The sequence below is a fragment of the Oceanobacillus salinisoli genome, from assembly GCF_009733865.1.
GTDB classification, from domain to species: Bacteria; Bacillota; Bacilli; order Bacillales; family Amphibacillaceae; genus Oceanobacillus; species Oceanobacillus salinisoli.
In genome coordinates, this window is the sequence record NZ_WOFB01000002.1 from 346,029 (window position 1) to 402,442 (window position 56,414).

Annotated in this window: 55 protein-coding genes, 16 tRNA genes and 1 pseudogene (1 of these 72 only partly in view); 51 read left to right on the top strand and 21 right to left on the bottom strand. The window is 37.6% G+C overall.

Going from position 1 to position 56,414, the window contains the following annotated elements; genetic code table 11:
• Positions 1–360, bottom strand: the start of a protein-coding gene (locus GMJ66_RS03505) for a LysR family transcriptional regulator (protein WP_156288946.1). 522 nt of this gene lie to the left of the window's left edge; the window shows 360 of its 882 coding nt (coding positions 1–360); it begins with the start codon at positions 358–360; its stop codon lies beyond the left edge, outside the window.
• A 439-nt stretch (positions 361–799) separates the two neighbouring features.
• Here GMJ66_RS03505 and GMJ66_RS03510 point away from each other — a divergent pair, with 439 nt between their 5' ends.
• From GMJ66_RS03510 to GMJ66_RS03565, 12 genes are all read left to right on the top strand, one after another.
• Complete coding sequence (locus tag GMJ66_RS03510; protein WP_156288947.1) at positions 800–2,086, top strand: aromatic ring-hydroxylating oxygenase subunit alpha; 1,287 nt, start codon at positions 800–802, stop codon at positions 2,084–2,086.
• Complete coding sequence (locus GMJ66_RS03515; protein ID WP_156288948.1) at positions 2,083–2,571, top strand: aromatic-ring-hydroxylating dioxygenase subunit beta; 489 nt, start codon at positions 2,083–2,085, stop codon at positions 2,569–2,571. The genes GMJ66_RS03510 and GMJ66_RS03515 overlap by 4 nt, the downstream gene beginning before the upstream one ends.
• Before the next feature lie 31 nt (positions 2,572–2,602).
• Entirely contained in the window at positions 2,603–3,643 is a 1,041-nt protein-coding gene (locus GMJ66_RS03520; protein WP_156288949.1) for an NAD(P)/FAD-dependent oxidoreductase, read from the top strand.
• Positions 3,644–3,729: 86 nt separating this feature from the next.
• The gene (locus GMJ66_RS03525) at positions 3,730–4,740 is read left to right on the top strand and encodes a VOC family protein (protein WP_197046590.1); all 1,011 of its coding nucleotides are present in this window, start codon (positions 3,730–3,732) and stop codon (positions 4,738–4,740) included.
• A 161-nt stretch (positions 4,741–4,901) separates the two neighbouring features.
• Entirely contained in the window at positions 4,902–5,906 is a 1,005-nt protein-coding gene (locus GMJ66_RS03530; RefSeq protein WP_156288951.1) for an amidohydrolase family protein, read from the top strand.
• A 152-nt stretch (positions 5,907–6,058) separates the two neighbouring features.
• Positions 6,059–6,292 carry an indolepyruvate ferredoxin oxidoreductase subunit alpha gene (locus GMJ66_RS03535; RefSeq protein ID WP_156288952.1) on the top strand — a complete coding sequence of 78 codons (234 nt, stop codon included), beginning with the start codon at positions 6,059–6,061 and terminating at the stop codon, positions 6,290–6,292.
• 782 nt (positions 6,293–7,074) lie between these two features.
• Positions 7,075–8,379, top strand: coding sequence for a pyrimidine-nucleoside phosphorylase (locus tag GMJ66_RS03540; protein ID WP_156288953.1), 1,305 nt, complete (start codon positions 7,075–7,077; stop codon positions 8,377–8,379).
• Between the two features lie 99 nt (positions 8,380–8,478).
• Positions 8,479–9,660 (top strand): phosphopentomutase, encoded by a 1,182-nt coding sequence (deoB, locus tag GMJ66_RS03545; protein ID WP_156288954.1) that lies wholly within the window; start codon positions 8,479–8,481, stop codon positions 9,658–9,660.
• An 86-nt stretch (positions 9,661–9,746) separates the two neighbouring features.
• Complete coding sequence (locus GMJ66_RS03550; protein WP_156288955.1) at positions 9,747–10,565, top strand: purine-nucleoside phosphorylase; 819 nt, start codon at positions 9,747–9,749, stop codon at positions 10,563–10,565.
• Positions 10,566–10,602: 37 nt separating this feature from the next.
• Positions 10,603–11,004, top strand: a complete 402-nt coding sequence (locus GMJ66_RS03555; protein ID WP_156288956.1) for a cytidine deaminase — start codon at positions 10,603–10,605, stop codon at positions 11,002–11,004.
• Positions 11,005–11,024: 20 nt separating this feature from the next.
• Positions 11,025–11,678, top strand: coding sequence for a deoxyribose-phosphate aldolase (gene deoC / locus GMJ66_RS03560; RefSeq protein ID WP_156288957.1), 654 nt, complete (start codon positions 11,025–11,027; stop codon positions 11,676–11,678).
• A 344-nt stretch (positions 11,679–12,022) separates the two neighbouring features.
• Positions 12,023–12,742 (top strand): GntR family transcriptional regulator, encoded by a 720-nt coding sequence (locus tag GMJ66_RS03565; protein WP_156288958.1) that lies wholly within the window; start codon positions 12,023–12,025, stop codon positions 12,740–12,742.
• Positions 12,743–12,995: 253 nt separating this feature from the next.
• Here GMJ66_RS03565 and GMJ66_RS03570 read toward each other — a convergent pair whose 3' ends face one another.
• The 3 genes from GMJ66_RS03570 to GMJ66_RS03580 all read right to left on the bottom strand — a co-directional run bounded on the left by GMJ66_RS03570 (position 12,996) and on the right by GMJ66_RS03580 (position 15,812).
• Entirely contained in the window at positions 12,996–13,904 is a 909-nt protein-coding gene (locus GMJ66_RS03570) for a LysR family transcriptional regulator (RefSeq protein WP_156288959.1), read from the bottom strand.
• Between the two features lie 23 nt (positions 13,905–13,927).
• Positions 13,928–14,731 carry a sulfite exporter TauE/SafE family protein gene (locus tag GMJ66_RS03575; protein WP_156288960.1) on the bottom strand — a complete coding sequence of 268 codons (804 nt, stop codon included), beginning with the start codon at positions 14,729–14,731 and terminating at the stop codon, positions 13,928–13,930.
• Between the two features lie 169 nt (positions 14,732–14,900).
• Positions 14,901–15,812 (bottom strand): LysR family transcriptional regulator, encoded by a 912-nt coding sequence (locus GMJ66_RS03580; RefSeq protein ID WP_156288961.1) that lies wholly within the window; start codon positions 15,810–15,812, stop codon positions 14,901–14,903.
• A 236-nt stretch (positions 15,813–16,048) separates the two neighbouring features.
• Between GMJ66_RS03580 and gdhA the strand changes: the two genes are divergently transcribed.
• Both gdhA and GMJ66_RS03590 read left to right on the top strand, forming a co-directional pair.
• Complete coding sequence (gene gdhA / locus GMJ66_RS03585) at positions 16,049–17,431, top strand: NADP-specific glutamate dehydrogenase (protein ID WP_156288962.1); 1,383 nt, start codon at positions 16,049–16,051, stop codon at positions 17,429–17,431.
• A 412-nt stretch (positions 17,432–17,843) separates the two neighbouring features.
• On the top strand, positions 17,844–18,584 hold the full coding sequence (locus tag GMJ66_RS03590; protein ID WP_156288963.1) for a ZIP family metal transporter: 741 nt from the start codon (positions 17,844–17,846) through the stop codon (positions 18,582–18,584).
• Positions 18,585–19,129: 545 nt separating this feature from the next.
• Here the strand turns inward: GMJ66_RS03590 and GMJ66_RS03595 are convergent.
• The gene (locus tag GMJ66_RS03595) at positions 19,130–19,558 is read right to left on the bottom strand and encodes a MarR family winged helix-turn-helix transcriptional regulator (protein ID WP_156288964.1); all 429 of its coding nucleotides are present in this window, start codon (positions 19,556–19,558) and stop codon (positions 19,130–19,132) included.
• 139 nt (positions 19,559–19,697) lie between these two features.
• On the opposite strand from GMJ66_RS03595, the gene GMJ66_RS03600 reads away from it, so the two are divergent.
• Together GMJ66_RS03600 and spx are read left to right on the top strand one after the other, a co-directional pair.
• Positions 19,698–20,198: a CarD family transcriptional regulator gene (locus tag GMJ66_RS03600; RefSeq protein WP_156288965.1), complete on the top strand. Its 501-nt coding sequence runs from the start codon at positions 19,698–19,700 to the stop codon at positions 20,196–20,198.
• A 236-nt stretch (positions 20,199–20,434) separates the two neighbouring features.
• Complete coding sequence (gene spx / locus GMJ66_RS03605) at positions 20,435–20,830, top strand: transcriptional regulator Spx (protein WP_156288966.1); 396 nt, start codon at positions 20,435–20,437, stop codon at positions 20,828–20,830.
• A gap of 250 nt (positions 20,831–21,080) precedes the next feature.
• Here the strand turns inward: spx and GMJ66_RS03610 are convergent, their stop codons facing one another.
• Positions 21,081–21,290, bottom strand: coding sequence for a hypothetical protein (locus GMJ66_RS03610; RefSeq protein ID WP_156288967.1), 210 nt, complete (start codon positions 21,288–21,290; stop codon positions 21,081–21,083).
• Positions 21,291–21,795: 505 nt separating this feature from the next.
• On the opposite strand from GMJ66_RS03610, the pseudogene GMJ66_RS03615 reads away from it, so the two are divergent.
• Both GMJ66_RS03615 and GMJ66_RS20870 read left to right on the top strand, forming a co-directional pair.
• A pseudogene (locus GMJ66_RS03615) lies at positions 21,796–24,147 on the top strand (polyprenyl synthetase family protein).
• Between the two features lie 114 nt (positions 24,148–24,261).
• Positions 24,262–24,393 (top strand): hypothetical protein, encoded by a 132-nt coding sequence (locus tag GMJ66_RS20870; protein ID WP_269321858.1) that lies wholly within the window; start codon positions 24,262–24,264, stop codon positions 24,391–24,393.
• Between the two features lie 171 nt (positions 24,394–24,564).
• Here GMJ66_RS20870 and GMJ66_RS03620 read toward each other — a convergent pair whose 3' ends face one another.
• From GMJ66_RS03620 to GMJ66_RS03630, 3 genes are all read right to left on the bottom strand, one after another.
• Positions 24,565–25,194, bottom strand: a complete 630-nt coding sequence (locus GMJ66_RS03620) for a YqcI/YcgG family protein (RefSeq protein WP_231514801.1) — start codon at positions 25,192–25,194, stop codon at positions 24,565–24,567.
• Positions 25,195–26,061: 867 nt separating this feature from the next.
• Positions 26,062–26,217 carry a hypothetical protein gene (locus tag GMJ66_RS03625; RefSeq protein ID WP_156288968.1) on the bottom strand — a complete coding sequence of 52 codons (156 nt, stop codon included), beginning with the start codon at positions 26,215–26,217 and terminating at the stop codon, positions 26,062–26,064.
• A gap of 50 nt (positions 26,218–26,267) precedes the next feature.
• Positions 26,268–26,534 (bottom strand): DUF1292 domain-containing protein, encoded by a 267-nt coding sequence (locus GMJ66_RS03630; protein WP_156288969.1) that lies wholly within the window; start codon positions 26,532–26,534, stop codon positions 26,268–26,270.
• Positions 26,535–26,830: 296 nt separating this feature from the next.
• On the opposite strand from GMJ66_RS03630, the gene ilvA reads away from it, so the two are divergent.
• Positions 26,831–28,030 carry a threonine ammonia-lyase gene (gene ilvA, locus GMJ66_RS03635; protein WP_156288970.1) on the top strand — a complete coding sequence of 400 codons (1,200 nt, stop codon included), beginning with the start codon at positions 26,831–26,833 and terminating at the stop codon, positions 28,028–28,030.
• A 74-nt stretch (positions 28,031–28,104) separates the two neighbouring features.
• On the opposite strand, the gene GMJ66_RS03640 is transcribed toward ilvA, so the two are convergent.
• Positions 28,105–28,527, bottom strand: coding sequence for a DUF2383 domain-containing protein (locus GMJ66_RS03640; protein WP_156288971.1), 423 nt, complete (start codon positions 28,525–28,527; stop codon positions 28,105–28,107).
• Between the two features lie 254 nt (positions 28,528–28,781).
• Positions 28,782–29,321, bottom strand: coding sequence for an HD domain-containing protein (locus GMJ66_RS03645; RefSeq protein WP_156289011.1), 540 nt, complete (start codon positions 29,319–29,321; stop codon positions 28,782–28,784).
• A gap of 379 nt (positions 29,322–29,700) precedes the next feature.
• On the opposite strand from GMJ66_RS03645, the gene GMJ66_RS03650 reads away from it, so the two are divergent.
• The 3 genes from GMJ66_RS03650 (at position 29,701) to GMJ66_RS03660 (ending at position 31,570) form a co-directional block, all read left to right on the top strand.
• On the top strand, positions 29,701–30,465 hold the full coding sequence (locus GMJ66_RS03650) for an alpha/beta fold hydrolase (RefSeq protein WP_407939191.1): 765 nt from the start codon (positions 29,701–29,703) through the stop codon (positions 30,463–30,465).
• A gap of 556 nt (positions 30,466–31,021) precedes the next feature.
• A complete protein-coding gene (locus tag GMJ66_RS03655) occupies positions 31,022–31,183 on the top strand; it encodes a hypothetical protein (RefSeq protein WP_156288972.1) in 162 nt (53 codons plus the stop codon).
• A gap of 246 nt (positions 31,184–31,429) precedes the next feature.
• Positions 31,430–31,570, top strand: a complete 141-nt coding sequence (locus GMJ66_RS03660; protein WP_156288973.1) for a hypothetical protein — start codon at positions 31,430–31,432, stop codon at positions 31,568–31,570.
• Positions 31,571–31,598: 28 nt separating this feature from the next.
• Here the strand turns inward: GMJ66_RS03660 and GMJ66_RS03665 are convergent, their stop codons facing one another.
• Complete coding sequence (locus tag GMJ66_RS03665) at positions 31,599–32,258, bottom strand: TerC family protein (RefSeq protein ID WP_156288974.1); 660 nt, start codon at positions 32,256–32,258, stop codon at positions 31,599–31,601.
• 768 nt (positions 32,259–33,026) lie between these two features.
• Here GMJ66_RS03665 and GMJ66_RS03670 point away from each other — a divergent pair.
• Positions 33,027–33,656 (top strand): NUDIX hydrolase, encoded by a 630-nt coding sequence (locus GMJ66_RS03670; protein ID WP_156288975.1) that lies wholly within the window; start codon positions 33,027–33,029, stop codon positions 33,654–33,656.
• A gap of 24 nt (positions 33,657–33,680) precedes the next feature.
• Here GMJ66_RS03670 and GMJ66_RS03675 read toward each other — a convergent pair whose 3' ends face one another.
• A complete protein-coding gene (locus GMJ66_RS03675; protein WP_156288976.1) occupies positions 33,681–34,526 on the bottom strand; it encodes an MBL fold metallo-hydrolase in 846 nt (281 codons plus the stop codon).
• Between the two features lie 256 nt (positions 34,527–34,782).
• Here GMJ66_RS03675 and GMJ66_RS03680 point away from each other — a divergent pair, with 256 nt between their 5' ends.
• Both GMJ66_RS03680 and GMJ66_RS03685 read left to right on the top strand, forming a co-directional pair.
• Positions 34,783–35,076, top strand: coding sequence for a hypothetical protein (locus tag GMJ66_RS03680; protein ID WP_156288977.1), 294 nt, complete (start codon positions 34,783–34,785; stop codon positions 35,074–35,076).
• 66 nt (positions 35,077–35,142) lie between these two features.
• Positions 35,143–35,451 (top strand): hypothetical protein, encoded by a 309-nt coding sequence (locus tag GMJ66_RS03685; RefSeq protein WP_197046591.1) that lies wholly within the window; start codon positions 35,143–35,145, stop codon positions 35,449–35,451.
• 87 nt (positions 35,452–35,538) lie between these two features.
• On the opposite strand, the gene GMJ66_RS03690 is transcribed toward GMJ66_RS03685, so the two are convergent.
• The 4 genes from GMJ66_RS03690 to GMJ66_RS03705 form a co-directional block, all read right to left on the bottom strand.
• Positions 35,539–35,688: a hypothetical protein gene (locus GMJ66_RS03690; RefSeq protein WP_156288978.1), complete on the bottom strand. Its 150-nt coding sequence runs from the start codon at positions 35,686–35,688 to the stop codon at positions 35,539–35,541.
• A gap of 106 nt (positions 35,689–35,794) precedes the next feature.
• On the bottom strand, positions 35,795–36,208 hold the full coding sequence (locus GMJ66_RS03695; protein WP_231514802.1) for a GtrA family protein: 414 nt from the start codon (positions 36,206–36,208) through the stop codon (positions 35,795–35,797).
• A gap of 19 nt (positions 36,209–36,227) precedes the next feature.
• Complete coding sequence (locus tag GMJ66_RS03700) at positions 36,228–37,238, bottom strand: glycosyltransferase family 2 protein (RefSeq protein WP_156288979.1); 1,011 nt, start codon at positions 37,236–37,238, stop codon at positions 36,228–36,230.
• Between the two features lie 35 nt (positions 37,239–37,273).
• Positions 37,274–38,953, bottom strand: a complete 1,680-nt coding sequence (locus tag GMJ66_RS03705) for a DUF6044 family protein (RefSeq protein ID WP_197046592.1) — start codon at positions 38,951–38,953, stop codon at positions 37,274–37,276.
• Between the two features lie 1,181 nt (positions 38,954–40,134).
• Here GMJ66_RS03705 and GMJ66_RS03710 point away from each other — a divergent pair.
• From GMJ66_RS03710 to GMJ66_RS03730, 7 genes are all read left to right on the top strand, one after another.
• Positions 40,135–42,648, top strand: a complete 2,514-nt coding sequence (locus GMJ66_RS03710) for a DEAD/DEAH box helicase (RefSeq protein ID WP_407939192.1) — start codon at positions 40,135–40,137, stop codon at positions 42,646–42,648.
• A gap of 212 nt (positions 42,649–42,860) precedes the next feature.
• Positions 42,861–43,001 (top strand): YpzI family protein, encoded by a 141-nt coding sequence (locus GMJ66_RS03715; RefSeq protein WP_156288980.1) that lies wholly within the window; start codon positions 42,861–42,863, stop codon positions 42,999–43,001.
• Between the two features lie 509 nt (positions 43,002–43,510).
• A complete protein-coding gene (locus tag GMJ66_RS03720; protein ID WP_156288981.1) occupies positions 43,511–43,933 on the top strand; it encodes a helix-turn-helix domain-containing protein in 423 nt (140 codons plus the stop codon).
• A gap of 246 nt (positions 43,934–44,179) precedes the next feature.
• Positions 44,180–44,260 (top strand): putative holin-like toxin, encoded by an 81-nt coding sequence (locus tag GMJ66_RS21135; RefSeq protein WP_407939194.1) that lies wholly within the window; start codon positions 44,180–44,182, stop codon positions 44,258–44,260.
• Between the two features lie 357 nt (positions 44,261–44,617).
• Positions 44,618–46,762 (top strand): tetratricopeptide repeat protein, encoded by a 2,145-nt coding sequence (locus tag GMJ66_RS03725; RefSeq protein ID WP_231514803.1) that lies wholly within the window; start codon positions 44,618–44,620, stop codon positions 46,760–46,762.
• Between the two features lie 22 nt (positions 46,763–46,784).
• Positions 46,785–47,291 (top strand): hypothetical protein, encoded by a 507-nt coding sequence (locus GMJ66_RS20560; RefSeq protein ID WP_231514804.1) that lies wholly within the window; start codon positions 46,785–46,787, stop codon positions 47,289–47,291.
• 220 nt (positions 47,292–47,511) lie between these two features.
• Positions 47,512–47,820 (top strand): hypothetical protein, encoded by a 309-nt coding sequence (locus GMJ66_RS03730; protein WP_156288982.1) that lies wholly within the window; start codon positions 47,512–47,514, stop codon positions 47,818–47,820.
• Between the two features lie 185 nt (positions 47,821–48,005).
• Here GMJ66_RS03730 and GMJ66_RS03735 read toward each other — a convergent pair whose 3' ends face one another.
• Positions 48,006–49,949: an FUSC family protein gene (locus GMJ66_RS03735; RefSeq protein ID WP_231514805.1), complete on the bottom strand. Its 1,944-nt coding sequence runs from the start codon at positions 49,947–49,949 to the stop codon at positions 48,006–48,008.
• A gap of 468 nt (positions 49,950–50,417) precedes the next feature.
• Between GMJ66_RS03735 and GMJ66_RS03740 the strand changes: the two genes are divergently transcribed.
• The 3 genes from GMJ66_RS03740 (at position 50,418) to GMJ66_RS03745 (ending at position 51,675) form a co-directional block, all read left to right on the top strand.
• Positions 50,418–50,837 carry a DoxX family protein gene (locus GMJ66_RS03740; protein WP_156288983.1) on the top strand — a complete coding sequence of 140 codons (420 nt, stop codon included), beginning with the start codon at positions 50,418–50,420 and terminating at the stop codon, positions 50,835–50,837.
• A 209-nt stretch (positions 50,838–51,046) separates the two neighbouring features.
• Positions 51,047–51,190 carry a hypothetical protein gene (locus GMJ66_RS20370; protein WP_197046593.1) on the top strand — a complete coding sequence of 48 codons (144 nt, stop codon included), beginning with the start codon at positions 51,047–51,049 and terminating at the stop codon, positions 51,188–51,190.
• A gap of 113 nt (positions 51,191–51,303) precedes the next feature.
• A complete protein-coding gene (locus GMJ66_RS03745; protein WP_156288984.1) occupies positions 51,304–51,675 on the top strand; it encodes a YidH family protein in 372 nt (123 codons plus the stop codon).
• Positions 51,676–52,059: 384 nt separating this feature from the next.
• Here GMJ66_RS03745 and GMJ66_RS03750 read toward each other — a convergent pair whose 3' ends face one another.
• The 3 genes from GMJ66_RS03750 to GMJ66_RS20990 form a co-directional block, all read right to left on the bottom strand.
• On the bottom strand, positions 52,060–53,241 hold the full coding sequence (locus GMJ66_RS03750; RefSeq protein WP_156288985.1) for an LL-diaminopimelate aminotransferase: 1,182 nt from the start codon (positions 53,239–53,241) through the stop codon (positions 52,060–52,062).
• Positions 53,242–53,337: 96 nt separating this feature from the next.
• The gene (locus tag GMJ66_RS20985) at positions 53,338–53,898 is read right to left on the bottom strand and encodes a molybdopterin-dependent oxidoreductase (RefSeq protein ID WP_331279660.1); all 561 of its coding nucleotides are present in this window, start codon (positions 53,896–53,898) and stop codon (positions 53,338–53,340) included.
• Complete coding sequence (locus tag GMJ66_RS20990; RefSeq protein WP_331279658.1) at positions 53,835–54,407, bottom strand: molybdopterin-dependent oxidoreductase; 573 nt, start codon at positions 54,405–54,407, stop codon at positions 53,835–53,837. The genes GMJ66_RS20985 and GMJ66_RS20990 overlap by 64 nt, the downstream gene beginning before the upstream one ends.
• A gap of 326 nt (positions 54,408–54,733) precedes the next feature.
• Between GMJ66_RS20990 and GMJ66_RS03760 the strand changes: the two genes are divergently transcribed.
• From GMJ66_RS03760 to GMJ66_RS03835, 16 genes are all read left to right on the top strand, one after another.
• A tRNA-Asn gene (locus GMJ66_RS03760) sits at positions 54,734–54,808 on the top strand.
• A gap of 4 nt (positions 54,809–54,812) precedes the next feature.
• Positions 54,813–54,903: transfer RNA gene (locus tag GMJ66_RS03765), tRNA-Ser, on the top strand.
• 10 nt (positions 54,904–54,913) lie between these two features.
• Positions 54,914–54,988, top strand: a tRNA-Glu gene (locus tag GMJ66_RS03770).
• Between the two features lie 8 nt (positions 54,989–54,996).
• Positions 54,997–55,072 (top strand) — tRNA-Val (locus tag GMJ66_RS03775).
• 33 nt (positions 55,073–55,105) lie between these two features.
• Positions 55,106–55,182 (top strand) — tRNA-Met (locus GMJ66_RS03780).
• A gap of 68 nt (positions 55,183–55,250) precedes the next feature.
• Positions 55,251–55,327: transfer RNA gene (locus GMJ66_RS03785), tRNA-Asp, on the top strand.
• A 10-nt stretch (positions 55,328–55,337) separates the two neighbouring features.
• Positions 55,338–55,430: transfer RNA gene (locus GMJ66_RS03790), tRNA-Ser, on the top strand.
• 64 nt (positions 55,431–55,494) lie between these two features.
• Positions 55,495–55,568: transfer RNA gene (locus GMJ66_RS03795), tRNA-Trp, on the top strand.
• An 11-nt stretch (positions 55,569–55,579) separates the two neighbouring features.
• Positions 55,580–55,655: transfer RNA gene (locus tag GMJ66_RS03800), tRNA-His, on the top strand.
• A gap of 16 nt (positions 55,656–55,671) precedes the next feature.
• Positions 55,672–55,743: transfer RNA gene (locus GMJ66_RS03805), tRNA-Gln, on the top strand.
• 8 nt (positions 55,744–55,751) lie between these two features.
• Positions 55,752–55,828: transfer RNA gene (locus GMJ66_RS03810), tRNA-Pro, on the top strand.
• Positions 55,829–55,839: 11 nt separating this feature from the next.
• Positions 55,840–55,912, top strand: a tRNA-Ala gene (locus GMJ66_RS03815).
• A 10-nt stretch (positions 55,913–55,922) separates the two neighbouring features.
• Positions 55,923–55,996, top strand: a tRNA-Met gene (locus tag GMJ66_RS03820).
• Between the two features lie 13 nt (positions 55,997–56,009).
• A tRNA-Ile gene (locus GMJ66_RS03825) sits at positions 56,010–56,083 on the top strand.
• 12 nt (positions 56,084–56,095) lie between these two features.
• Positions 56,096–56,169: transfer RNA gene (locus GMJ66_RS03830), tRNA-Gly, on the top strand.
• Positions 56,170–56,179: 10 nt separating this feature from the next.
• Positions 56,180–56,253 (top strand) — tRNA-Ile (locus tag GMJ66_RS03835).
• Positions 56,254–56,414: the final 161 nt, after the last annotated feature.

Consider the following 56,414-nt stretch of genomic DNA (forward strand, 5'->3'; position numbering starts at 1 on the left):
CACTTGAATATCTATTTCCCCAATTGATTTAATTGTTTTTAGAAGCTCGACAATAAAAGAATAGGAGTAACCAGGAGAGAACCCAACTTTGATGTTTGGGTCTTTTACCATGTTTGCAATTTCTTTGGAATGCCTCATATAGATTAATATATTTTTTGCATATTCAATAAACATATTACCTTCTTTTGTTAAAAAGATTTCATGTCCAACTCTTTTAAATAGATTACATTGCAAAATATCTTCTAATGCTTTTATTCGTGAAGTAATCGTTGGTTGTGTAACATTTAGAACAACTGCTGCTTTGGAATAGCTTTTATATTCGGCAACCGTAAGAAAAGTCTGTAATTGGTCCTCATTCATAATTAGTTCCTCCTGCCCCGCTTATTCTATAATCCATGCTAGCCCCTTAAAGAAAACGGTTACAAATTATAGTGAATTTATTGGTAAATGGGTATAAGTTAAGTCTATTTAAAAAGATATAAAATTGTCAAATGAAATGACAGAAAAATTATATTATAAGTTATATTTGGAATAATGAGTATAAAATTATTTTTGGAATTGCTTACAAAATCAAAAAATAATCAATTGGTTTCTGAATTGTCAGTCTAATATAATAAAAAGTAAGCAAGAACCACTGGCAAATCAATTTTTCTAATAAAAAGGTTAATAAAGGAGTGATTCTTCCTGTCAAAAATGTAAGTGTTTACGTAATTTGTTTAGAAGCTTTTTAGTGTCAATGGAATAATAAAATGCTCTAAGTTACCAGAAGAAAAGTAAAGTTAGAAATGGAGGGTATTTAATGAGTCGTCAATTAGTTAAAGACAATATGGAAAAGCATGAGTTTCTTGTTCATCGAAGCGTATTTTCCGATAGAGAAATACTAGCAAGAGAACGAGCGGAAATTTTTAATAAATGCTGGTTATTTATCGGTCATGAAACAGAAATTCCTAATGTTGGTGATTATAAGCGGAAAAAAGTAGGAGGACGCAATCTATTATTTGTACACAGCCAGGATGGAGAAATAAGGGCACTTTACAATACATGCCCACATCGCGGTGCCCTTGTATGCCGGGAAAACGAAGGGAATTCACGGGCTTTCCGCTGTTTCTATCATGCGTGGAGTTTTACGAATGACGGAAAGTTAGCAGGTATGCCGGGAAAAGATGGGTTCCCTGAAGATTTTAATGCAGACGGTACGAAAGATATGAAAGCGGTTAATAGACTGGAAAGCTATCGTGGCTTTGTATTTGTTAACTTTGACGATAACGCCATTTCCCTGGATGAGTATTTAGGAAATGCGAAAGAATATATTGATCTTGTAGTTGACCAATCTGAATCTGGTCTCGAAGTGTTAGGTGGGGTTCAGCAATATAGTGTAAGGGCAAATTGGAAGTTATTGGCAGAGAATAGTGTGGACCTGTATCATGGCATGCCTACACACAAAACCTATTTTGATATTAAGCAGTCACAGGATCCGGGGATTAAGCGCATTCAATTAGAAGGAAGAGGCATCGATTTAGGCAATGGGCATGCGGTAATGGAATATGTTGCACCATGGGGAAGACCAGTTGCTCAGTGGACACCAATCTGGAGCGAGGATTTAAAACGGGACATGGAAAAAATGAAAGAAAAATTAAAGGAGCGCTTTGGTGAGGAACGTGCTGATCGGATAGCCAACTACAACAGGAATATTATCATTTTTCCGAATTTAGTTATAAATGATATTATGGCAGTTACAGCAAGGACGTTTTATCCAACATCCCCAGGATATATGGAAGTTTCCGGATATGCCTTAGCACCTATAGGTGAAGATAAGGAACATCGGATGGCAAGAAATAATAACTTCCTGGAGTTTTTAGGGCCAGGCGGTTTTGCAACACCTGATGATAATGAAGCACTGGAATTATGCCAGGAAGCCTATACGAATAACACAGAAGTAGAGTGGAATGACATTTCCAAAGGCATGGTAAGAGGGGAAGAAAATGCATTAGCAACAGATGAGCTGCAAATGCGGAGCTTCTGGAGACAGTACAATAAGATATTACAGGAATCCTTTAATAGAGAAAAGGAGGTTGCCCATCAATGACGGTAACTGCTGTAACGCGTCAGGATGTTGTTGATTTTCTATATAAAGAAGCGAAATTGTTGGATGAATGGAAATTAAAGGAATGGGCTGCACTGTTCACAGACGATGGAACATATACGGTACCTCCAATCGGTGAGCCGGATGCAACGGCTACTGAATCCCTTTTCTATGTGCATGATAACCGACAACGTCTACAAGAACGGGCGGAAAGGCTCTTAAAGAAAGAAGCACATGTAGAATACCCACATTCTACGACACTAAGAAACTATCACAACATTTTAGTGGATAACATTAATTCTGAAGTGATTAACGTGGAGTGCAATTTTACAACACATCGGACCAAACGGGAAGTGGTCGATATGTTTATTGGAAAGCTTGAGTATGAAATTGTACAGCAAGGTAACGAGCTTGCCATTAAAAGTAAGAAAGTCATTTTACATTTAGACAGTTTACGACCTCAGGGCAAAATCAGTCTAATTCTATAATAGTAATGTCATCATGGAAGGTGGTGTGTAGATGATTAACGGTGATAAAGTGTATGATATGACCATTATTGGCGGTGGTCCTGTAGGCTTATTTACGGCTTTTTATGCAGGAATGCGTCAAGCATCCGTAAAGGTTATTGAAAGTTTACCACAATTAGGTGGTCAGCTTACTGCATTGTATCCGGATAAATATGTGTATGATGTAGCTGGATTTCCTAAGATTAAAGCCGGTCAATTAGTGGATCGACTAATGGACCAAATGGAACAATTTGAAAATGAAATATGCTTGGATGAAGAAGTAAAAGAAGTAACTAAGGAAGATGAGATTTTTCGAATAACAACTAGTAAGCAGGTTCATTACTCAAAAACGATTATTATTACTGCAGGTAATGGAGCATTTAAGCCGAGAACAATGAATTTGGCAAATGAAGAACAATTTGAAGGAAAGAATCTTCACTATCGTATAGAAAATATCAATGATTTTGCCAATAAAGAAGTCGTTGTTTTTGGTGGTGGTGACTCAGCAGTAGACTGGGCTTTAATGCTGGAGGGGTTAGCATCTAAAGTAACCATTGTTCATCGCAGAGACCGATTTCGAGCACATGAGCATAGTGTGAATCTTTTGAAGGAATCTTCTGTGGAAATCGTTACACCGTTTGTACCTGCTGAAATCAATGGTGAGTCGAGAATTGAATCCATAAAACTGAAGCAAACACGGGGCAGTGAATTTTTGGATTTAGCTGCTGATGAGTATCTAGTGAACTATGGTTTTGTTTCTAACTTAGGTCCAATTAATAATTGGAAATTGGCGATTGAAAATAACTCGATTCTAGTAAATTCTAAAGCGGAAACAAATATTCCAGGGATTTATGCAGTTGGAGATATCTCTACGTATCAAGGGAAGGTTAAATTAATGGCGACTGGCTTTGGTGAGGCACCGATTGCAGTCAGTAATGCAAAGGTTTACATTGATCCAAATGAATCCTTGCATTCCGCTCATAGTACATCGATTATGAGCCGGGAAGAAAAGAAGAAGAAAAAGAAAAAGAAAAAGGGAGCATTCACACATTAAAAATCATTTCTGTGAACGTTCTTATCCGGGAAAGGAAGGCTATTTTTTCTCGGATGAATCAACCAAAAAATCAGGAGGTAATGAAAATGTCAAAAGTTACGGAAGAAATTATTAGTAAAGAAACAGCACAGGAAAGGCTAGAAAAGTATTTACGCACCGTTGCTCATATCGGACATGTAGAAATTAGTGTAACAAATTTTGAAAAATCATTGGACTTTTTTACAGAAGTGTTAGGTCTTGTATTAACAGAAATCGATGGGGACCGTGCTTATCTACGGGCATGGCAGGATTATGATCATCATACATTGGTTCTCCAAGCCTCCAATACATCAAAAGTAAATGTTATGGGCTGGCGTGTTAACTCGGAAGAATCTCTTAAATTATTTGAAAAACAACTAAAAGAAATGAACATCGATTTCAAATGGGTAGAAGGTGGACAAAAGAAAGCATTAGGTGATGCACTTCATTTTAAATCTCCTTCAGGAATCCCAGTAGAGCTATACTGGGAAAAGGAAAAATTCTTGACGGATGATCCACGTCTAGAGTCCAAATTACCGAGTCATCCGAGCAAATATATGATGAGAGGTGTCTCTCCACGTCGCTTTGATCATGTCAATTTATTAGTGGATGATGTGCAAAAGGAGCAGCAATGGTGGACGGATTTACTTGGCATTCATCATCGTTATTATATTCAAAATAAAGAGGAAGTACGTTTAGGTTCCTGGTTAAGCCGGACGAATATTGCCCATGAAATGGCATTGATGAGGAACTCTAATCAGGATGGTGCGAAATTTCATCATTTAGCATATTACTTGGATTCTGGTGATGAATTGATTCGTGCAGCCAACATTATGGCAGAAAATGATATTAAAATTGAGTGGGGCCCTGGTAAACATGGAACAAGTGGTGCGCAATTTATCTATGTGTTTGAACCTTCTGGACATCGAGTGGAAATCTGGACGGGAGGATTCTTAATCTTTTCACCTGACTGGGAACCAATTAAATGGTCCTCAGAAGTTGGGCAGCTAGGTTTGGAAATGTGGGGTAGCACACCACCAGAAACTTATTTTACGTATGGAACTAAAATAGGAGAATAATAGAGAAAGATAGACTGTCTTGTCTATGTTTCCTGTAAATAAGTTTAAGCAATAGGCTGTTTTCTAAAGGGATTGTTGTTTCTTACGCACTAACCATATCAACAGCAGGGAGGCAACAAACCTTATGAAAACAGGAAACTATAAATACTAGGAGAGTTACCATGGAGCAACCGACCTTAAAAATTGATTTTCATACGCATATTATCTCAGAGGACTTTTTGAATTTAGCAGAGAAATACAGTGATGATCGCTGGCCGGTCTTGGAAAAAACGTGTGACTGTGGTGCGAAAATTATGATAAAAGGCAAGAACTTCAGGGATATTACGAACCAAGCCTGGGATGCGGAAGAACGAATAAACGATATGGAAAAAGAGGGAATCGATATTCAAGTTCTTTCACCAATTCCTGTTACCTTCAGTTATTGGTCCGACCCTGAGCAGGGGTTAGAGATGGCAAGGTTTCAAAATGATTTTATTGCATCCGTTGCAAAAGAAAATCCGGAAAAGTTTATCGGACTAGGCACAGTTCCATTGCAGGATGTGGAACTAGCGATTCAGGAAATGGACAGAGCTGTAAATGAACTGGGGTTAGTTGGACTGGAAATCGGAAGTAATGTGAACGGAAAGAACTTGGATGATTCATCTTTAGAGCGCTTCTTTCAGGCAGCAAGTAAAAGGGGAGTTCCATTGTTTGTTCACCCGTGGGCAACATTGGGAGGAGAAAGAATGCCACGTCATAATTTCATGTATATGGTTGGAATGCCTTCTGAGACAGCGCTTGCTGCTGGAAGTATTATTATGAGTGGTATGTTGGATCGATATCCTAATTTACGAATTTGTTTTGCACATGGTGGAGGTGCTCTACCATACCTGCTTCCAAGAATGGATAAAGGGTGGAATGTTTGGCCGCATATAAGGAAAACAAAAAAGCCACCTAGTCATTATGCAAAGATGCTTTATTATGATTCGCTCGTTTACGATGAGAATAATTTACAGTTTATGATCAATCGTTTTGGCGTGGATCAGATTATTGCCGGATCAGACTATCCATTTTTATTACGTGAAGTACCATCTGGCAAAGTCGTTGATCAGCTATCTACATTAAATGAGTATGAAAAAGCAAAAATACATGGACTGAATGCATTAAGATTTTTGAATCTTGATTGAAACTTGGGAGGATTCTTTCGCTTCCTATTTATGAAATAGCCGAGAACACTCGTGACTTTAGTCATGAGAGGTTCAGATAACTATTAGTGGTGAATCGAGGAGGAGATCTCACGACGATAAGAACCTACAGAAAACAAAAGGAGAGGATAACTTTGGCATTTGTTATTTTAGATCCATGCAGAAATGAAAAGGCAGCCGAATGTACTCAGATTTGCCCGGTTGATTGTATTGAAGAAGGAACAGACCAATATTATATTGATCCCAATATATGTATTGACTGTGGTGCATGTGTGGCAGCATGTCCAGTTAATGCAATTGTAGATGAACATGACTTATCACCTGAACAGGAAGAATATCTGGAAAAGGCAGAAGCTTTTTTTGGGTAAGTACGTGCAATAATAATATTGTCAGGTATTAATGAATAGTAATTAATAAGAGAACCTATCCAAAAAAACATTGGGTAGGTTTTTTTATAATGATAAGAAAGTAGATATTTGCGCTTGATCTCTAGCTCCATCGCCCAGCGACTAGCGGACTTCCCTCACCTCCGTACGATAAAGAAGACTTGCCGATTGGTGAAACCAGAGGCTTAGTCGCACTTATACCCTTGTGGTGAAAGTCAACATCGACTCAGGTTTCAAGGAAGGCCGACTAAAAGCGGACTAGCGCTCGGGCGTCGGCATACCCCTATGAAGGGGCATGTTTCCTTTTCGCTCTTCAAGCATAAGATTCACTAAGATTTTTACATTCGTAAAAATCAAGATCATCTAATCTCTTACGGGGACTGTTCGTTTAAAACCGCCGTTTTGCGCGGCAACACCGAACCACCTGGCATGACTAGGCGCAGTCCGTACGTCGTAAACGGGCGCTTGCGCCTTTGTTCTTTCCGTATCACGTTCATGAAAGTAATTGATTTGTTGGACGTCTAACTTTATAATGAAAGAGCAATATAGTTGGGATTTTTATAACTTTTAGTTGTTGGACGTCCAATAATTATAATTACAGTTATAATGGAAATAGTATTAATGAGTGTCAGAAAAATTGGTGTTCGCCCAGATTTTAGGTTAATGCCTTCGTTGCACTTATGCAGATAAGAAATTCTATACTTTCTTAATCCGTTGTTGAAAAGACAACATGCATATATTGGGAAAAAGGATGATGATATGCGATGAGAATGGTTGATATTATTGAGAAAAAACGAGATGGATTGGAACTAACCAAAGAAGAAATATCCTTTGCCATCGAGGGTTATACACGTGGTGAAATACCAGATTATCAGATGTCTGCTTTTGCTATGGCCATTTATTTCAATGACATGACCACGGAAGAAAGAGTTCATTTAACTAAAACGATGGTCGAATCCGGGGATCAAGTGGACTTGTCTGATATTGCTGGAATTAAAGTGGATAAACATAGTACAGGGGGAGTAGGGGACACGACAACATTGATTTTAGCTCCACTTGTAGCATCTGTTGGTGTACCAGTTGCCAAGATGTCCGGGCGGGGACTTGGGCATACAGGCGGTACGATTGACAAACTGGAATCGGTAGAGGGATTCAATGTAGAATTGGATGGCAAAACGTTTAATAATTTAGTAAATAAAAATAAAATAGCTGTTGTCGGACAAAGTGGGAACTTAACACCAGCTGATAAAAAATTATATGGATTACGCGATGTGACGGCAACGGTCGATTCGATTCCGCTTATTGCAAGTTCGATTATGAGCAAGAAAATTGCATCCGGTGCAGATGCCATTGTACTTGATGTCAAAACAGGATCCGGTGCATTTATGAAGGATTTGGAAGGTGCCAAAGAATTAGCTCATGCCATGGTTCAAATCGGAAATGGTGCAGGACGTGAAACCATAGCGGTGATTTCGGATATGAATCAGCCATTAGGCTTTGCGGTTGGGAACGCCCTTGAAGTAAAAGAAGCAATTGATACACTAAAAGGATATGGCCCAGCAGATCTTGAAGAACTTTGCCTAACATTAGGAAGCAGGATGGTTTATCTCGGCAAACAAGCCGAAACGATTGAAGAAGCGAGAGAAAAATTGGAGGAAGCAATACGTTCAGGAAGTGCAATTGAGACATTTAAAACGTTCCTTGCTGCTCAAGGTGGCGATGCTTCTGTTGTGGATGATTCATCAAGGTTGCCGACCGCTTCTTATACGTTTGAAGTCGAAGCAAAAGAAGATGGCGTTGTTGCTGAAATAATAGCGGATGAAATTGGAATTGCAGCAAGTCTTTTAGGTGCTGGACGCTTAACGAAAGAATCCGAAATTGATTTAGCTGTTGGGTTAGTTCTCAACAAAAAGATTGGTGATCAAGTAAGTAAAGGAGATTCCCTTGTTACCATTCATAGTAATCGGGAAGATGTAGATGAGGTAGTAGATAAAATTAGTCATTCCTACACTATTTCAGAAAAGAAAGTGGAAAAACGTCCGCTAATATATGATGTAATCTATGAATAGAGGGATGACATTCCCCTTTTGTTTCTAGGGTAAAAGGATGGCCGTCTAGCATATATAAGTGAATGGAATTACATAACGAACTAAGGAGGTATGCAGTAAATGGATAAGTATTTTAAACGAGTATTTTTAATTGTAATGGATTCAGTCGGGATTGGGGAGTCTCCTGATGCTGAGGCTTATGGCGATAAAGGTGCGGATACATTAGGTCATATCGCAGCACATAGGAACGGATTACATATGCCAAATATGGGAGCACTTGGCTTAAGTAATATAAGGGAAATCCAAGGAATTCCACCTGCTGAAAAAACGCTGGCCCACTATACGAAAATGCAAGAGGCTTCTGCTGGTAAAGATACGATGACTGGTCACTGGGAAATCATGGGTCTTCATATTGACACTCCATTCCGGACTTTCCCAGACGGGTTTCCGGATGAAGTTATTCACAAAATCGAAGAAAAGACAGGTAGAAAAGTAATTGGCAATAAACCTGCATCTGGGACGGCGATTTTAGATGAACTTGGCGAAGAGCATATGAAATCGGGAAGCTTGATTGTTTATACCTCAGCGGATTCAGTCTTACAGATTGCTGCACATGAAGAAGTCGTACCATTAGAGGAACTTTACGATATTTGTGAGTTTTGTCGTGAATTAATGAATGCTCCTGAGTACATGGTAGGCCGTGTGATTGCTCGTCCATTTGTTGGAAAACCTGATGCATTTGAACGGACACCTAATCGCCATGACTATGCGCTAAAACCCTTCGGCAGAACTGTGATGAACGAGCTGAAAGACGATGGCTATGATGTACTTGCCATTGGGAAAATTTCCGATATCTATGATGGGGAAGGGGTAACTCAATCGCTGCGCACCATATCAAACATGGATGGAATGGATAAATTGCTCGAAACGATGGATATGGATTTCAACGGATTAAGCTTTTTAAATTTAGTAGATTTTGATGCGAAATATGGACATCGCCGTGACCCGCAAGGCTATGGTGAAGCATTGGAAGAATATGATGCCAGATTGCCGGAAGTATTTGAAAAGCTTAGGGATGGCGATCTTTTAATTATCACGGCTGACCATGGAAATGACCCAGTCCATCATGGTACAGATCATACGAGAGAGTATGTGCCATTACTTGCCCATCATAAAGGTATTGTGGAAGGTAAACAGATTCCATTACGGGAAACATTTGCAGATATTGGAGAAACAATTGCAGAAAACTTCCAAGTAAATAGCCCGAAACATGGGAAAAGCTTTTTACAAGAGATAAAGTAAAAGACATTCCAAAGAGAGCATACCCGTAAAGATTGTGAATATTACAAGGTCACTTAAGACACTTGAAGAAAAAGTGAGGGATAATGATGAAACGACAGCAAATAGAACAAGCAGCAGCCTTTATTAAAGAAAAGATAACCAATTCACCGAAGATCGGGCTTATTCTTGGGTCTGGATTAGGAGTATTGGCAGAGGAAATCGAACATTCTGTTAAGCTGAAATATGAACATATTCCAGGCTTCCCTGTTTCCACTGTAGAAGGGCATGCAGGGCAGCTTGTCATTGGCGAGATGCAAGGTGTGACTGTTCTTGCGATGCAAGGACGGTTTCATTATTATGAAGGGTATCGTTTAGAGGAAGTTACTTTTCCAGTACGTGTCATGAAAGAGTTGAATATAGAGGCCATTATGGTGACAAACGCTGCTGGCGGATTAAACCCATCCTTTGAAGCTGGCGATTTAATGGTGATTACCGATCACATTAATAATGCAGGTGCCAATCCATTAATCGGGCCCAATGATTCAGAGCTTGGTGTGCGTTTTCCGGACATGTCTGCTGCCTATGATCCAGAACTGCAGAATGTGGTCAGAAAAGCGGCACAACAATTGGGTATTTCTTTACAAAATGGGGTCTATGTTTGGAATAGTGGCCCAAGCTATGAAACACCTGCAGAAGTTCGTATGCTGCAGAAATGGGGCGGAGATGCTGTTGGTATGTCCACGGTCCCAGAAGTAATTGTTGCACGTCACAGTGGGATGAAGGTTATTGGTATCTCCTGCATCACCAATATGGCAGCAGGAATACTGGATCAGCCGCTATCCCATGAAGAAGTGATGGAAACAGCAGAAAAAGTGAGAGAAGACTTTTTGAATCTTGTCAAAAAAGTTATCACCAGTATAGCATAGTAAGTGGTGGTCTATAACCATGAAGGAGTGAGTAAATATGGAAAACCAGCGCATGATAGAAGAAGCTCTAAAAGCAAGAGAAAGAGCATATGTCCCTTATTCCAAGTTTAAAGTCGGTGCAGCACTACGTACAAAAGATGGAAAGATTTATCATGGATGCAATATTGAAAACTCAGCATATCCGGTGTCTAATTGTGCCGAAAGAACAGCACTATTTAAGGCTTATTCGGAAGGGGAAAGGGATTTTGACATCCTTGTTGTTGCAGCAGACACGGAGCGCCCTGTTCCCCCTTGTGGTTCATGCAGACAAGTGATGTCCGAGTTATGCCCAAAAGATATGAAGGTCATATTAACGAATTTACATGGTAAACAAAAAGAAACAACAATAGAGGAACTACTTCCTGGTGCCTTTACACCAGATGATTTAACAAAAGCATAATTCTTAATGAGGTGAATAGAATGGCTGAAAAATTAGCGAAATACATTGATCATACGTTATTGAAACCTGAAGCAACAAAGGAGCAAATGGAAAAACTTTGTACAGAAGCAAAGGAATATGGCTTTTATTCTGTATGCGTGAATCCGACATGGGTAAAAGAGGCTGCCAAGCAGTTAGTAGATTCCGATGTAGAAGTATGTACGGTGATTGGTTTTCCATTAGGTGCAACGACTACTGAAGTAAAAGCATTTGAAACGAAGGATGCTATGGAAAATGGAGCAACTGAAGTGGATATGGTTATTAATGTTGGGCAGTTAAAGGCAGGAGCATACGAAGCAGTAGAAGAAGATATCCGTGCCGTTGTAGAGGCAGCAAATGACAAGGCACTTGTAAAAGTCATTATCGAAACATCTTTGCTCACAGAGGAAGAAAAAGTAAAAGCATGTAAACTTGCTGTGAAAGCAGGAACGGACTATGTGAAAACATCTACTGGGTTCTCTACTGGAGGTGCTGCCGCTAGTGATATTCGCCTGATGCGAGAAACGGTTGGACCGAATATTGGTGTGAAAGCATCTGGTGGGGTTCGTGACAGGGAAACTGCTCTAGCAATGATTGAAGCAGGTGCCTCACGTATTGGTGCAAGCTCCAGTGTTGCAATTGTGAAAGAGGATTAATTTTATCACGTAATTAACTGGCTGTAAGACCTTTAACGAGAAGAATTCAAGATACTTCAAGAATGATCAGTGCAGGTCAAGCAGCCAGTAAACTTCTGATCATTCATTTAATCAGTAGGGTAAGAAAAAAACCTACCGATTGAAAATTCCCGTTATATATGATTGCTGCTCTACTTTTGATTAACTTATTATTACAGGTCGTATAGTTCCAAATAAGAGTGGGAGATTTTTCACACACTATATGAAAAACCTTCCTAGTTTAAGCGGAATAACCAAATTCTTACCAGCTCTCCATAATCTTGAGAGCGGCGTGTTGGTTATGAAAAGAGAGAGGACGGTGGGATATGAATTTTAACTACCAAACACCGCGCTATTTGATAGTCATTGAACAAATTAAAGAGAAAATCTATACTGGAGAATTACAGCCTGGAGAACGCCTGCCATCGGAAACGGCATTTTCCAAGGAACTGGGAGTGTCAAGAAATACATTAAGAGAGGCATTGCGAATTCTGGAAGAGGAAAATATCATTATTCGAAAACACGGTATAGGTACCTTCGTCAATAAAAAACCGGTATTTACTGGGGGTATTGAGGAATTATTCAGTATTACGGAATTAATTGAAAGGGAAGGCAAGACACCCGGTACGGAAATTCACTTTACTGGTAATGTTGAACCACATAGTGATGACATTCAAGAGCTGGAATTGGATGAGAATGAACAAGTATTTCTCGTAAAGCGTGTACGAACTGCGGATGAGGTTCCGTTGGTGTATTGTATTGACAAAATTCCGGCTAATGTATTGGCTCAAGGATATAAACTAAATCAAGAATCGATTCTTGATTCCTTGAAAGAGGTTGGAATTTCTATCAGTTATGCTGACGCTCAAATTAAAACGATTAGCTACCATAATGAAATATCGGAAATAATGGGCTGTGATAAAGAAACACCATTATTAATCCTTCGTCAGATTCATTATGATCAAACCAATCGGCCTGTGTTATATTCGATAAATTATTTCCGGTCTAATCAGATTTCCTTCCATGTATTACGTAAACGTGTATAATGGAGCTTCCGGCAAAATAAAGTGAATCTTCCATCATTTGTTATAGTCAAACTCCACTTTATAGCAGGATTTCAAATGCTAGAGGTGTGAGTTCAGCATATGATCCACAATCTTACTGCCGGAAAAAGCTCATGTCATAAACAAATGGTACATATGGAAAAATATCATTGCTTTGCTGGACCCCAATAGTAAATACAAGGGAGAAATTTATCTTAAGTATGGTATTTTGGACATCCTCTATAAGAATAAGAAGCTATGTAATATTTACACTACTATTTAAAAACTTCTCAGAAAAACTAATAAAATAGTTAATAGATTCTTTTGGAAAACGTTTCGGCAAGCTGGCAATCCAAAATGGGCGAAGGATAGATATACCACTCACATATATTTGCGATAAAAGCCTTGCTTTAAGTTCCTGTTCCACTGCAAAACGGGAAATAAAGCCAAACCCGAGACCTGATTGGACTGCACTTTTAATTGCCTGTGTTGTACTAAGCTCCAATGTGTTTGGGTGATGGGCAAGATCTATTTTTTCTGCTAAATGATTTTCTATTATTTTCCGGGTAGCAGAAGTTTCTTCACGTCGGATGAACCGCTCTTCCAATAAATTTCTGGAAACAATATTTTTTTTCTTTACCCAAGGATGGTCTGGGGCAACTACTAAAATAATTTCATCCTCTGTGACGATTTTTTTACTCAAATTGGAGTGTTGAATATCTCCTTCAATAAAGCACAAATCAATTTTTCTCTGCTCTAATTCTTCTAAGATAGTAGGAGTACTGTTTATCGATAATTGAATATGAATACTTGGATATATTTGCTGGAATTTGCTGATGATTTCTGGTAAGAGATATTCTCCAGGTGTATAGGATGATCCGATTTTTAAAGCATGAGACGCTTCGGCCTTTAAACTTTGGAGTGAATCCATAGACTCTTCATAGGAATTTATAATTTCTTTAGCAAAATGGTAAAGTCTTTCCCCCGCAGGAGTGAGTATAGGTGGGGTGTGATTACGTTCAAAAAGCATCATCGAATAATGGTTTTCTAATAGTTTAATCTTTTTTGTAACAGCAGGCTGGGTGAGAAATGCCCGTTTTGCAGCACCACTAAAACTGGATTCTTCTACTACATAACAGAATATTTTTAGATTCTCAATTTCCATACTTTCCCTCCTGACTGGAAATTTTAACCTTGAAAGAACATACCAACTCCCATAATTACTACGACAGCAGCTAAAAGACGGCCTATCGTTAATCCATTTAATTTCTTTGAAATCATTGCACCTAATTGAGCACCTATTATGATCCCAGGGGTACTGCACGCAATTACAAACCAATCAATAGAGTGATCAGCAATTGACGGAAGAAGTCCAGCCAGTGAGTAAAGTGCAAGTGAGAAAATAGAAGTGGCTGTAGCTTCTTTCATAGGTAAATAGAAGAAATACACAAGTAATGGAACCAGAAGCCATCCTCCACCAATTCCAAAAAAAGAAGAAATGATTCCGAGCAGGAAGCCAATGAATATTAATTTCCATGTTTTTATGGATGGACTGTTTACATGTGCTGCTTCAGTTTTTTCCTCTAATGCAGCACTTATTTCAGGATTTGTAATATTCAATGAAGCCTTATCATTTGAATGATTCTTCCAAATCAAGAATATACCAAGTCCTATAAGAAGACAAGCAAATAAATTATAATAAATCGACACAGGACTATACTTGACAAGTATTCTACCAATAAATGTGGCAGGAACAGCACAAATAGAAATTAGAATGCCTATGCGAATGAATACCCGATGCTGTTTTAATAAGGTTGGCAGGCCAGAAATGGCATTAATAAATACAATAGCTAATCCAGTAGCTGCCGCCTCGGCCGGTGAGATCTCATAAAAAATCAGTAGAATTGGAACAAAGAGAAACCCACCTCCTGCTCCAATAATCGCCCCATAAACACTGGCAAGAAATCCGAGAAATAGTAATAATAAAATCAATTATATTTCCTCCCTATAATTCCTCTTTCCACCATTATTATCATAGAAGTGGTTTTGAAATGTGGAATTACCCGAAAAGGAATAAGCCATTCCCGTTTGTTATACTGAAATGGTGGGTTGCCGGCCATGGGGAGTGAAGGAGAAGGAAAGTGTTGTCTAACATAATCCCTCACTTTTTAAATTCATGCAATCGTTCATAAGTTTCGATTAGAAATTTATAAAACAGTTCTTCCGTTGGCAGCAGTTTCCGCTGAGTAGGATAGATGACGCCAACTGTTCGTGTCAAGCTGGTATCAGATAATGGGATAACTACTGTAGATATTGGTGTGTTATCTACTAACGTCATTTCAGGCATCAATGCAACTCCTAAGCCAGCGGAAACTAATCCTTTTAATGCATCAATATCTTTTCCCTCGAAGGCAACTTTTGGTGTGAAACCTGCTTTATGGCAAGCCTGAACAACTTGCTCACGAAATACATATTCTTCAGGCAGCACAACGAATTGGTCACTCTTCAGCTCTTGCAGCATAATGGATTCCCGTTTTGCCAACGGATGGTGAATGGGCAGTAGTGCAACGATGTTTTCTGTAAATAATGTTGTTCCTGCAATTTTTTTTGCCATTTCTTTAGTTGGCATAGGGGCAATCATAGCTAAATTGAACTCCCCCTTTATAACTCCGTCAATTAAATCATGGTAAAGCCCATTGCTCATTTGGAATTTCGCTTCTGGATACTGTGTACGAAAAGCGTAGATGATGGAAGGCAGGGTGTGGGCAGCCATACTAATTGGAAATGCTATTCTTACGGTACCTTTTTCTGGATTTAAATGTTCTTTTACCTCTCTTTTTGCTTCTTCCAGCAAGTTAGCTACCTGTTTCATCCGTTCATAAAAGATTTTTCCGATAGGAGTTAATTTCACACGCCTTCCTTCACGTATAAAAAGCTCTACACCTAATTCATTTTCTAAATTGAAAATCTGTCTACTTACAGATGATTGGGCAACATGTAGTGCATCTGCAGCTTCTGTTACATGCTCTCTTTTTGCAACTTCCATAAAATACTGAATTTGCCTCGTCTCCATTTTAACACCCCTAATTCATGCTTTTTTTGCATTGATTTCATCGATTATTCATATTGAAACTATTATTTACTAAATTATAAAATGAAACTATGACAATAAAAAGTAAAATGATAAATTGTTCTATGGGAATAACTGGCTAAAAAAATTTCATTATAAGAATGAAAAGTGAGGATTAACAGCCAGTAATCATCTGTTTAATTGTAGATTTACTTTAAATATATTAGGGGCTGATTGTTATGAAAGTAATGGAGGAAATCAAAGAAACACAGATACAAAATGTAGGAAAGTACGTAAATGAGATATTTGAAGTTGTCAAGGAGAGGAATCCAAATGAACCGGAGTTTCAGCAGGCGGTAAAAGAAGTGCTCGATTCTTTAGTACCTGTCCTTGTGAAAAATCCAACATATATGAAACAAGCAGTTCTTGAACGCTTAGTAGAACCAGAGCGCTTGATTACTTTTAGAGTACCATGGGTGGACGACAGTGGAAATGTAAAAGTTAATCGTGGATTTCGCGTTCAATTTAATAGTGCAATTGGTCCATACAAAGGTGGGTTACGATTCCATCCTTCAGTAAACGCTAGTATTGTTAAATTTTTAGGGTTTGAACAAATATTTAAAAATGCGTTAACAGGCCAGCCTATTGGAGCTGGAAAGGGCGGTTCTGATTTTGATCCAAAAGGTAAATCAGATTTAGAAATCATGCGCTTTTGTCAAAGTTTTATGACAGAATTAGCTAAGCATATTGGACCGGACATTGATGTTCCAGCTGGTGATATTGGAGTTGGAGCAAGAGAAATCGGTTATATGTTTGGACAATATAAGAAACTTAGAGGTGCTTATGAAGCCGGTGTTTTGACTGGAAAAGGCATTGGATATGGTGGTAGTTTAGGACGAAAAGAAGCGACAGGATATGGAGTAGTTTACTTTGTGGAAGAAATGCTGAAGGAAAAAGGATTAAGCTTTAACGAAAGTACAGTTGTCATATCCGGTTCTGGAAATGTCTCGATTTACGCGATAGAAAAGGCAATGCAGCTAGGGGCAAAAGTAGTAGCATGCAGCGATTCCAGCGGCTATATTTATGATCCAAATGGAATCAATTTAGAGACAGTTAAAAGGTTAAAAGAAGTAGAGAATAAACGAATTTACGAATATGTGAAAGAACATCCAGAAGCAAGTTTTCAAGTAGGATATTCCGGTATCTGGACTATTCCTTGTGATATTGCTTTACCATGTGCTACACAAAACGAATTGGACAAAGAGTCCGCAGAGCATTTAGTTTCGAATGGAGTAAAAGCTGTAGGGGAAGGAGCCAATATGCCTTCTACACAGGAAGCGATTGATATGTTTATGGAGCACCATGTATTGTTTGCTCCAGCTAAAGCAGCCAATGCAGGTGGGGTTGCAGTTTCTGCTTTGGAAATGGCACAAAATAGTGCACGAATTGCTTGGACACAAGAGGAAGTGGACGGAAAATTACAAGAAATTATGAATACGATTTACAGAGAAAGCATGAAGGCATCCGAGAAATATAATGTCCCAGGTAACCTTGTGGTTGGTGCCAATATTGTTGGATTTATAAAAGTAGCAGATGCGATGTTATCCCAGGGAGTCATATAGTAACTGTTTGTTGTTCGGAAAGTGCCTGTAAAAGGGACATTTGAAAATGATAAATAAAATAATTTAAGCACAAGAAGGAAAACAGTTTCCACATGGTCAATACGCAGATAAATATTAGAAGTAGAAGGCCTTTGTTTGCCATCGCAATTCCATGAGGTATATGAAACAAGTTTATATATAGATTATCATGAAACCTTGGTTGGTAAATGCCAATCAAGGTTTTTTTACGTGCTCTCAAAGGGAAAATATAGGAAAGAATGACTCTGCATAAACGAAGGCAAACTATATATGAGTTTATTTGTGTTTTATCGTTTTAAGGGTTTTGTAATTAGATAAAATATCTTAAATTGGAATTTCAATAGGAAATCATTAAGTAGAATGGATGTTACATTCTCTTAGGAGGACTTTTTTCATGTGGTATGCAATTATGTGGGGAACAATTGCAGCTTCGGCAACTATGATTGGTGCTTTATTGGTTTTAAAGTTCTCCATTTCAAGGCGTGTTATCGCATTTATTATGGCTTTAGGAACGGGAGCATTAATCGGGGCAACGACCTTTGAACTGCTGGAAGATGCTGTAGAGATGACCGGCTTTACCGAATTTGCAATCGGCTTTCTTGGTGGATCCCTTATTTTTACCATTTTGGATATCATTGTTTCTCGTCGGGGAGGAGAACAAAGAAAACATGCAAAACGTGGTGATGAGGCATCATTAGAACAAGCTAAAGGGGCAGGATTGGGTATTTTTATTGGGACGGTGATGGATACATTGCCGGAATCAGCTATGATTGGAATGAGTTTGAATGGTGGAGGAACGGTAAGTTTTGCCTTAGTTATTTCTATATTCATTAGTAATTTGCCTGAAGGAATTTCAAGTACAGCGGGCTTGCAGCAAAGTGGTTTTTCAAAGAAAAAGATTTTAATTTTATGGGCTTTTGTAGTATTTTTTTCTGCCTTAAGTTCCTGGGGAGGAGCTTTGTTGGAATCCGCATCAAATAGTATAAAAGCGTTAATGAGTGCTTTTGCAGCTGGGGCAATTATTTCTATGGTAGCCTCGACGATGATGCCAGAGGCCTTTAAAGAAGGTGGGCCAATTGTGGGATTTATTACGGCAATTGGTTTATTCCTTTCTTTATGGCTGCACCATTTATAGAGAAATTTTATTATGGACGGACGAGTGTAATCCTATCAGGAGGATTCCCTCCTTTTTACAAGATAAGAAAGTATAAATTTTTTGCTTCGATGTCTAGCTCCAGCGCCCAGCGACTAGCGAGACTTCCCTCACCTCCGTACGATAAAGAAGACTTGCCGATTGGTGAAACCAGAGGCTTAGTCGCACTTATACCCTTGCGGTGAAAGTCAACATCGACTTAGTTTTTTTAGGAAGGCCGACTAAAAGCGGGCTTTGCGCCCAACGTCGGCATACCCCTATGAAGGGGCATGTTTCCTTTATCTCCTGCGGGGGACTGTTCGGTTAAACCCGCCGCTTTATATGGCAACACCGAACCACCTGGCATGGCCAGGCGCAGTCCGTACGTCGCTAAACGGGCGCTTGCGCTTTTCTTATATGTTAGAGTAAAGGTCCGAAGTATTAAAAAACGTACACATTCAATAAAAAGTAAAGGCGGTTTCTACTGGTTGCTCCAATGATCTTTGTCCAAATAATTCTCCAGTTCGTTTAAATATATAACCAAATAGTTATAATCCCCAGTCCCATTTTAAAATATCTTTGAGCATTACCAAATTATCTTCCCCAATTTTATTGCCGATTTTCTTCTCTAGGTTTGCTTTCAATGCTTCGTTTTTTTCGTAGCATTCCTCCCCTAATTTAGTTAATCGCAGGTATTTATCTTTCTTGTTATATTCGACATTGTTAATTTCCAGCAAATTTTTTGAATCCAGCTGTTTAATTAATTTATGAGTTGCTTGCCTGGAGATATTTATATTTTTGGTGACGTATGAAATAGTTGGCTGCTTTTTATAAATTCTTGCCATAATAAACCATTCAGAATTTGAAATATAAATATCACTGTTGTCATTCCATAATTTCTCTGTTAGTTTTCGAAGCTGAAGATGACGCTCACTTAATGTATCAATTAAATCCAAGTTTTGTAATTCAGAATTCAAGCTATTTCCCCCTATCTCGTTTATCGAAATTAAGTGTACATAAGCTTCTCGTTATTGTCAACCAGGTTGACAATTTAATGAGTTTGTATTAAACTACTATTGTAAACTTGGTTGACAATTGAAGGTTAGGAGATGTGCAATGTTCGATATTGGAGATTTAATCGTTTATTCTGTACATGGGGTATGTAAAATTGATGATATATGTGAAAAAACATATGGGGATGTCACACGTACATACTATGTTTTGCATCCGCTTGAAGAAAAACAATTAACAATAAATGCGCCAGTAGATAATGATAAAGTAGTTATATTAAAAATGATGGATAGAGAAGAAGCTGAAGAAATTTTACAATCTTTCAAACTGCATGGTATTAGCTGGATAGAGAATGTTAAATTGCGAACGAAACAATACAACAGTATCGTAAATACTGGAAATCGAAAAGAGATTTCTAAAATAGCTAATACGTTAATGCGAAAAGATCAAGAGGCTAAACAGTCTAAAAAGAGACTGTATGATCAGGATCGCCGACTTCTATCTACCATTCAGGAAATATTGTTTAAAGAATTGGCCATGTCTTTAGAAACGACGTATGAAGATATCTATGAAAAGGTAAACAACATGATTATACAAAGCAATTAAATGCTTTCATTGATTAAGAAATGGTTTCGACGTAGCTAAAATATTAACGTCCCTATCATAAAAGTCGAACACACATGTCTCGTCATGTTGCAGATTTTTCAGTGAAGTAGCATTCTTTAAAGAGCTACAAGATGACGGTTCAAGTAGAAAAGTAACTTAAGGTTACTTCACTAATAGAAGAGTGAGTGCGAGCTTATCTAAAAGAAACAATACTAACTAAGGTAGGGAGCGATGGAATGGTAACGCTTTATGTTAGCCCGGGCAGTGTATCCTGCAGAAAGGCAAAGAAATGGTTTCTGGAAAATGATATTCCGTTTAAAGAGCGGAATATGTTTTCAGAATCATTAACTTTAAATGAGATAAAAGAAATATTACGTTTAACCGATAATGGTACAGATGATATTATATCAACTCGCTCAAAGGCATTTCAAAAAATGGATGTAGATTTGGAACAACTGCCATTAAATGACCTATACCGCTTTATCCAAAAAAATCCTGGTATATTAAAAAGTCCAATCATATGTGATGAGAGACGTTTTCAAGTAGGATATCATGAAGAACAGATTCGTAGGTTTCTTCCCAGGTCCGTACGAGCATTGAAGTTCCATGAAATACAGAAAATGATTCATTAATAGCTGTTTTACAAAGCAAATATTTACTCCACCCGACATCTTTCGTGATTTAGGTGGAGTTTTTCATTTTCTAATATATTTTTAGCTTACTTGTTGATTGTTATTTTTTATTAATATATTAAAAAAATAACCAATTGTGAAAACTAGTAATTAATCAGCAAATAATATTGATTGATTTGTAAAGGCTATAGGCTATTTCTCACCCTTAAAGGATGGGAAATAGCCTTGTAAGCTTAACAACTAGTTTATTTTAGAAGAAAAGCGTTGACAATAGAACAAGTGAAACGATTACAAAAAACGGTATAAAAAATCCACCTGGCCTCTTCAAATAATCTAAATAGACGCCTCTTGGTGTTACATACCTGATTCTGCCTCGATATACATTTCCATAATGATCTCTAATTTGGACTGCACGTCCTGTATATTTGTGACAAAAGTGATAATAGTTTGCACCAGTCATTTTCTCACCCCTCCTCTTTTAAAGTTATAATATATTATTGGTTTTGCAAAAAAAGGAAAGGGTGTGTGTATATGTTAATCGGAAAATGAGCCACATGACAACTTAGAACTGAGCGACTGTTACATTGTGAATTTTAATCTTGCAGAAAAACTTTATCGGCTTTATATAAGAGGCGGGCATGATTCCCAATTGGGGGTGAGAAATCTTTTCCTATCGTACTATTTCGCAAGAATTCATGCCCTAAAGGCTCCATGTAAAGCTTATGTAGTATTAAAATAATTTTTCTGAGTTTGTGAATTCTACTAACATTTGGTGGATTAAATTTAATTCGAATTATTAGGTGAGTCATTGGTTTTAATATTTAAGGTATACAAGTTTAAATATCCATATTAGCTTTCTTGGAATAAACGTGGTATTTTTGGATTATATTTAAATGTGTTTGTTAGTTTTATAGAATAGAATAGCGTTAAAAATAAGGAAATATGAAGTAGAGGTAATAAACATAATGAGTAAAAAGTTAATCAATGCCGATACATGTTATCGGGTTGTGGAACAGAAAGCCACTCAATATTTTAGAACACTTTCAGAGGAGCACATACAGAAGCGCTAAGTGTCGACTCTTATAAAAGATTTTCAATCGTGGAGACAGCATCATATCCCCCGTTCATTCTTTTCTCTTTTTATACGTAGAAAAGGGAAGTCCCGAAATTATCACCATTATATTCAATGGCTGGAACATAGAGATAAGTTAGATAACTATTTGGATCGCAGTATCTCTTACATTTTTATGCGTGATTTAGGTAAAGTACTTGATTCACCTAGTACACAGCGGAGGATTCAAAGCGTAGTGGACAGTTTGAAAAAGGAATTGAGGTCTGACTCTACAATGGAAGCGTATAGTTTGGCTGGATTGTATCGTATGGCCCAGAAAGAAGGTGTTGAGTCCAGTTTTATTTGGGTCATAGATAAAATAAGAGAAATAGCCTCCCACATTCCAGAGGGGATGGATAAAGATGAGGTGCAGCGAAAGTTAATAAAAATCATTGCGGGTGTTGTGATGCAACAGGTGGAAGAGTTAGATGAGGAGATATCATCAGCAGAACGTGCAAGGAAATTGGATACTGCCATCAGACTAGGCTATTCCTATGGTCTGACTTATCCTTTCATAGATGATATCTTGGATTCGAACATATTATCCACAAACGAAAGAGTACAATATTCCGATATGATACGGACCACGCTTATTACAGGCACCGTACCGGAACTGGGAGAGTGGAATGAAAACAATAGAAAACTTATTCGCTTCATTCACTCTGAGCTTCGAGCGGCTTTTGAATATATTAAAACTTGCCATAATGGAACAACGTGGAAATCTTTTTTAGAGCAGTCCTATGTGTTTTTTAAATCACAGGAAGTTGATCGTGAAAAGGTTCTATCAATTAGAGATTACACGAATGAGGATCTTTTTATCCCAGTAATATTAAAATCCGCGTCCTCACGTTTAATTGTCCGTTCTTTAATGAGTTCTCCCGAAGATGAGGAGATTTTTCAGCGAACATTTTACTATGGGATTTATAATCAGTTATCGGATGATTTTTCCGATATGTATAGTGATATGGAGAAAGGTGCTGTTACCCCTTATACGTATTATTTGAAATATCATCATGAACGTTCTGATTTGATAAATCCATTTCATTTATACTGGACAGTTATTTGTTATTTAATTCATCAGGTTTATCGCTCCGATGCGAAGACCCGTGAAGTGATATTGGATCGTGCGATTAATGGATTAAAACGGTTTAAAGCACGTGCAGGAACGAAGAAGTATAATGAAGTTATGGGTATTTTTTCTTCCGGACATCCTGAATTTCATCGAGTTATTCAGCAGCTGGTTAGAAAAGCAGATGATGTCGATTTCTTTGATAAACTGCTTAGAGATCATATGATTGTTACCTTTAAGAAGGAGAGAGAGGAGAGGGAAGAGTTTGTTCGTACGGCTCGAACCGTTCGTGAACAAATTAATCGCTTCTTAACTATTTCTGAAGGAGACAAGGGGTCTTTACTAAATGATAGAATTATTGATGCAGCAAACTTTAGTGTTGGAGATGGTAAAAGGCTCCGGCCAATCTTGACTTGGATGATGGGAATAAAAAGATATGGGTTCGAGGAATCAACTATCGTGCCACTTCTCAAATCATTGGAATATATGCATACCGCTTCCCTAATCCTTGATGATTTGCCGTCACAGGATAACTCACCCATCAGGAGGGGAAGGCCAACGATTCATGAAATACACAATGTTGCTGTAGCTGAACTAACGGGTCTTTTCCTAACTCAGAAGGCTGTTGAGGAACAAGCTTCACTTAAGGCTTTTGATTCTAAGAAGGTGTTACATTTAATTCGTTATTCTGCTGGAATAACTGCAGATATGTGCAGAGGTCAGGCGATGGACCTCGGTTCGAAAGGGAAACTATTAAGCTTGGAACAATTAAATACGATGTGCTTTTATAAGACGGGGATAGGGTTCGAAGCTGCTTTCATCATGCCTGCCATTCTTGCTGGTGCATCGGATGAAGAAATGGATGTTTTTAGAAAAATTTCCTACCATGCAGGAATTGCTTTTCAAATTAAGGATGATTTACTGGATGTGGAAGGAGATAGAGAATTACTGGGGAAACCAATTCATAAAGATGCCAGGAACAACACGTCTAATTATGTTTCCATCTTAGGTCAAGAGGGAGCTAAGAAAGCAATGTGGGAACATTACTGTCATGCAATGGAGGCATTGCGTGAAGTACCTGAAGGATTCCCATTTTTAAAACACGTATTGAATTATTTCGTGCATAGGAATTATTGATGATGGATTTCCGGAAAGTAAATAATCAATTTTTTACAAAAATGGGTGCACATTTCCGAACTTCCAGCATATATTGGCTTCTGTGTGAGAAAATTGAAAGGAAGGAAGAGAAAAATGAATAAAGATGAAAAGCGAACGGTTGGGAATAGCGAGTTAAAAAATGGAGGTTATCAAGTTATTGAGGTTAATATGTCCGACTCAGCTGAAAACGTATATGCAGTGTGCACGCCAGTTAAAATGCAGTAAGGAAACATATCTCTTTTAGAAAAACCATCTCTTTTTCAGGTTCCTGAGCAAGAGATGGTTTTTTAATTTGGGCTGTTTTTGCCACTATATCGATAACTGCGACATATTGCAGGAAGGAGATTAAAAAGTAATCACTTAGTTTATAAGAGTGATTACTGCTATATATACGCTTTATTTAGTTGGGTGGAAAGGGCATTTTCCCTTTCTGGATTTATTGTCATCTGTAATAACATACTGCTTCCATTCCCTTTTGCTTAAATCTCCATATGCTCCCAAATCAGGGTGGAAGGGAAGGTTTTCTATGGATTCTACCCTTGATCGGATTAGTTGAAGAGCATTTTTACCTCGTATACTGTTATAAGCAATATTATTAAAAATTCTTCTTGGTTGAAAAATTAAAATGAGACAATTTCCTAAATTCCTGGTAATTCTATGTTTATAAGCTGGCATATTAACGGAAATAAACATAGGTTCGTCGTGAAAACAAAATTCCCAAAGCGGATCTTCTGGATCTATTGCAATATTCTTATTCCACTCTTTATCATCGTGTTCATGCAGGTATTTTAATATATCCCAAAAATAATTTTCATAATATGCAAAGGATTTTTCCGGACTTTCTGGCTCTACAAAAACAACGAAGGCATGCCTAATATACTGGTTTTCTTTAGATAGATTTACAAATTCTCTGAGTACGGAAGGCAAGGAGCTGAAATCATGGTTTTCGATATAAAAATATTTTAAATGTCCCATTCTCTCAGCAACTGTGCCATATGGACAGACGAAATTTTTATCTGAAACCATTTTCTCCCAATAAGCATATTCGTTTTTAAACCATTCAGGTATATATTTGTTCCCGTTTCGTATATCGTCTTTCGTTAACATAGAAAGGTGCTGAAACATGTTTTCATCTCCTAATAAGTATAATGATGAACTTTTCCTTTCGCTATATGCTATGGGTGATTTCATTTATTTGGGAACGAAATTTATGTATTTTTTTGATATTGGTTGGCCGGTTGTTACATATTTTTGTATTAAGGTTCTATTCAAAAAGATTGTCTTTACAGCATAATTTATTTCGTATTTGAGAAAAAGGGTGAACTAACTTTATATAATGTTGGAGTTTAATCTACCGCTAAGGAAATACACTACGCTTTCCGTGGGTGACCCGTGAGCTCGGGCCAACAGGACGCTGGTCACGAAGGCGTTGCCACAAAGGGGTTCGGTGGGGCAATTAATCGCAGCCCTAGGACGTGGCGTTCTTACCCTTTGTACCTTTGACTCTCTGCGGGGTCTCACTTGGCCACTTTTCCCGCAGGAGTCTCTGTATATTGCCGCTGGTAGAGTGCTTTGAAACTTTTTTGTTTAAATTGAATTAGATATCTACTATCGTAATGGTTGATTGTAGCGGAGGGCAGTTTCAATAGTTTAGGTAATGGAAGCGTAGTCGATTGGTTACGGGTGTGGTGGTCTTATAGGGGGAGAGAAAAGGAATATATGCTTGGTATTAACGGTTCAAATTCTAAAGAGTAGCCCAATTATATAGGTATTCCAATAGAAGGTTCTTTATCAATTAACTAAATAAGTCTCTAACTGTAAAAATTATAGGCTGGTTCTTTAGCTTCGAGTGTTTCTTTATGAACCAAAGCTAAAAGAACCAGCCTATTGTATTTAATACTCAATTTCTTCAAAATCCTGAGGGTCTAAGGTTGGTTGTCTTTCTTTTAAATCTTTATTATTAGAAATTTCGTTGTTTATCTCCTGATAAGATTTAATCTTAGTAAACCTTTCTTTTGTTTGTTTACGTTTTTTCTTATCATCATGCATCTATATTACTCCTTTATCTATGTCAAGTTGCTTCTTACTCATTGGATGATTCATTCCTCATCTAGAATGGCGTCAAAAGCTTCGGATACTTTATCGAATTCCTCATCGGTTTCTATTGCGGATAAATCGCCATCCTCGTCAATTTTTAGAAAAAAGATGTCGATATCTTCCTCGCTATCTTTTTGTAGATCTTCTACAAAGCTGACTGCCACATAATCTGTTCCTGCTAATGTAACTTTTGCCAGTACTTCAACGGTTTGATCTTCTTCTGTTTCATCACTAATAGTAAATACCTCGCCGACTTTGATTTCATCCATTACAGTTAGCCTCCTTCTTTTGCTTTCAGTATTTTTCCTTAGCTTACCGTGTTGTGGGAAAATCATGCAATAAAAATGCAAAAGAATCGTCACAGAATTGGATAGATAAAGCCTTTCTGAATGCTTAAATATATAGATGTTTTCGTAAGTTTCTGGAATTTAAGTTCAATGTATTATTTATTGTCCACGGTATGCAAATATAGACTAAGTAAAACCTCACCGCAAGCTTTCCGGAATAACTCTTTGTCCTCTGAGGATACTAAGGGATAGGGTTTTACATATGAGGAGGAATATAATTGGTTTCCTTAGAAAAGATTGCTGAGGCACATAAAAGAATGAAGGGAATTGTACATCAAACAACTTTGGATTATTCCCGAACCTTTAGTGACCAAGTAGATAATGAGGTGTTTTTAAAGCTTGAGAATTTACAAAAGACAGGTTCTTTTAAGGTGCGTGGCTCGTATAATAAGTTAATTTCACTAAAGAAAGATGAACTGCAAAATGGGGTAGTTGCTGCTTCGGCAGGAAATCATGCACAGGGGGTCGCTTATGCAAGTACGATGCTTGGTATTCCTTGTACCATTGTCATGCCGACTGGGGCGCCTTTGAGTAAAGTGCAAGCTACAAAAGAGTATGGTGCAAAAGTTATTTTGCATGGAAATGTATTTGATGAGGCGCTTGATTATGCATTAGACCTAAAAAATAAAACGGGTGCTGCCTTTATTCATGCCTTTGATGATGATGATATTATTACTGGTCAAGGTACAGTTGGTATCGAAATAATCGATCAGCTACCTGATGTTGATGCTATTGTCTGTCCCATTGGTGGAGGTGGATTAATAGCTGGAATTGCAGCAGCGGTAAAAGAAAAAAATCCATCAATCCAAGTATATGGAGTGGAGGCATCTGCCTGTCCAAGTATGGTTGAGTCGTTAAAAGAAGATCAGTTAATTACCGTTGATTCCAGCCCAACCATGGCAGATGGTATTGCTGTAAAAAGGCCTGGACAACATAATTTTCAATTAGTAAAGCAATATGTCGATGATATTTTTACGGTAGATGAAATGGAAATGGCGCAATCCATGCTTATGTTACTTGAACGGAACAAGTTATTAGTAGAAGGGTCAGGAGCAGCGTCTCTTGCTGCTATGTTATCCCAAAAACTTCCCATTAAGAATAAAAAAATTGTTGCAGTTATTAGTGGGGGGAACGTGGATGTCAGTTTTATTTCAAGAATTATTGAAAGAGGCATGGTTGAGGCGGGTCGCTTTATGCGTTTTAACACCATTCTGAAAGACAAACCAGGAAATCTGGAGAAAATTTTACAGATAGTAACGGAGATGAGGGGAAATATTTTGGATATTTCCTTGAATCATATGGGAGATAAAATTTATCCAAGCTATGCGCAACTATCCCTTTCTATTGAGACAAGAGATAGGGAGCATATTGAAGAGATTTTGGCAACATTGAAGAAAAGGGGGTACATAATAGAATGAATCAAAAAGATGGGTTCTTTTGCTTCCATAAGTAAATAAGAGGCAGGAGAACCGTCTCCGTGCCTCTGTCTGATTCACATTTTTCTCAGTAGGTCCACATACTTACGGTTCGTATCAATCACTTCTTCCACAAGTTGTTTGCTCTCTAGGTCTAAATCTCCTTTTACCAGTTCCTCAGAATATTGAACACCATAATTGTCCATCCCTTTTATTGCATCGTCTATTATTTTACCTTCATCATTTGGAAGTATTACTTTATGCATAAAGCTATGCATAGATCCAGAGACGCCTTCACTGTCTGCTGGAACTCCTCCTAGATTTTGAATACGGGCGGATAATTTTTGCGCATTTTGTTTTACTTCCTGCTGCATCGTCTGAAAGGTTTGTTTTAGTTCCTCGTCATCTACTTTTTGGATGTAATGTTCAAGGGAACGAATGCCCATGTATGTGCCTCTTAATAATGTATTTAATTCTTCAACCACGGTCTCATTATCCATATAATCACTTCCTTCCTGCTATTATGATGCTACTGGGAAGTGGAAATATTCATTTAAGACTGTACGTGCAGAAATGATTATGAGACCGGCTAATATATATTGTTTAAGACTTTTTTTAAAAAGATAGTCGTTTTGCCACTAAGTCGATAAACTAAGAAGAAACTTTAGATGGTGAGATTGTTTAAGTATGGTATCTTTCATTCCTTTTAAAAGAAATGAAAGAAGAAAGTTTATTTGTAGTATCATAAATGACTCTAACTGGTTCGTTCCAGACTATTGGACCGGAGAAATTGGTCAATGTTTGAATCCAATTTTTGAATTCGCTGAAGGGCAGTTTCATGATCTATTTTACGGTAATGGTGATTGCCACCAGGTTCTTCATCCGCCTCATCGGCCTCTGCAACCACCTTTTGTAAGGGGGTGAGCTGTAACTGGCCTTGCGGTAAATAGGAGTTCGTATGAAGAAGTACAGCTAAGGCAATTGCTTTGGCATCTTGCAGGTTCTCACCACAGCGAACTAGCAGTTTATGGGCACGGGCAGCACCTTTAATCGCATGAATATCATTATCTTTATATAACTCATAATCCCATTTGCCGTTTGGGTGATACCATTTATAATGACCGATGTCGTGCAGGAGCCCTCCTTTTGCAGCCAAGTCTGGATTGACATCGGTTTTTGTGGCAATATCAAACGCTATTTCAGCAACGGAAATGGCATGTGCCATACCTGAACGGCCGACGTATTTTTGGACAACCGGGTGAACAAAAAGTTTTTCTAACGTAACGTTTCTGATCATGATCCTTCCTTCCTCCTTTGCGAATGTGCTAAAAGCTCCATTTAAATAGGTATATTGTTTAATAAAATAACATGTTTTTACAGACATAGCAATGGGTTTGTTAGATTTTATGGCAAGAAAGGATTATCATTTATCACGTGATTAACTGGCTGTAAGACCTTAACGAGAAGAATTCGAGATGCCTCAAGAATTATAAGTGGGGGACGGGCAGCCAGTAAACTCCTGATTCGTTCATCTAACAATTAGTGGGGGATGAAAAAAACCCCCACTGATTGAAGATTCACTTTATTAAATTATGTTAATTTTTTTACAGTAAATATTTTATACCTGATATAGTGAGTTATAATGGATTTAATTAGTGAAAGGGGAAGAAGGCGTGGAAAGAAGTTATAAGGTTTATTCAGATGAAGATATTTACATGGAATATTCGGTTATAGGAGAAGGGAAACCTATATTTGTCTTACACGGAGGTCATTCCAATTGTAAGGAAGAATTTGGGTATAAGGCATTAATAGAGAATGGTTACTCTATCATTACTCCTTCCAGACCAGGGTACGGTAGAACTTCTAAAGAGATTGGCGCAAGCTTAGAAACGGCTTCTACGTATTATGCTAAATTGCTAAGCGATTTAAAAATTGATAAGGTTCACGTCATTGCTATTTCGGCAGGTGGTCCAAGTGGAATCTTTTTTGCATCCAAATATCCCGATCTTGTGTCTACCCTTACCTTGCAATCGGCAGTTACTAAACAATGGTTGACAACAAAGGATAAAGAATACAAGGCTGCAAAAATCCTATTTCATCCAAAAACAGAAAAATATACTTGGAATTTAATTTCGTTTATGAATAATCGACAGAGGTCAGGCGAGGGTTTCTTTATCGATTTGGATCAAGTAAACACATTATTAACGAAGGATTTAGAACGTATTACATGCCCAACTTTCATTATGCACAGTAAACATGATGGGTCGGTACCATTAGAGCATGCTCAACATGCTCATGAAAATATTCCTTCTTCTGAACTTTGTCTGTTGGATGCTTGGGGACATTTAATCTGGCTTGGAGAATCAGCTGATGTAACCGATGAAAAATTAATAGATTTTCTTGAGAGAAGTAAAGTAGGGGAGAGGTACTTCACATAAACATGAATGGAAGCAAAGAAACCTAACCGATGTTTCCATTAGATTATGAAGCGAGAGCGATCCTTGTACTTCTATTCACTCTGATCCTCATTGACAAGTCGTTTAGTAAAAATTAAAATATGATTAAATAGTAAAAAAATACTAGTTTTTTTGGCCTCTATAAATTTATTATTCTTTAGCAGGCAGTTAATACAAATTGACTGTATGAAAAAGGACCTACGAATTAATTGGGTTAGATTTGTATTGGTACCTTTCATACTGATATCAGTACTAGTAGGTGGTTTTTAAGTTCTCTATTAATTTAGAAAAAATACTGATAAAAACAACGGAAGTTCTTCAAAAAATATAAATTTTGTTGAAGGGAAACCGGTATTATTCAAACTAAGAATGCTCTCCATTCTTAGTTTGAATAATACCGGTTTTTTATACTTTACTGGAAGAAAGAAAAGCGGAAATCTTAGGGACCAAAATTTGTCATATTTTAAAGGGATATGAGGAATGGAGAATTCGTCTTCTTTCACTTATAAATAATTGATTGCTGAAAAAGGGGAATGTTATGCATCTTGATAACGAGGAATTATTGGTATTATTAAAAGAAATTAACAAGTTGATGATGGAATATGAGAAATGCGATGATCCTGAAATAAAACTGCAAATCAAGTCGGATTTGTTCCATATTATTAAAGTGATATATCTGTACGCAAATGACGTGAATTAGGCTTTTATCACGTGATTGACTGGCTGTAAACCCACTTAAATGAAGGTTCATTTTTCTATCGGCGCCCTATTTAATAAAGCGTTGGTCATTTAGGGTTTTTCGGTAATATAAAAAGTAACAGTCCTCGTTGTTGGAAAAAAAGGACAAGTACCTTTTGAAAAGAACCTTCCCTATACTTCCTTCTCGAGTATAGTTTTAGATGATGAATGCATCCTAAGGGTAGTCAGATTGGAAGGAGGTAAGGAGATGGATAGATGGAAAAAGAATAATAAGCTATCTCACTCGGAAATTACTAATAATGCAGAAGACACGGAATTTAGTGTAGAATTTACTCAGAAAAATAAGAATTACAAAAACGAATTAAATAAGAAAAATAAAAATGGATAACCATCGTTTCTGGTTATCCATTTCATACTTAAGTAGTACGTTGGTTCCTTTTTCGTTTAAGTCCCCCAATAATCAAGGATATAAGTGTAATGCTCGTCAAGAATGCCAAATTGGAAAAGCCTACTGCATCCAATAAATGCTGAATTTGTTTTTCTTTTAAAATCATTTCGCCACCCGTCCAAGCGAGAAGTGCTGCACCAAAAAAGATGATAATGGGAAATTTTTGAATCAGTTTTAAAATGAATTCACTTGCAGTCATAATAATCGGAATACTAAGGAGAATTCCTGCTATGATAAGCAGCAGATTACTCTCCGCAATAGCTGCAATCGCTAGTACATTATCCAAACTCATGATAACGTCTGCAAAAATGATAATAGATATAGCCTCTTGCAATGATTCTCCGCTCTTTATATGATCTGCCTCATGGTTATCAACTAGTAATTTGTAGGAAATAAATAGAAGCAGTATGCCTCCTATTAATTGAATAAATGGCATTTTTAATAGGTTAATCATAAGAAACACAAATAGAATTCTTAATGCGACAGCCCCTATCGTTCCCCATTGAATTGCCTTTCTTTGTAGATTTTTGGGCAGATTCCTACTTGCCATGGCAATGACGAGGGCATTATCACCGCTTAATAGGATATTAATTAATAGAATTTCTAATACTGGCTCAATTAATCCCATTGATTGCCTCCTAGATTTTATGTATGTATGCGGGTAAGCTGTTAGTGAAGGGTTATTTTCAAAGGCTCGGGTATTTAAGAAAGCTTGTCCAATAACTAACCTTCTTTTTTTAGCCAGCCACTTATCCCTTACTAGCCACTTATCCCTTACTAATGATATGTAAATAGGAAAGCTGAAAGAACAATTTTTTCTTTTTAGTAGATAAGAAAGTATAAATTTTTTGCATCGATGTCTAGCTCCAGCACCCAGCGACTAGCGAGACTTCCCTCATCTCCGTACGATAAAGAAGACTTGCCGATTGGTGAAACCAGAGGCTTAGTCGCACTTATACCCTTGCGGTGAAAGTCAACATCGACTCAGGTTTTTAGGAAGGCCGACTAAAAGCGGGCCAGCGCTCAGGCGTCGGCATACCCCTATGAAGGGGCATGTTTCCTTTTCGCTCTTCAAGCATAAGATTCACTAAGATTTTTACATTCGTAAAAATCAAGATCATCTAATCTCCTGCGGGGACTGTTCGGTTAAAACCGCCGCTTTGCGCGGCAACACCGAACCACCTGGCATGGCCAGGCGTAAAAGGTTTTCGGTGGGACGAGTAATCGCAGTCCCAGTCCGTACGTCGCTAAACGGGCGCTTGCGCTTTTCTTAGGGTCTTGTAATGGTTTGGAATTTCATAACAATTCTATTTTTAGAAAAAGAAAGGGATTTCATGCCTAAGGTGGAATAAGTATATTAATAGTAAATTACAAATAAAAAATTAGGAGAGAGAATATGCCTGTAATCCCCAGACCAGCATCAACAGTCGTGTTAATGGATAAATTATTAAGAGTTTATTTGACCAAACGACCTGCAACGATGAAATTTATGGGAGGATTTCATGTTTTTCCAGGAGGAGCTATGGAAGAATCGGATTATGTTATTAATAAGAAGTGTGTCATAACGGATTCAAGGGAAAGTTCTTTAAGTATAGCGTACTACATAACTGCAGCCAGAGAATTATTTGAGGAAGCAGGTATTTTATTAGGAAATTGGAGGGATGGTTCTCCGGTTCGTTTGTCTAAGGAGAAAGAATTGAAATATCGGAGCCAGCTTCAAAAAGGAGAGGTATCTCTAAGTGAGGTGCTGGAAAGGGAGGAGGTATACTTCGATTGCCACTATTTGACTTACTTAGGTCAAATGATTACACCGAAGCAAAGTCCTATAAGGTTTGATACTCGTTTTTTTCTAGCTGAACTTCCTGATGGACAGGAACCAGATCCAGATGAAAAGGAAGTGGATGGGGCATTTTGGGTTCTACCGGAAGAAGCACTTACCTTGTTTAAAAATAAAAAAATAAAACTTGCACCACCAACCATCCTTACGCTTAAAAATATGATTAATTATAAAAATGGCGGTGCATGAAAGAGGTCTGTATCGTAAAAGGAATTACTGAATCTTCTCAGGAACAATAGAGTATTTTGAATTCTTTCTTACAGCAACATCTTCTTTTATTAATTTTATCAAATGAGCTTCCGTTGTTCGTATGGCAACTTTAAAAACACTAGGATGAATGGAGTCTTTATAAATCATTTCGGTCAGTTCTGCTGAAGTTAATTGGTTATGTGATTCCAGCAAAGATTTGATTTGGTTTTCCCGGTAAAGTCTTCGGTTGATAACAAAGTCAATTTGCTCATAGGGATTATGTACCCAATTACCGTGACCTGGGCCGATTTTGGATAACTTCAGCTCTTTAAGACGTCTGAGGGTTTGCAAATAGTCTTTCATATCACCGTCTGGGGCTCCAACCCAAGTCGTTCCTCCTGTGACAATGTTATCCCCTGCAATTAATATTTCAAGTGAAGGGATATACAGATTTAGTTGCCCAGCTGTATGACCGGGTCCGTGAATAATCACGATTTCTTCATTACCAACTTTTAGCAAATCTCCGTCATTTAACAAGGATATTTCTTCCCACGGTGATATCGCTGAAATGACATCCTCTTTTTCTTTCAAATGACAATAGACAGTAGGTAACCAATGGATCAATTTTCGTACTCCCGGAGCATGATCTGGATGGGAATGTGTAAGGATGATTCGTTTAGGTAATGCAAGTTTATGCTTTGAAATTTCCCATTCAAGCAGTGTTTTTGTCTCCTCAATATCATAACCTGCATCTACTAATATACAATCGTGATCATTCCCTATGAGGTAGCAGTTCGTTGTTGTGTGAGGCAATAAAGTTGGAGTAGGTATAGGAACACGTATTACTTTCAATCCCTTCTTTTTCAACATAATTATCGTCCCTTCTATCCAGTATATGTACACATAATTGGAAGCGAACTCTCCTTCTATAAGTATAATATGTTCAAGGGTAAATATTAAGATTTTTTTAAAAATTATATAACAAAATCTCTTGAGTATGTGTATTTATTGTTTCAAAGTAATTGTAGTGCCAGTAAATTAGACTTACGACTTGAGTCAAATGACGTTTCAAAAAAAATTTGGAGCAATATATTAATAATAAATAGAGGGAAAGGAGGGATTTGTCATGGCAAAAAAGCGAAGAAGAAGAAATTTTGATGACGATAATCAACAGTTTTCTGTTTCAGATGCAGAAGCGGATGCAAAATCGAAAGTAAACTTCGACAGTGACATTGAATTAGATAACGACAATGACAATGATAACGAAAATGATTTGAGAAATAAGAATCGAAACACCAATATTGCCAGAGTAATCGATAGTGGTAATTCCAAGGTAGACGTTAAAGTAGACTCCGAAACTAGGGCGAGAGTACGTTCTCGTTCAGATGCGGATCAAGATCAGGAACTTGAATTTGATTAATTAAATTTATGTCAAAGTAGGATGAAATGTCCTACTTTGACATAATTAATTGAATGGGGGTAGGTTATGAAAAGGCCAGTTAAACATCTGTATCCTGTAAAAAATGATCAAAACATATTACCCGTTGAATCCAATGATACTAAATCTATTATTCGTGAAAGTGGAAACTCGGATGTTGACGTTAAAGTAGATGTTGATACTACACCGATTGCCTATGCGATGCTCTGTTCTCTTTTGGCAACCAAACAAATAAGTAGCAGAGAGTTTGAGGAAGCTGTACGGAAATTTGATGAGTTAATGGTTCGAAATCAAGAGGATAAGTATGGTTCTATTGAAAAGCAGTATCATGAGAGAAAGCCAAGGAGAAGGTTTTGATTTCTTCATCCCTTCTCCTTCATTATGGTTACTAAAAATTTAAGATAAATTAAGACCGTTATTTCCAAATAAGGAATGACGTCTTTATTATTGTGGTCGCTTTGTTGCTATGTGATCGCCATTTTCTATTTCTTCCAGTGTTTTTCGTACGTTTTCAGGTATATAACTACCAGAAATTTTATATGCTCTCACTATCTTGTTTGTTGTATAAGGTTTTTTTCTTTCGCTTTTTGACATAAAGCTTTCCTCCTACTTTTTCATCATGGTCTTATCCATCCTATTTTTTACGCTTCTATATAAACTATCCATTCTAAATTCGATAATCCTTGTATGATGAAAATCATTAGTTAGTAAAAACAAAAAATCTTTGGCCAAAATAATTGGAAAGGGTGTAAAGGGCGGTACCTAGTAAAACAGAAAGATGGTCAACAGTTATAATTTTTACAAGTCCTTCGGGAATCACCAATTGCAAAGTAACTAAAAAGCTAATCGAATAGGATAGGAGATAACAGCCTAATATCACAGCTGTAAATCTAAGCACTCCGGTAAGATTGCTTACTTTACTATTAAAGGTATATGACCGGTTTAGAATATAACTAATTACCGCACCAATTGAAATTCCTGTACATGTAGAAGACCAATAAGACCAGCCAAAAAGGTTTAATAGAATAAACATAATCGATAATCCGACAAATGTGTTAATCATGCCAACAAGTAAAAACCTTATAAATGAGTGCGTTTGTCTTAGGTTAATCAAGAATATCCTTCCTCTATGTCTATTTGTCCAAATTATCGTTTTTATCTACATGAAAAGATTTGGTGGATTGTTCAGGGGCTAAGTTAAATGTGTCAATATCAATGCAGTATTTTGGACGCCGTTTTGTTTCCATATAGATTTTTCCGACATATTCCCCGACCAAACCTAATCCAATTAGTTGCAGACCACCAAATAACCAAAGGGAAGTAATTAATGAAGTCCATCCTGTATGTGTATTCCCTAAGAATTTTAAGGATAAAAAATAGATTCCGAAAACCAAACTTCCGATAAAAGATAAACAGCCTACTAAAAGGACCAACCGAATCGGAAAGATGGAAAAGGAAGTAATACCATCTAGCGCAAAGGCTAGCATTTTTTTTAGTGGATATTTTGTTTCACCGGCAACTCTCTCCATACGGTCATAAAATACAGAAGTGGAGCGAAAACCAATGAGTGGAACAATCCCCCGCAAAAACATATTGGCTTCTTCATACCTTTCCAGTTCTTCTACTGCCCTTCGGCTCATTAACCGATAATCGGCATGATTATAAATAAGGTCAACGCCCATTTTTTTCATGAACTTATAAAACCCCTCGGCTGTAGCACGTTTAAAAAAATTATCTGTGTCCCGATTTTGTCTGACTCCATACACCACTTCATAACCAGCCTTAAATTTTTCAATAAAGTTCCAAATTATTCCAATATCATCTTGTAGATCAGCGTCTATACTTACCACACAATCGGATACTTCTTTTGCGGCGGATAAACCTGCTAACAGCGCATTTTGGTGTCCGACATTTCGGGACAATTTTATGCCTCCGATGTGCTCTTTTTTGATGCACTCTCTATAAATAATCTCCCATGTTTTATCCCGACTGCCATCGTCAACAAAGAGAACCCTGCTTTTCATCGAAATTTCTTTTTCTCCTATCATTTCTGTTAACAGTCGTTTTAGTTGTGAAATGGTCTCTGGTAGTACTTCTTCTTCGTTATAGCATGGTACGACAATCGTAAGCACTGGTTCACTCATTGCTGTTCCTCCTTGTTGTTACTTGTCCAGCTGCATTACATTGCTCTGTAGAGATAAATTCTCCAGGCGGACTGGTCGGAGTTGAATATTTTTTCCAAAGTTAATCCATTTTGTATTGCATTATCAATTGGAACGGCTGAAAATAAGTATAATCCTCCCATGTTTTTAAATTCCTCAGTGTTGATCTCTACATTTTCCAGTCGTTTTTCTGAAGTTTTCTTAAACATATAATGTTTTCCCAATTCATCCGTAAATAGATAGCATCTGCCGCCCCACTCATCAAAATAGGTTTGGATGGTGTCATTTTTGTCCAGCTCTTTCTCAATTATTTTCCGAAACTGATATTTGTAGGATAATGGATAGAAATTATTGTAAGTGTCCAACGTGTAAAATCCATTATACTGGGCAATGGCCGGGTGGAGACCGATGCTAACCACCCGATATTCCTCCTGTGGAAGACCAATATGTGCTTTGATTTCACTAAATTGTTCTACGGCATAAAATTCACCTACACTTGGCTTCTTTCGATGAACAATTTCCTCGCTAGAGAAAAGGAGTAGAACAATCTGGGCAGCAATGAACCAGGGAACGATTCTTTTCCACCGCTTTCCTTGCATCCAAATTATATTCAATCCTCCGGCAAATAAGAGATAGATGACCATCGGCCGGAGGAAATGAAATCGGGCAAAATTGAAGGTATCCAAGAAATGAAACCGTTCTGTCATTGGCAGCCAGCCTTTGTAAAACCAAAAAGCATACCAAGCTGATAATACAAAGTTGAGGAAAAATAAAAACACAAAGTTTTTTTCCTGTTTCCACCATTTATTTTTCCATATGTAATAAAAGCCTATGAAAATGACAGGCTGTATGAAAACAGTATGAACTGTTTGGACGTGATTGTGTCCTAAAAAATAATTTTTAAATGTAAGTCGGACACAGTGCCAAAAAGTCAGCCGTGCGTGGAAGTACTCATCTCTGCTGTTTGGTTCGTTGTCAAAAAGAAATGAGTATACGAGACGGTATTCCACCAATAAAAAAATGAAAGTCATATAAACAATAGATAAAAAGAACGGCCAGTTCCAGCCTTTTCCTCTCAGTACATCGGAAAGCCAAAATATTCCCATGGCCGTAAGAAAAAAGAAGAATCCTAACACAATACTGGAGTATAACGGCAGTAGTGTCAGTGCCAAATAGTTTCTCCAAGAATGTTCACCACTCCTAATATTAAGAAACACCCACAAAGCGAGCGGCATTCCTAATGTACTGAGCATTCCCGAAGGCCAGAACGGTGTAAGTGCAAAAGCCAGAGAAACACCAACTCGAATAATTTCTAGATTTTGATCAGGAATGAAATGTTTTTTTAATAATAGATACATCCCAAGAAAAGCAACAAAGCGGCTAATCGCTTGGCTTAATCCGTAAGCAACCATCGTCGGAAAAAGGGCATAGAGCCAGACAATAATACTGAACTCTGTCCCAAATGCATTGCGCTGGAGCTCTCCATTTATAATCTGGGGTATATTTGCATCAAGTGCTCCCGTTATCTCACCGCTTTTCGCCAGAACAGTATACCAAGCTAAATTGGAGTCGAGGTTATCATGAACTCTTATATGTGCTTTATCACCCAAAATAAAATAAGGTGATAAAAACAGAGTGATGAGGATAAGGGCTGCAATGATAAGCCGTGGTTCTGTATTCCTTTTATTTGCAATCAATTCTTACACCTCAAACAAACCATAATCTTTCATTAAGTTTTACTTATATAAATGAAACTATTCCTTTTATACTAAATTTAACCGTTCTCTGAAAGAAGCTCCCTCTTCAAGCGTTTGAAGGGCATAACCCAACGGTAAGGGGGAGATGAATTTCGGGAGGCACCAATGAATCCAGCAACGATAGCGCCTGCCCAGCTTCCCAGCATTCCAACAGGGGATAACTTATCTGCAACGATACCAATAACTAATGATATAAACACAAAAAAATAAAAGCAGTTAAGCTCATACATAAAACTCCTTTTTGATAGCATATGTAAGACTTGTACTGTTTGTTTGGGGATTGGAGTTTTTTGGTGAGGGGACTGGCATGATTTTTATGTTCGTGATAATTTATTAAAAGATAGATGGATATTTTGTACGACCTTCTGTGTTTGCAGATCTAGTAAAGATAGTCTTAATTCCCCTGAAAGGAGCAGAATAATGCAAGTTAAATTAAATTCAAAAATCATCAAAGACCGATGTGGTGCTGTCTCTTTTAAAAAAGGGGATGCTTTTTATCGGAATGGAAAAGTAAATATAGAAACCATTACTTCGAATTCTGTTCAAGCAATAGTGAAAGGAAAAGAAAACTTTCAGGTTCGTGTGGAAAAGGAAGACGGTGGAGGATGGTACTCGCGATGCAGCTGTCCTTCGCTGTATTCCTTTAGCAAAGATTGTCAGCATATTGCTGCAGTGCTTATCGCAATCAATGAACATAAACAGAAAGGCAGCTTCTCCCTTGATTCCAGTGCTCATTCAACAAATACAGAATTATCGGAGGGGTTGATCCAATTATTTCAAGAAAAACCAGTCCAAGCAACCGGGCATCAAATCCACTTTGAAGAAAGGAAAGTACTTAATACTGCATTTTTCTGTAAAGTGGTCCATGTTGATAAGGGAAGCTATATGTTTGGTATAGAACTATCCATAGCCGGAAATCGAATAGCGGATATTCGGAACTTTCTTGAACATGTAAAAGATGGAGAAAGATTTGTTTCCTATCTTCAGAATTGGCATATGATCCAAGTAAGCATTGTTTCCTGGGAGAGACAGATAGTGTCATTCAGAAGCTCATCCGTGTCATGGATGATGAAAAAATGTACCGGCGTGCTTTACCACATAAGTTTGGTCGACAAACAAATATGCAACAATTACTCATTCCAGCCTCTTCCTGGGACCGACTTGCTCCTTTGCTGGAAAATGCCCCGCATGTCACATTACAATATGATGATCAACGTTTTATTGGTTTTCACTCGAACAATGACCGACTTCCGCTTACGTTTGAATTTGGAGATACAATGGAAGGTTATCATTTAAAAATAGATGGCCTACATCGGATGAGGATTATGAAGGCATATGATGTTGTTCTGTTTGAAGGAAAGATAATCCGACTGAAAAAAAACGAGGCTGAACAGCTTTTTGAATTAAAGCGACTTTTGGAAGCCTTAGAAACAAATGTTATTCCCATCCCCAGCGACCAATTGAAATTCTACATGGAAAAATTAGTACCTGCTTTAAGGCGAATAGGTGAGGTTCATTTATCTGGGACCATTACACGACAGCTAAATAAAACACCGTTAAAGGCCAAGCTTTACTTGGACCGTCTAAAACAACGTCTGCTTGTCGGACTCGAATTTCATTACGATGATCATGTTGTCATTAATCCACTGGATAACCGGGAGCGCAAGACAGGTTCGATGATTATCCGTGACACGGAAAAGGAAGAGGAAATCTTACAGCTGTTGGAAGAAGAGGGGCAATTGAACAAGACAGAGAGCGGCTACTATATTCATAACGAGGAATTGGAGTATGCCTTTTTATATCATGTCCTTCCGAAATTGCAAAAGCTGGTCCAAGTATATGCAACAACAGCAGTAAGAACGCGGATTTTTCGAAAAAACTGGCGCCCCAAAATAAAAGTGAAGCATAGGAAAGAACGGACAAATTGGCTGGAATTCTCGTTTGACATGGACGGTATTCCGGAAAAAGAGGTCAAGGAGGTATTAGGTGCACTCGAAGAAAAACGGAAATATTACCGTTTGAAGGATGGCTCATTGCTTTCCTTAGAATCAAGGGAATTAGAAGAGATTCAACGCTTCCTGCATGCTGCTCCCGTTCAGGATGATGACCTGGAAAAGGGATTGGAGGTACCGGTTGTAAGAGGGCTTCGGCTTCTTGATTCCGTGGAAGAAGAGGATACCTTTACGTTTGAGGCTTCTTTCCGTCAGTTTATAGAAAGTATTCGGAATCCAGAAGAATTTACATTCAAAGTACCGGAACAATTAGATGAAACGTTAAGAAGCTATCAAAAACAGGGCTTCCAATGGATGAAATCTATTGCCAGTTACGGTTTCGGTGGAATATTGGCTGATGATATGGGACTTGGAAAAACGGTGCAAAGCATTGCGTTTATATTATCAGAACTTCCGAAGATTCGTGAAAGTAACTTGCCTGTATTGATTGTGTGCCCTTCATCTGTTACGTATAACTGGCTCGCAGAAATGATGCAGTTCGCTCCAGATATTCAGGCAATGGTAATGGATGGAAAAAAAGCGGATAGAGTAAAACTGCAGAATGGGATAGACGAAATCGACGTGTTAATTACAAGCTACCCTTTATTACGCAGTGATATCCCGTGGTATGAAAAACAGGAATTTCACACAATCTTTTTTGATGAGGCACAGATGTTTAAAAATCCATTAACACAAACAGCACGTACAGTAAAGAAGCTAAAAGCAACACATCGCTTTGCGTTAACTGGAACCCCAATCGAAAATGCACTGGAAGAACTTTGGTCGATTTTTCATGTTGTTTTTCCGGAATTATTTTTAGGATTAAAGGATTATAGCAAATTAACGAAAAAGCAAATTTCCAGGAGAATCCGACCGTTTATGCTTCGAAGGGTTAAAGAAGATGTGCTTGATGAATTGCCTGAAAAAATAGAATCTGTGGAGTCCGTCGAATTACTCCCAGATCAGAAAAAACTTTATGCTAGCTATCTGGCCAAGCTTCGTCACGATACATGGAAGCATTTGGACAAGGAGACTTTCCGAAAAAATCGGATCAAAATTCTTGCTGGTCTAACTCGACTGCGGCAAATTTGTTGTCACCCAGTATTATTTGTAGATGGTTATAAAGGAAATTCAGCCAAGTATGAACAGTTACTCCAAATCATAGAGGAATCTAAATTATCTGGAAGACGAGTACTGATCTTTTCACAATTTACAAAAATGCTTGATCTTATCGGGAGAGAACTAGCTTTTCAAGGTACACCTTATTTTTATTTAGATGGGCAAACACCTTCAGAGGAAAGAGTCAAAAGATGCAATCGATTTAATGCTGGAGAAAGGGATATCTTCTTAATCTCTTTAAAAGCTGGCGGTACAGGATTAAACTTGACTGGAGCAGATACGGTTATCTTTTATGATAGCTGGTGGAATCCTGCGGTTGAGGAACAAGCTGCTGATCGGGCCCACCGTATAGGTCAGGAGCATAAGGTGCAAGTAATTAAGCTTGTGGCCAAGGGTACGATTGAGGAAAAAATGAACGAATTGCAAAATAAGAAGAGGCATTTAATTGAAGAAGTGATTGATTCCGATGATAAGGTGCTGGGGGCACTTACAGAGGAGGATATAAGGGATTTGTTGAGAATATAAAAAATATACTTATCAGCTGGGTTTTAATGATGTGGAATGGTTCAGGCTACCGGGCTATTTAATAAAACTTTTAACGAAAGACTGTCTCTAAAGTTGTTTTTGCCAGTAAATTTATAGAATGTGACGTAATAGAGATAATGATTGGTATCCATCCCTTCTCAGTATGAATAATTTTGAATCAAAGACTCAAGTTAAAATGAGGAGGTGTTTTAATGGGAAAAGACCGTCAAGAAAAAAAGTTAAGACAAAGTGGAAAAGTGGAATCAGATCGTGATGTAGGTCTTCGTTATAAAGGTACAGCTAAAATGTCCGGTCCTGAGGAAGCTAGAAGGTTGAATGATGGTGATAAGTAAATAGGCGTGTTCTCTTTATATATTAAAGAAAAATCCGAACGATGAACTTCGACAGCGTTACATCGTATTTTAAAATTACTGCGACAAAACTTAGGAAAATTAAATGGCTGTAGGTCCCCACTTATAGAAATATAAGTGGGGAACTTACAGCCAGTAAACTCCGGATTCGTTCAAACTAAAAATCAGTGAGTGACGGAAAAAACCGCCATTGATTGAACTTTATTTACCATCCCTGATTCTACATAGCCAGGGCAAAACGAAAAAGCCAGTCTTAACATAGAGTAAAAAAACATGGTTCATGACATTTTTATATGGAATTTTTAAAGATTAATAGGAATATGTAATTAAAAAGGGTTATCCATTCCTATTCATGCTTGTCCTATCCATTTCTGCCTTTATCAAATGTTTCGTGAATAATTTCTATTACATCTTCGTCTTTGTCACTATGATTTAGCATTGTTTATCCTCCTTTTTAACTATACATTTTCCTTTTTTGGGGTGAATTATACATGAAAGAAATAACGATTCAGTTGAAAGACGAGACTTATAATCATATTAAAGAATTAACAGAACTGGAAAATCTGATTAATCGTCATCGAGATAAAAATCGAAATGACGATTATAAAATGGAGGAATTTATAATTGGTTGTATTGTTGACAAAATTGAGCAAATCAAACATTTTGATTCGGTTAATCCCTTGATGGAAAACGAGGGGACAGCTATTATTAAAAATCGTTTCAAGGAAATAGCCAAAAAGAAAAATATGTACATTAAAGATATTGCCGATCAACTGAATATGCAGCCACCAAATATTAGTAAAATATTTAATAATGTATCTCAGCCTAGGCTGGAGCTTTTTATTAAAATCTGGATTATACTGGGATGTCCACCGTTGCATCAGTGTATATATTTGGAAAATGATCAAGTTTAAATGCTTGGTCTTTTTTATTTTCTCTCATTTACGTAGAAAATCATGCAGTAATTGAGGAGTTGCCTTACTAAAAAACGAGCGAATACGAGTTTTTCTAATAAAAATGGAATAAGACAAGCAGCCCACTACATATTCTTAAACATAAAAAATGTGCTAAAAACTTATCAAAAACATTATTTGCGGGCTGATACATTTGAATATGCACTAGCGAATCTCCTAATTTAAAAAGGGAAGGGGTGGCACCGAATGACTGTATATGAAACGTTGGTTCTTATGATTGCGTTTGGGTCATTTGTAGTTGCAGTGTTATCAGAAAGAAATAAATAATTGGTTTTCTTTCTTTGCTTTTTTTGCATCATAAAAGTATAAAACATTTTAGCCAGGAAGTTGTTCGATGTAGCTAAAATTTTAATGTCCCGATTATAATTAAAATAAGAACACATTCACTAGATGCGAGCGAATGCGGGCTTTTAAAAAAATATATTTTTCGATACTACCATCAAAAGTTCGACATTTTATACGAATACTTAATATAGATCTTTCGTCATTTTTATTTTTTGCATTACATATTACACAAAAATAAATATTTATATATATGAAAGACTGGAAAACGATTGAATACAAATAGAATGAAGTGGTTTATTTTACTGACCACCTTCTAAATAAGAATTGCGAGGGATGAGGATGACATCAGAGAATCAATTAATTGGTAAATCCTATTATAAGACTTTTATGGAAGATGATAACAAACATCCAATAGAAATTCTTGGTGAAAAGTATATCCAAGAACAGCGGAATGAAGTGTTTGACCTTTCTTTTATTCGATTTGCCCAAGGAGAAGTTTACTTTTTAAATAAAGATTATGAAGCAGCAATTTTTAAGTGGGAAAATGTTTCCAATGAGTTGAAACCATGGGCGCAGAAAAATATAGCGGATGCGCATTTTAAGTTGGACTTCCTGGCGATTGCCGAAGATTATTATAAGGGGATAGAAACCGATTCGGATGTATTAAAAATAGAAGTGCTTCTGCAGCTGTTTCACTTGTACATACGACGCGATAAGACGGAGTTGGCAAAAGATACAATAAAAAGAGCAGTGGATTTGAATCCGGATTATCCAGATGTAACCGAACAGGCGAAATCTTTCTTTGAGCAAGAAGAAGATTGGGATCATGCGATTGATTTAGCTACTAAAGAAGCTGTTCGAACGAAGTCCATACCATGGTTTAACGTACTAAAAATGTATGTAGAACAACGCCATATAGCAAAAAGAATACCTGGTTATTTTAGTGAAGCATTAATGACGTTATATTCTATTGATAAAAAAAGTTATGAAAATCTCGTCACAGCACTTTGGAACAGTTATAAAGAAAGTAATATGTATTTTTCATGGCTGAAAGAGATCAATCAGATTTTATTAAATAATGATTCAAATCATTCATACGAATGGAGGGAGCTTTCAGGACTATATAAGGAAACCTACGATGAATTAATTAATGGAAAATATCTCATTTGGGAAATTTCCCATCTCATTCCAATTCATTTAACCAATTGGATGAACGTTGCAACATCTTCAGATAAATTGCTTTCTTCATCAGCGGTTCTGGCATGGAATGAAATGTTCCCTTCAAGTATAAATACGACAGTTGTTAATATGGCAGAGAATTTCACTAACCATTCCTCACAATCACTTCAGGTAATGGAGGAGGCGGCTAGGTTATTTAAATCCATCATGTTATGGGCAGAAGATAAGGGCGTATTGTTGAATGATCGTTTTGATGGGATAGTCAGAGAGCTTCTTGATTTAGACCATTACCATTTGCTGATTGCAGGGACGAATGAAAAATCAGCATTTATTAATAAGTTATTTGATGCAAATCTTTTGGTGGATTCTACCAAAACTGGACTTCTCTCTAATGACGTGAATAACGTATACAGAAGCCTATCCAATTTGGATGATTACAGCAGAAGCGGAAAGCGTGCAACGAACATGATTCATTGCCGCATGCCAGTTTCTTTTTCAGAAGATAATAAATTAAGTCTAATCGATCCTCCGGAAGTAATGGGTGAGAACTTAGCAGACATTTTATTGTTTGTTTTAAATGCCGCATCTCCTTTATCCGAAAAAGAGCTTGATATGGCGGTTAAATTTAGAGAAAAATCACCAGATATATCTATTCATTTTCTAATAAACAAGGATTCCATAACAAATATTGAGGAAACGATGAAAGAAATAGAGAATACAACATCGAGAATCAGTATGTATTTTCCGGATGCAAAAGTCTTTGTTTTTTCTGTACATGATAAGAGTATGGAACAGTTTGAAGCGTTGACTGCCTTTCTCCAGTCGATAAGCAGTGGATATGATCTGAAAACGGAGCGCACGAATAAAATCTTATTGCACACTAAAAAACTGATTCAATTTTTATTGGATAAACGAGTGGAAATGGAAAATAATTTACTGGATACGATTGAGTGGAAGGAAGAAATGGCAACAAAACTCACTGGAGCTGTTCATCAGATGAGCGATTTGCAAGAGGAAAAGACTCAAATAATAAAAAACGCTTATTGTCTTATTAAGGATGAAATGAGAGCAGATTTGATGGTTAATATTCCGAAACTGCTTCGAAATTGTTCAGAAATGGTGAGTGAGGACAGTAACTTTGAAAAAATACATGTTGCAATTAATGAAGAGATGAATAAGCGGATAAAGGATTATATAGAGGGAACCGTTTTACCTGATTTTCGTATAGCCATACAGGAATGGATTGCGGAAAGTGATAGGGTCTTTCAGGACAGTCAGGCATTCTTAGATGAGTGCAAGTTTTAATCAGATGTATGGGGAAGAGAAGATGGCGTTTTATGGTGATTTTAGGGTGCTGGATGACTGGGCGCGCGATGCAGATCGAATGACAAGGGGAGGAAATATACAACTGGAAAAAGTCAACATCCTGATGCGCTCCGCCTCTTCACAGTTTTTAATGAAAAGTGCTGGGAAATTATTTGGTACGATACCACAAAAAAATAAAGGGATAATTCATAGGAAGTATAAGCAATTTATCGAAAGTAAAGATTACAGTGAGTTCGCTAAATCTATTACAGATCGGTTTATGCAACAATTTGAGTTTTTCGAGAACTCACTGGAAAGAGACATCCAAATGTTTTTTGTGAATTCATATGAAGTATTAAACGGAATGTTAAAAGAAACGGAAGATGAAATGGAAAAAAATAAAGATTCCCTCAATGAAATGCGGGAAAATCCGGAAATTTACCGTGATCCCCTTACTTTATTTGAACTGAAATTACGTCAGTTTGAATGGATTGGTGGGGAAGTGGACCGGATACATGAATATCGGTAATGCATAAAAGGAAGGTACTGGATGTATCTTCCTTTTATACATGTAATAATGTAAAGATCCTGGTGGATAAGGCAACTTAAAGAAATAGTATATGGTTTTGTAATAAAATTCGTTATAATATGTGATACATATTTAGTGAAAAAGCATGTGGAAATGATGAAGATAATGGTGAAATAGACGAGTAAATTCCATGACAGGGATTAATCAGAGGTGTATTCAAATGAAATCGGAAAGGGAATATATACTCAAATCCATACCGGATGAAGAAAAAAAGACGTATGATACGCTATCTGCTCTACCCAAAAATGAAAAACGGTTAATCTGGCAGTTAATTCGTGAGAGTAATATAGAAGGGATTACTATGTACAAAAGGAACCCAAAAACTTTGAACTACTTGCGTTCACAGGGATTAATTGCCATCAATCCTTTATATAAATCAAGTAATCATGAAGTGAGTGTGTTTGTTCTTCGTAATTCCCCTTATTTGCAACGATTATTGCGGAAGATGGCCAGGAGGGGAGAAAAATGAGAGATAAAAGCAAAAATATAAGGTGGAACCATATAAAGCTAAAGGATTAATTATGAGCTAAAATGTATGATGGAAAAGACTAAAAAGAAGCCAGTCTCCCACTATAATTGGATAGTGGAAGGCTGGCTTCTTCAGATTCGACAAAAACCGGGAAGTAACAGGCACCACGAAGTATCGACAAAATTCTACATATTTCGGGAAGTGACAGGCACCTGAAGGGATTTTTGTAGGTTTATAAGTTCGCTTGTTATACTTGGATATTCTTTGATTTCTGGGACATATTTTATGGTTACAGATTGATTTTGTGAGGCGGCTTTTGCCATAGTTTCACAAACGTACAGCAATTGAGCTAATTTCTCATCAGAAAGGACTGGACGTTCCTTATCTTTGGCACAATTTTCTAAAAGATAGCCTAGCTGCTCGATGGAGAATAAAACCTTCCAGTAATATCCCAACGCCTCTCTATCAACCGGAATCTCTCCGGAAGCTGTGTTATACATTATTTTTAAATGGCTGATATTCGTTCGCATTTTTTTTAATTCTCTGCTATCCATAGCCTTAAAGCCTTTGCTTTGTTCGGAGAAAAGAACTAATAAAAATTGGGACTGGCTTCGAATCGTTTTGCTTATTATATGAGGCAGACGACTTGAAGCCGATTTTCTGCCTATCATCCATACGCCGATGAGACCGATGGCACTTCCTATGACAACATCGATGATTCTCGCTGAAGCAAAATAAGTGAAACTAAAAGATCCCTGTGTTGTGCTTTCAGCCATTAATAGAGCGTTTGGAGTAAAGAATAGTGCTGCTAAACCATAATTTTTTACAATGAATAGTTCTGTAATAAATGTCAGTAATAAAATAAAAAAGGCAATAAGGTACCCCGAAGGATTGGTTGCAAGAATAACACTCGCAATGATAATTCCTGCTAATGTACCTATTCCTCTTTGAATGGCACGGTGGTAGGTGGCAACAATTGTAGCACCTGACATGACTGCAACACAGGATAATGGAACCCAATAGGAACGAGCTAAGTTAAATTCAAATGCAATAATTGCAGCAATGATTGTCACGAAGCAAAACCTTAATGCTGTAATAAAGATAATAGAGTTCTTATCAAATGCACCACCGAAAACATTCTTAACGGAAGGCCGGTTGAATTGAATAGCCTGATTAATCTTTGAAGCAGGCTCGTTCATAGTTGCATCAGCATTGTAAATCTTTTCAAATAATTGACTTACATCCCCAAACATTCCATCTGGCTGAAGGATTTTTTTACTGGCTTTACGACTCTGTTGCTTATCCAGTGATTTCGAGATTTCCCTTAAAGTTTGACCTAATTCGGTTGGTAATTTTTCCTGGGATTTGGCAAAATGTTCGATAGTATACATAAAAATGGAGTTTGCATGATTATTTAAAACATATAACCGTTTAAATATATCCGTTTGTCGCCAAGGAATATATCCTGCTGCAAGTGTTTCCTCTGCTTCATTCAGTACAGATATAACCCGATGCCGGGATTTATTAAAATGCTCTGTACCAACGGAATCGAGAAATGAAGCTAATTCCACATAAACTCTTTTTACGACACCTCTTTCAGGACCGTGGGGGTCAAAGGACCATCCAATCATGGCGATTATCCATGACAAGCACCCTCCAAGAAATACGAGACCTGCGCGTAATGGCGCAAGTTCTGGATTTACTGGCATTCCGGTTGTCATGGAAAAAACTAAAACGAAAAAAATGGCAGAAGGTCCTGCAATTCGCAATGCACCAAAAATAAAAATGGCAGTACCACCGATAATCCCCATTAAAATAGCAACCGCCAGCGGATATGGTGCGGCGAGTGTTCCCAAAAATGTAACGAAAGTCATGGCAAGTACAACGAAAAATATTTTTTTAGCCCGTTGTGCGTACGGTACGTTAAATACATAAAGGAAGGAAAAGCCACCCAATCCAGCAATGATTCCATATTCAAAATAACCAAGCAGCAGTCCAATTAAAACGGGAAGACCTGCAGCTATCCCAGCACTAAAGGCTTTGCCCCATGGAAAAGGTTTTTGATTAACAAAAAACGCTTGTTTAAAGACAGAGGGAGGATTCATAGTGTTTGTTATGTTTTTATTCATCTGTATTACCTTCTTTTTAAAATACTATTAACTATGTAAAAAAACTAACGAGTATATCAATTATAATACGAATTAAATTTAGTATCTAGGCTGCATGAAAATGCAATCGTTGTCAATTTAAAAATAGTTGTATATCACTATTTTTCTAATAATTTGAACTATATTTAGTTCTATATGACGATTGTTTGTGAAATTTAGTTTTTATATACTAAACATAGAATTACTTCTTAGCATTTATCATTAATATTTAAGGCTTTTTTCTACGATCCACATACTTACATCGCGGTTTATCGATTTACTGTCAAAAGCAACAAATTTAAAAAACAGAGCCTTATTTTAAAAAGGATGATTGTATAATGACATATTGCTAAGCAGAAGCCTTTCATGTCATCTCCAAGAATTTTGCCCCAAACATTATATTTTGATTAGCAAAAATAACAAAGTGCAAGGAATAGGAGGAGTAAAGTAATGAAAAACACTCAGGAAATGGGGACATTATTATTACGAGTCGTCCTAGGCTTCACTTTTTTTATGCATGGACTGGACAAGGTTCAAAGTGGAGTTGGTAACTTTGCGGAAGGGTTTCCAGCAATGGGACTTCCTGCATTTTTAGCTTACATTGTTGCAGCGGTGGAGCTTGCCGGTGGTTTAGCCCTTATTCTAGGCTTAGGGACAAGAGCTTTTTCATTATCTATGGCCATTATTATGGTAGGTGCTATTCTGTTTGTAAAATTAGGAGAAGGATTTTTAGGAGGGTTTGAATTAGATTTGATCCTACTAGCCATTGCAGCTCACCTCGTATTAAACGGAAGTTCAAGCTTATCTGTGGATGCAGTCATCTTAAAAAAGAGGTCTTCTCATGTAAATATGAATGATCAGGCAGTGTAAAAAAACATGTATATTGCGGGGAAGTTGTGTGGGATTTTTCATACGTTCTAGCTTTTCTTTCATACACCAGGGAAGTATAATATTTTAGTTAAATGAAAATCAAGTGTTCGAAATGGGCATGGTTCCTTCTTTTTTCTGGTATGATAGGGATAAAGAAGTATTAATACTTAATTCCTATTATATTGTACGATAATGTAAGGAGGAAAATAATGAGTGTGAAATCAAAAATCTATAAGGTACTTCGGATTTGGAATGATATTGATGCCATTAGAAAAGGGAGAGTAAAGAAGAGAGTAGGCAGACGTGTTTCAGGGAGAATCGCGGGAAAGGCAATAAGGAAGATTTTTAAATAGTCCATAATAGGGCTATTTTTATTTAATAAATATTAGGATAAAAGTACCGTGAGTATAAAACAATAAAAAAATGAAGGAGAATGAAATGATACTTTATTAACGTGAGTGATGGTATGAGCGAAGACAAAAATGATAAATCAGTGGACTCAAAATATATTCAACAGCATCTTGCCAATGAACGAACTTTTTTAGCTTGGATTCGTACAGCAATTGCTATCATTGGAGTGGGGTTTTTAGTGACAAATATGCATTTCACGATGCGATATACTACTTCTGAAGCAGTGGACTATTTAGCACATGTTATCGGCCTGGCATCCGTTGGGGTAGGTATTCTTACTATAATATTAGCAACGGTTTCCTATTTTAAAAAACATATTTCCATTAATAATCAAACCTTTCGTACATCAAGAATCACCCTTGTATTTGTTGGTGTTTTAGTCATTATCATTGCATTGGTTTTTGGTATCTACTTTTTAATGCTGTGATCTGATTTCTTTGTATATAGGCCAGAAGATAAGCTGATGGTTATACCAATACTTAGAAATGATAGAGATAATAATAAATTTTTCATTAAGAAGAATATACCTATGATGAAAAAGATCATTCCCAAGATGAAGTTTACTTTCCCAATTACAGTAAAGTTTTTCACAATTTATACCCCCATTTTTAACACGTGAACTGGCTGTAAGACCCCCATTATGATAAGTGGGGATCGGCAGCCAGTAAACTCCTGATTCGTTTAGAGGCCTTTAGGTCATAGCCTTGTGGTACTATAACAATCATAGGGATTAAAAAAAACACTGATGGAAAATTTACTTGATAGAAGGCTCTGCTCTAAAATTCTTCGATTCGTACTCTCTTTCGTTTAGTTAGTTGTCCTTTGTCGAGGAAAATATGCTGCTTTCTCTTAGCTTGATAATAGCTTTTTGCAGTATTTCCTCTTTCTGAACAAGGGCAATTCGAACATAACCTTCTCCTGCAGCCCCAAAAGCATTACCTGGTGTTACTACAATTCCAGTCTCATCAATTAATCGATAAGCAAACTCAGTAGAAGTATACGCTTTTGGAACTTTGGCCCAAACGAACATCGAAGCTTTCGGTGCATCCACTTTCCAGCCTAATTCATTTAATCCGTTAACCAGAATATTTCTGCGCTGTTTATATGTATTTCTTAATTCCGCGCTAAAACTTGATGTATTCTTCAAAGCATGAATTGCCGCCTTTTGAATAGGAATAAATACACCATAATCCAAATTAGATTTTAAGCGATTTAAAGCCTTTATTACTGTGGAATTACCAACAACATAACCAATTCTGCAACCGGCCATGTTAAAGCTTTTCGAAAAGGAATTAAATTCTATCCCCACTTCTTTTGATCCCTCTATAGATAGAAAGCTGATTGGCTTTTCTTCGTAATAAAGCTCTGAATACGCAAAATCATGAAGGACAACGATATGATATTTCTTGGCAAATCGAATAACGTCTTGGAAAAACTCCTTTGTTGCCAAGGTAGGAATTGGATTTCCTGGGAAGTTTAAAATCATCAATTTTGCTTTTACGTAAACTTCTTCTGGAATAGCTTCTAAATCAGGTAGAAACTGATTCTCTTCTTTTAATGGCATCATATGTGGCTTGGCATCAGCCAAAGAAATTCCAGCTTCATAGGCGGTGTACCCAGGGTCTGGTAAAAGTACAACATCTCCCGGATTGGTTAGGACCATTGGCAAATGAACGAGTCCATCTTGAGATCCCATAACCGTTAAAACATCCGTGTCTGCTTGAAGCTCCACTTGATAGTTTTTATCATAATAGTTTGATATTTCTTCATGTAGTTTATCGATACCAGTTAATGCATAGCCATATTGAGAAGGGTCACTAACCTGTTTGGTAAGTTCATCAATTACAAAGGAAGGAGGAGGTAAGTCAGGACTACCTACACTTAGGTCAATGATTTCTTTGCCTTCTTTTAATTTTTCCTTCTTGTAATTTGACAGCTCATTAAAAATGGAAGTTTGAAAATGATTCATTTTCTCTGACAGTTTTATTTCCATCCTTGTTCACCTCTTTAAGAATCGTATCACGTATTTAGTATAACATTATTTAATATTGTGTGAGATTGTAAAATTAGTATAAGATTAGTAGACTTGTTATTCAATTTTTACCGTCAGTTGATCCATTGCATGATAACCATAACCTTTTCTGTTCCAAAAGGGGCTTGAGGGTTGTGTTCGATTGTGGGAGTCAGTTGCTCTGGACATTATTGTGTATTCTCCTTTTTCAAACACGGACCATTCATATGACCATGATATCCAACCGTAATTTTTATCTTCCTGATTCTCCAAATTTGCATCTTTCCATGTATCTCCACCATCTGTACTGATTTTAACATTTGTTATATACCCTTTACCTGTCCAGGCGATTCCATTAATGACATGATTGCCTGTATCTAATATTTCTTTATCTAATGGTTTTTGTATAGTAGAATTCACATTTAAGATGGTGACAGGAAAAGCACCTTTATCATTTTCTTTATTTGGATAATACATATAATCTTTGGATTGAAACGGCCCTTTGAATTCCCAGTCAATCACTTGGATCTGCTTAATCCACTTTACAGAAGCCATTGCGTACCATTGCGGAACAATTAATCGTAAAGGATACCCATGTTCAAAAGGGATTGACTTATTATTGTACTCATAGGCAATAATCGTGTCAGGGGGAGAGCTTTTTCAATAGGCAAACTTCTTGTGTAGGTATAATATTCATCTGAGTCACTTGTTTTTCCGAAATCATGCCCTTCAATTACAACTTCCCTTGCTTCACTGGCTAGTCCAACTAGTTGAAGCAGATTCCTTAATGGTACACCTTTCCACTCGCCTTGACTGATTGCCCCTTTTTCCCATTGTTCACCATATGTTTCAGGTTCAAACAAACTGCGTTTATTCCCAGCGCATTCAAGTACCATTTTTAAGTTTCTAGAGGGCATACGCAAAATCTCCTGTATGGAGAAAAACCTAGGCATGTGAACAGCACCAAAAACAGGAAGAAAGTAATAGGTATTAGAAAAGGATGGATAAGAAAAATGATTTCTTCTATAGAATAATTCGTCATTTACTAAATCAGATTTGATAAAATGAATGGGCGATTCCTGGTTTTCTGGTTGCAGACTCCGTGTCATTAAATAGGGCCTACCAAAAAGATATTCCGAAGAAGACATTTAAACACCTCCCAAAACTATACTAATAAAAATATGCCCCTCGGTTGGTGCCTGTTACTTCCCGGTTTTTGTAGAATTTTGTTGATTTCCGGAGAGGAGGTAGTATATTTAGATTATGAATGGAGTTCACCTTAACATAATTTTAATTTTTTTTGTAAAATATATTGACATATTAATCAAGTCGTTTTATTATATATCTTGCTGTTGAAAAACTTTACGAAAAAACAATAAAAAGTTTAAGGGAAAGTAACTTGACAGTTTAATATATGTATGGTAAATTATAAATCTGTCCTTTTTTTAGTAATTTAATTGTGAATTAGAATTATTCCGCAGTAGCTCAGTGGTAGAGCAATCGGCTGTTAACCGATCGGTCGTAGGTTCGAATCCTACCTGTGGAGCCATCACGGAGAAGTACTCAAGTGGCTGAAGAGGCGCCCCTGCTAAGGGTGTAGGTCGTGTGAGCGGCGCGAGGGTTCAAATCCCTCCTTCTCCGCCATTGAAAAAAAGGCCCGTTGGTCAAGTGGTTAAGACACCGCCCTTTCACGGCGGTAACACGGGTTCGAATCCCGTACGGGTCACCAATATAATAGGAGGATTAGCTCAGCTGGGAGAGCACCTGCCTTACAAGCAGGGGGTCACAGGTTCGAGCCCTGTATCCTCCACCATATCCGAATATTTTAGAGGATTGGTTTTCACATCGCGGGGTAGAGCAGTCTGGTAGCTCGTCGGGCTCATAACCCGGAGGTCGTAGGTTCAAATCCTGCCCCCGCAACCAAAATATAAATTACCTTCTTTAGGTAGTTTGAGAATTATTTGTGCTGTAAGGTGAATCATAACAAAAATGGTCCGGTAGTTCAGTTGGTTAGAATGCCTGCCTGTCACGCAGGAGGTCGCGGGTTCGAGTCCCGTCCGGACCGCCACTGATTCTTAGGAGGTATACCCAAGTCTGGCTGAAGGGATCGGTCTTGAAAACCGACAGGCGGGTCAAACCGCGCGGGGGTTCGAATCCCTCTACCTCCTCCATTTAATTCATTTTTAAATGCGGACCGTCTGCTCAATAAGTAGAGCTTGAGCATCACTTTTATACAGGGGTATAGTTTAATGGTAAAACTACGGTCTCCAAAACCGTCAATGTGGGTTCGATTCCTACTACCCCTGCCAGTTTCACTATGGCGGTCGTGGCGAAGGGGTTAACGCACCGGATTGTGGCTCCGGCATTCGTGGGTTCAATTCCCACCGGTCGCCCCATTGAATTTTATATTATTGGGCTATAGCCAAGCGGTAAGGCATCGGGTTTTGATCCCGTGTACCCTAGGTTCGAATCCTAGTAGCCCAGCTTATATTCGGGAAGTAGCTCAGCTTGGTAGAGCACATGGTTTGGGACCATGGGGTCGCAGGTTCAAATCCTGTCTTCCCGACCATTTGAAACTAAGGGGCCTTAGCTCAGCTGGGAGAGCGCCTGCTTTGCACGCAGGAGGTCAGCGGTTCGATCCCGCTAGGCTCCATCTTAAATATGGCGGTGTAGCTCAGCTGGCGAGAGCGTACGGTTCATACCCGTGAGGTCGGGGGTTCGATCCCCTCCGCCGCTATCATCATTTATACGGACCCTTAGCTCAGTTGGTTAGAGCTATCGGCTCATAACCGATCGGTCGCAGGTTCGAGTCCTGCAGGGTCCATTTTTGTTTTTTGCGGGTGTAGTTAAATGGTATAACCTCAGCCTTCCAAGCTGATGTCGTGGGTTCGATTCCCATCACCCGCTCCATTTATATAATGGGCCTGTAGCTCAGCTGGTTAGAGCGCACGCCTGATAAGCGTGAGGTCGGTGGTTCGAGTCCACTCAGGCCCACTCAATAAAAAAGTGTTGACTTTTGTTGAGTGAGTGTGTATAGTGTAATTCTATCGCAAAAAAACATCGTCAAGAAAAAGAGTTGTTGACAGATGTTATTACGGTATGATATATTAATAAAGTTGCTCTTTGAAAACTGAACAAACAACCAGTAAGTTAAG

Bases quoted from the DNA above. Each gene is read 5' to 3' on its own strand.
- GMJ66_RS03510 (WP_156288947.1), top strand. From the start codon at position 800: ATGAGTCGTCAATTAGTTAAAGACAATATGGAAAAGCATGAGTTTCTT.
- GMJ66_RS03515 (WP_156288948.1), top strand. From the start codon at position 2,083: ATGACGGTAACTGCTGTAACGCGTCAGGATGTTGTTGATTTTCTATAT.
- GMJ66_RS03520 (WP_156288949.1), top strand. From the start codon at position 2,603: ATGATTAACGGTGATAAAGTGTATGATATGACCATTATTGGCGGTGGT.
- GMJ66_RS03525 (WP_197046590.1), top strand. From the start codon at position 3,730: ATGTCAAAAGTTACGGAAGAAATTATTAGTAAAGAAACAGCACAGGAA.
- GMJ66_RS03530 (WP_156288951.1), top strand. From the start codon at position 4,902: ATGGAGCAACCGACCTTAAAAATTGATTTTCATACGCATATTATCTCA.
- GMJ66_RS03540 (WP_156288953.1), top strand. From the start codon at position 7,075: ATGAGAATGGTTGATATTATTGAGAAAAAACGAGATGGATTGGAACTA.
- deoB (WP_156288954.1), top strand. From the start codon at position 8,479: ATGGATAAGTATTTTAAACGAGTATTTTTAATTGTAATGGATTCAGTC.
- GMJ66_RS03550 (WP_156288955.1), top strand. From the start codon at position 9,747: ATGAAACGACAGCAAATAGAACAAGCAGCAGCCTTTATTAAAGAAAAG.
- GMJ66_RS03555 (WP_156288956.1), top strand. From the start codon at position 10,603: ATGGAAAACCAGCGCATGATAGAAGAAGCTCTAAAAGCAAGAGAAAGA.
- deoC (WP_156288957.1), top strand. From the start codon at position 11,025: ATGGCTGAAAAATTAGCGAAATACATTGATCATACGTTATTGAAACCT.
- GMJ66_RS03565 (WP_156288958.1), top strand. From the start codon at position 12,023: ATGAATTTTAACTACCAAACACCGCGCTATTTGATAGTCATTGAACAA.
- GMJ66_RS03570 (WP_156288959.1), bottom strand. From the start codon at position 13,904: ATGGAAATTGAGAATCTAAAAATATTCTGTTATGTAGTAGAAGAATCC.
- GMJ66_RS03580 (WP_156288961.1), bottom strand. From the start codon at position 15,812: ATGGAGACGAGGCAAATTCAGTATTTTATGGAAGTTGCAAAAAGAGAG.
- gdhA (WP_156288962.1), top strand. From the start codon at position 16,049: ATGAAAGTAATGGAGGAAATCAAAGAAACACAGATACAAAATGTAGGA.
- GMJ66_RS03590 (WP_156288963.1), top strand. From the start codon at position 17,844: ATGTGGTATGCAATTATGTGGGGAACAATTGCAGCTTCGGCAACTATG.
- GMJ66_RS03600 (WP_156288965.1), top strand. From the start codon at position 19,698: ATGTTCGATATTGGAGATTTAATCGTTTATTCTGTACATGGGGTATGT.
- spx (WP_156288966.1), top strand. From the start codon at position 20,435: ATGGTAACGCTTTATGTTAGCCCGGGCAGTGTATCCTGCAGAAAGGCA.
- GMJ66_RS03610 (WP_156288967.1), bottom strand. From the start codon at position 21,290: ATGACTGGTGCAAACTATTATCACTTTTGTCACAAATATACAGGACGT.
- GMJ66_RS20870 (WP_269321858.1), top strand. From the start codon at position 24,262: ATGAATAAAGATGAAAAGCGAACGGTTGGGAATAGCGAGTTAAAAAAT.
- GMJ66_RS03620 (WP_231514801.1), bottom strand. From the start codon at position 25,194: ATGGTTTCAGATAAAAATTTCGTCTGTCCATATGGCACAGTTGCTGAG.
- GMJ66_RS03625 (WP_156288968.1), bottom strand. From the start codon at position 26,217: ATGCATGATGATAAGAAAAAACGTAAACAAACAAAAGAAAGGTTTACT.
- GMJ66_RS03630 (WP_156288969.1), bottom strand. From the start codon at position 26,534: ATGGATGAAATCAAAGTCGGCGAGGTATTTACTATTAGTGATGAAACA.
- GMJ66_RS03640 (WP_156288971.1), bottom strand. From the start codon at position 28,527: ATGGATAATGAGACCGTGGTTGAAGAATTAAATACATTATTAAGAGGC.
- GMJ66_RS03655 (WP_156288972.1), top strand. From the start codon at position 31,022: ATGCATCTTGATAACGAGGAATTATTGGTATTATTAAAAGAAATTAAC.
- GMJ66_RS03660 (WP_156288973.1), top strand. From the start codon at position 31,430: ATGGATAGATGGAAAAAGAATAATAAGCTATCTCACTCGGAAATTACT.
- GMJ66_RS03665 (WP_156288974.1), bottom strand. From the start codon at position 32,258: ATGGGATTAATTGAGCCAGTATTAGAAATTCTATTAATTAATATCCTA.
- GMJ66_RS03670 (WP_156288975.1), top strand. From the start codon at position 33,027: ATGCCTGTAATCCCCAGACCAGCATCAACAGTCGTGTTAATGGATAAA.
- GMJ66_RS03675 (WP_156288976.1), bottom strand. From the start codon at position 34,526: ATGTTGAAAAAGAAGGGATTGAAAGTAATACGTGTTCCTATACCTACT.
- GMJ66_RS03680 (WP_156288977.1), top strand. From the start codon at position 34,783: ATGGCAAAAAAGCGAAGAAGAAGAAATTTTGATGACGATAATCAACAG.
- GMJ66_RS03685 (WP_197046591.1), top strand. From the start codon at position 35,143: ATGAAAAGGCCAGTTAAACATCTGTATCCTGTAAAAAATGATCAAAAC.
- GMJ66_RS03690 (WP_156288978.1), bottom strand. From the start codon at position 35,688: ATGTCAAAAAGCGAAAGAAAAAAACCTTATACAACAAACAAGATAGTG.
- GMJ66_RS03700 (WP_156288979.1), bottom strand. From the start codon at position 37,238: ATGAGTGAACCAGTGCTTACGATTGTCGTACCATGCTATAACGAAGAA.
- GMJ66_RS03710 (WP_407939192.1), top strand. From the start codon at position 40,135: ATGCAACAATTACTCATTCCAGCCTCTTCCTGGGACCGACTTGCTCCT.
- GMJ66_RS03715 (WP_156288980.1), top strand. From the start codon at position 42,861: ATGGGAAAAGACCGTCAAGAAAAAAAGTTAAGACAAAGTGGAAAAGTG.
- GMJ66_RS03720 (WP_156288981.1), top strand. From the start codon at position 43,511: ATGAAAGAAATAACGATTCAGTTGAAAGACGAGACTTATAATCATATT.
- GMJ66_RS21135 (WP_407939194.1), top strand. From the start codon at position 44,180: ATGACTGTATATGAAACGTTGGTTCTTATGATTGCGTTTGGGTCATTT.
- GMJ66_RS03725 (WP_231514803.1), top strand. From the start codon at position 44,618: ATGACATCAGAGAATCAATTAATTGGTAAATCCTATTATAAGACTTTT.
- GMJ66_RS20560 (WP_231514804.1), top strand. From the start codon at position 46,785: ATGGCGTTTTATGGTGATTTTAGGGTGCTGGATGACTGGGCGCGCGAT.
- GMJ66_RS03730 (WP_156288982.1), top strand. From the start codon at position 47,512: ATGAAATCGGAAAGGGAATATATACTCAAATCCATACCGGATGAAGAA.
- GMJ66_RS03735 (WP_231514805.1), bottom strand. From the start codon at position 49,949: ATGAATAAAAACATAACAAACACTATGAATCCTCCCTCTGTCTTTAAA.
- GMJ66_RS03740 (WP_156288983.1), top strand. From the start codon at position 50,418: ATGAAAAACACTCAGGAAATGGGGACATTATTATTACGAGTCGTCCTA.
- GMJ66_RS20370 (WP_197046593.1), top strand. From the start codon at position 51,047: ATGAGTGTGAAATCAAAAATCTATAAGGTACTTCGGATTTGGAATGAT.
- GMJ66_RS03745 (WP_156288984.1), top strand. From the start codon at position 51,304: ATGAGCGAAGACAAAAATGATAAATCAGTGGACTCAAAATATATTCAA.
- GMJ66_RS03750 (WP_156288985.1), bottom strand. From the start codon at position 53,241: ATGGAAATAAAACTGTCAGAGAAAATGAATCATTTTCAAACTTCCATT.
- GMJ66_RS20990 (WP_331279658.1), bottom strand. From the start codon at position 54,407: ATGTCTTCTTCGGAATATCTTTTTGGTAGGCCCTATTTAATGACACGG.